The sequence below is a fragment of the Anabaena sphaerica FACHB-251 genome (assembly GCF_014696825.1).
Lineage (GTDB): Bacteria > Cyanobacteriota > Cyanobacteriia > Cyanobacteriales > Nostocaceae > RDYJ01.
In genome coordinates this window covers 1-57,671 of record NZ_JACJQU010000013.1, presented here as the reverse complement: position 1 = coordinate 57,671, position 57,671 = coordinate 1, and the positions used below count along the sequence as shown (strand labels likewise).

39 protein-coding genes and 1 rRNA gene (1 of these 40 running past the window's edge) are annotated in these 57,671 nt (G+C 39.4%); 21 read left to right on the top strand and 19 right to left on the bottom strand.

Annotation, left to right across the window (positions count from 1 at the left end; all coding sequences use genetic code 11):
- Positions 1-1,441: the 3' portion of a S8 family peptidase gene (locus H6G06_RS19070; protein WP_190562952.1), read on the top strand. It extends 407 nt beyond the left edge of the window; only the last 1,441 of its 1,848 coding nucleotides appear in the window; the start codon falls outside the window, past its left edge; it ends in the stop codon at positions 1,439-1,441.
- Positions 1,442-1,609: 168 nt separating this feature from the next.
- Positions 1,610-1,843: a hypothetical protein gene (locus H6G06_RS19065; protein WP_190562951.1), complete on the top strand. Its 234-nt coding sequence runs from the start codon at positions 1,610-1,612 to the stop codon at positions 1,841-1,843.
- Here the strand turns inward: H6G06_RS19065 and H6G06_RS19060 are convergent.
- Positions 1,830-2,153: a thioredoxin domain-containing protein gene (locus tag H6G06_RS19060; RefSeq protein ID WP_190562949.1), complete on the bottom strand. Its 324-nt coding sequence runs from the start codon at positions 2,151-2,153 to the stop codon at positions 1,830-1,832. The genes H6G06_RS19065 and H6G06_RS19060 overlap by 14 nt on opposite strands.
- 1,449 nt (positions 2,154-3,602) lie before the next feature.
- On the opposite strand from H6G06_RS19060, the gene hetF reads away from it, so the two are divergent.
- The 4 genes from hetF to H6G06_RS19040 all read left to right on the top strand — a co-directional run bounded on the left by hetF (position 3,603) and on the right by H6G06_RS19040 (position 7,042).
- Positions 3,603-6,080, top strand: a complete 2,478-nt coding sequence (hetF, locus tag H6G06_RS19055) for a cell division protein HetF (protein WP_190562947.1) — start codon at positions 3,603-3,605, stop codon at positions 6,078-6,080.
- Positions 6,081-6,193: 113 nt separating this feature from the next.
- On the top strand, positions 6,194-6,532 hold the full coding sequence (locus H6G06_RS19050; RefSeq protein WP_190562945.1) for a P-II family nitrogen regulator: 339 nt from the start codon (positions 6,194-6,196) through the stop codon (positions 6,530-6,532).
- Positions 6,533-6,693: 161 nt separating this feature from the next.
- Entirely contained in the window at positions 6,694-6,873 is a 180-nt protein-coding gene (locus tag H6G06_RS19045; RefSeq protein WP_242039777.1) for a hypothetical protein, read from the top strand.
- Complete coding sequence (locus H6G06_RS19040) at positions 6,866-7,042, top strand: TIGR02391 family protein (protein WP_199306798.1); 177 nt, start codon at positions 6,866-6,868, stop codon at positions 7,040-7,042. Before H6G06_RS19045 ends, H6G06_RS19040 begins: the two co-directional genes overlap by 8 nt.
- Before the next feature lie 98 nt (positions 7,043-7,140).
- Here H6G06_RS19040 and rdgB read toward each other — a convergent pair whose 3' ends face one another.
- The 3 genes from rdgB to purN all read right to left on the bottom strand — a co-directional run bounded on the left by rdgB (position 7,141) and on the right by purN (position 10,056).
- Entirely contained in the window at positions 7,141-7,716 is a 576-nt protein-coding gene (gene rdgB, locus H6G06_RS19035) for an RdgB/HAM1 family non-canonical purine NTP pyrophosphatase (protein WP_190562943.1), read from the bottom strand.
- A gap of 132 nt (positions 7,717-7,848) precedes the next feature.
- Entirely contained in the window at positions 7,849-9,291 is a 1,443-nt protein-coding gene (locus H6G06_RS19030) for a phosphoglucomutase/phosphomannomutase family protein (RefSeq protein ID WP_190562941.1), read from the bottom strand.
- A gap of 87 nt (positions 9,292-9,378) precedes the next feature.
- Positions 9,379-10,056, bottom strand: a complete 678-nt coding sequence (gene purN, locus H6G06_RS19025; protein WP_190562940.1) for a phosphoribosylglycinamide formyltransferase — start codon at positions 10,054-10,056, stop codon at positions 9,379-9,381.
- A gap of 36 nt (positions 10,057-10,092) precedes the next feature.
- Here purN and H6G06_RS19020 point away from each other — a divergent pair, with 36 nt between their 5' ends.
- Complete coding sequence (locus H6G06_RS19020) at positions 10,093-10,980, top strand: carbohydrate ABC transporter permease (RefSeq protein ID WP_190563083.1); 888 nt, start codon at positions 10,093-10,095, stop codon at positions 10,978-10,980.
- Positions 10,981-11,068: 88 nt separating this feature from the next.
- Here H6G06_RS19020 and H6G06_RS19015 read toward each other — a convergent pair whose 3' ends face one another.
- From H6G06_RS19015 to fraC, 3 genes are read right to left on the bottom strand one after another with little or no spacing between them, the layout of a single operon-like run.
- Positions 11,069-11,848: an ABC transporter permease gene (locus tag H6G06_RS19015; protein ID WP_190562937.1), complete on the bottom strand. Its 780-nt coding sequence runs from the start codon at positions 11,846-11,848 to the stop codon at positions 11,069-11,071.
- Positions 11,849-11,887: 39 nt separating this feature from the next.
- A complete protein-coding gene (gene fraD / locus H6G06_RS19010; protein WP_190562935.1) occupies positions 11,888-12,898 on the bottom strand; it encodes a septal junction protein FraD in 1,011 nt (336 codons plus the stop codon).
- Positions 12,899-12,936: 38 nt separating this feature from the next.
- Positions 12,937-13,488, bottom strand: coding sequence for a filament integrity protein FraC (gene fraC / locus H6G06_RS19005; protein ID WP_190562933.1), 552 nt, complete (start codon positions 13,486-13,488; stop codon positions 12,937-12,939).
- Between the two features lie 299 nt (positions 13,489-13,787).
- On the opposite strand from fraC, the gene H6G06_RS19000 reads away from it, so the two are divergent.
- Positions 13,788-14,924, top strand: a complete 1,137-nt coding sequence (locus H6G06_RS19000) for a cob(I)yrinic acid a,c-diamide adenosyltransferase (protein ID WP_190562931.1) — start codon at positions 13,788-13,790, stop codon at positions 14,922-14,924.
- Between the two features lie 215 nt (positions 14,925-15,139).
- Here the strand turns inward: H6G06_RS19000 and H6G06_RS18995 are convergent, their stop codons facing one another.
- Together H6G06_RS18995 and H6G06_RS18990 are read right to left on the bottom strand one after the other, a co-directional pair.
- On the bottom strand, positions 15,140-15,976 hold the full coding sequence (locus tag H6G06_RS18995) for a DUF4351 domain-containing protein (protein WP_190562929.1): 837 nt from the start codon (positions 15,974-15,976) through the stop codon (positions 15,140-15,142).
- A gap of 275 nt (positions 15,977-16,251) precedes the next feature.
- Positions 16,252-17,316, bottom strand: coding sequence for an HNH endonuclease (locus H6G06_RS18990; RefSeq protein WP_190562926.1), 1,065 nt, complete (start codon positions 17,314-17,316; stop codon positions 16,252-16,254).
- A gap of 263 nt (positions 17,317-17,579) precedes the next feature.
- Between H6G06_RS18990 and H6G06_RS18985 the strand changes: the two genes are divergently transcribed.
- Entirely contained in the window at positions 17,580-18,155 is a 576-nt protein-coding gene (locus tag H6G06_RS18985; RefSeq protein ID WP_190562924.1) for a Uma2 family endonuclease, read from the top strand.
- A 79-nt stretch (positions 18,156-18,234) separates the two neighbouring features.
- Here H6G06_RS18985 and H6G06_RS18980 read toward each other — a convergent pair whose 3' ends face one another.
- Entirely contained in the window at positions 18,235-18,957 is a 723-nt protein-coding gene (locus tag H6G06_RS18980) for a Uma2 family endonuclease (RefSeq protein WP_190562922.1), read from the bottom strand.
- Between the two features lie 237 nt (positions 18,958-19,194).
- Here H6G06_RS18980 and H6G06_RS18975 point away from each other — a divergent pair, with 237 nt between their 5' ends.
- Together H6G06_RS18975 and H6G06_RS18970 are read left to right on the top strand one after the other, a co-directional pair.
- Complete coding sequence (locus H6G06_RS18975) at positions 19,195-20,784, top strand: NCS2 family permease (protein ID WP_190562920.1); 1,590 nt, start codon at positions 19,195-19,197, stop codon at positions 20,782-20,784.
- A gap of 253 nt (positions 20,785-21,037) precedes the next feature.
- Positions 21,038-22,513, top strand: a complete 1,476-nt coding sequence (locus tag H6G06_RS18970) for an alpha-amylase (RefSeq protein WP_190562919.1) — start codon at positions 21,038-21,040, stop codon at positions 22,511-22,513.
- A 586-nt stretch (positions 22,514-23,099) separates the two neighbouring features.
- On the opposite strand, the gene dapF is transcribed toward H6G06_RS18970, so the two are convergent.
- On the bottom strand, positions 23,100-23,939 hold the full coding sequence (gene dapF, locus H6G06_RS18965; RefSeq protein WP_190562917.1) for a diaminopimelate epimerase: 840 nt from the start codon (positions 23,937-23,939) through the stop codon (positions 23,100-23,102).
- Between the two features lie 181 nt (positions 23,940-24,120).
- On the opposite strand from dapF, the gene H6G06_RS18960 reads away from it, so the two are divergent.
- Positions 24,121-24,405 carry an Hfq-related RNA-binding protein gene (locus tag H6G06_RS18960; protein WP_190562915.1) on the top strand — a complete coding sequence of 95 codons (285 nt, stop codon included), beginning with the start codon at positions 24,121-24,123 and terminating at the stop codon, positions 24,403-24,405.
- 173 nt (positions 24,406-24,578) lie between these two features.
- Here the strand turns inward: H6G06_RS18960 and H6G06_RS18955 are convergent, their stop codons facing one another.
- Positions 24,579-26,915, bottom strand: coding sequence for a cation:proton antiporter domain-containing protein (locus H6G06_RS18955; protein ID WP_190562913.1), 2,337 nt, complete (start codon positions 26,913-26,915; stop codon positions 24,579-24,581).
- 416 nt (positions 26,916-27,331) lie between these two features.
- Between H6G06_RS18955 and H6G06_RS18950 the strand changes: the two genes are divergently transcribed.
- The 4 genes from H6G06_RS18950 (at position 27,332) to H6G06_RS18935 (ending at position 33,058) form a co-directional block, all read left to right on the top strand.
- Positions 27,332-28,543 (top strand): sigma-70 family RNA polymerase sigma factor, encoded by a 1,212-nt coding sequence (locus tag H6G06_RS18950; protein ID WP_190562911.1) that lies wholly within the window; start codon positions 27,332-27,334, stop codon positions 28,541-28,543.
- Between the two features lie 2 nt (positions 28,544-28,545).
- Positions 28,546-29,691, top strand: a complete 1,146-nt coding sequence (locus H6G06_RS18945) for a DUF1822 family protein (RefSeq protein ID WP_190562909.1) — start codon at positions 28,546-28,548, stop codon at positions 29,689-29,691.
- Between the two features lie 104 nt (positions 29,692-29,795).
- On the top strand, positions 29,796-32,138 hold the full coding sequence (locus H6G06_RS18940) for a CHASE2 domain-containing protein (RefSeq protein WP_190562907.1): 2,343 nt from the start codon (positions 29,796-29,798) through the stop codon (positions 32,136-32,138).
- A gap of 176 nt (positions 32,139-32,314) precedes the next feature.
- Positions 32,315-33,058: a DUF928 domain-containing protein gene (locus H6G06_RS18935; RefSeq protein WP_242039774.1), complete on the top strand. Its 744-nt coding sequence runs from the start codon at positions 32,315-32,317 to the stop codon at positions 33,056-33,058.
- 131 nt (positions 33,059-33,189) lie between these two features.
- Here the strand turns inward: H6G06_RS18935 and H6G06_RS18930 are convergent, their stop codons facing one another.
- The 5 genes from H6G06_RS18930 to H6G06_RS18890 form a co-directional block, all read right to left on the bottom strand.
- Positions 33,190-35,316 carry a calcium-binding protein gene (locus tag H6G06_RS18930; RefSeq protein WP_190562903.1) on the bottom strand — a complete coding sequence of 709 codons (2,127 nt, stop codon included), beginning with the start codon at positions 35,314-35,316 and terminating at the stop codon, positions 33,190-33,192.
- Between the two features lie 184 nt (positions 35,317-35,500).
- Entirely contained in the window at positions 35,501-38,185 is a 2,685-nt protein-coding gene (locus H6G06_RS27540; protein WP_277875210.1) for a calcium-binding protein, read from the bottom strand.
- 173 nt (positions 38,186-38,358) lie between these two features.
- Positions 38,359-40,998, bottom strand: a complete 2,640-nt coding sequence (locus H6G06_RS18900; RefSeq protein ID WP_242039773.1) for a CHAT domain-containing protein — start codon at positions 40,996-40,998, stop codon at positions 38,359-38,361.
- Entirely contained in the window at positions 40,998-44,753 is a 3,756-nt protein-coding gene (locus tag H6G06_RS18895; RefSeq protein WP_190562901.1) for a two-partner secretion domain-containing protein, read from the bottom strand. Before H6G06_RS18895 ends, H6G06_RS18900 begins: the two co-directional genes overlap by 1 nt.
- A 319-nt stretch (positions 44,754-45,072) precedes the next feature.
- Positions 45,073-45,615 carry a cupin domain-containing protein gene (locus H6G06_RS18890; protein WP_190562899.1) on the bottom strand — a complete coding sequence of 181 codons (543 nt, stop codon included), beginning with the start codon at positions 45,613-45,615 and terminating at the stop codon, positions 45,073-45,075.
- A 182-nt stretch (positions 45,616-45,797) separates the two neighbouring features.
- Between H6G06_RS18890 and H6G06_RS18885 the strand changes: the two genes are divergently transcribed.
- Together H6G06_RS18885 and H6G06_RS18880 are read left to right on the top strand one after the other, a co-directional pair.
- Complete coding sequence (locus H6G06_RS18885; protein WP_190562897.1) at positions 45,798-47,243, top strand: FAD-binding domain-containing protein; 1,446 nt, start codon at positions 45,798-45,800, stop codon at positions 47,241-47,243.
- A gap of 189 nt (positions 47,244-47,432) precedes the next feature.
- A complete protein-coding gene (locus H6G06_RS18880) occupies positions 47,433-51,275 on the top strand; it encodes a DUF2157 domain-containing protein (protein ID WP_190562895.1) in 3,843 nt (1,280 codons plus the stop codon).
- A gap of 194 nt (positions 51,276-51,469) precedes the next feature.
- Here the strand turns inward: H6G06_RS18880 and H6G06_RS18875 are convergent, their stop codons facing one another.
- Positions 51,470-52,420 (bottom strand): NAD-dependent epimerase/dehydratase family protein, encoded by a 951-nt coding sequence (locus H6G06_RS18875; RefSeq protein ID WP_190562893.1) that lies wholly within the window; start codon positions 52,418-52,420, stop codon positions 51,470-51,472.
- A gap of 859 nt (positions 52,421-53,279) precedes the next feature.
- On the opposite strand from H6G06_RS18875, the gene purD reads away from it, so the two are divergent.
- Positions 53,280-54,566, top strand: coding sequence for a phosphoribosylamine--glycine ligase (purD, locus tag H6G06_RS18870; protein WP_190562891.1), 1,287 nt, complete (start codon positions 53,280-53,282; stop codon positions 54,564-54,566).
- Between the two features lie 153 nt (positions 54,567-54,719).
- A complete protein-coding gene (nblS, locus tag H6G06_RS18865) occupies positions 54,720-56,720 on the top strand; it encodes a two-component system sensor histidine kinase NblS (RefSeq protein WP_190562889.1) in 2,001 nt (666 codons plus the stop codon).
- Between the two features lie 80 nt (positions 56,721-56,800).
- On the opposite strand, the gene H6G06_RS18860 is transcribed toward nblS, so the two are convergent.
- Complete coding sequence (locus tag H6G06_RS18860; protein ID WP_190562887.1) at positions 56,801-57,172, bottom strand: zinc ribbon domain-containing protein; 372 nt, start codon at positions 57,170-57,172, stop codon at positions 56,801-56,803.
- A 422-nt stretch (positions 57,173-57,594) separates the two neighbouring features.
- Here H6G06_RS18860 and H6G06_RS18855 point away from each other — a divergent pair.
- A 16S ribosomal RNA gene (locus H6G06_RS18855) occupies positions 57,595-57,671 on the top strand; the annotation flags it as partial.

Here is a 57,671-nt window from a genome sequence, read left to right as displayed (position 1 = left end):
GCCAAACGACCAATATTACAGCAAACAGTGGAACCTGCACAAAATTGGCGTAGAAGGCGCATGGACTCGCACCAAAGGTAGCGGCGTTACAGTTGCAGTCATTGACACCGGTATCACCAAAGTCCGAGACTTGTATGAGACAAAATTCGTCAAAGGCTACGACTTTGTAAACGACACAGAAACAGCCAAAGACGACAACGGACATGGAACCCATGTAGCCGGTACAGTAGCCCAAGCCACCAATAATAAATATGGTGTAGCGGGAGTTGCTTACGAAGCCAGCCTCATGCCCTTAAAAGTATTGGGTGCTGAAGGTGGTGGCACAGTAGCCGATATTGCCGAAGCCATCAAATTTGCCGCCAACAACGGCGCAGACGTAATTAACATGAGCTTAGGTGGTGGTGGTGAAAGCCAGTTAATGAAAGAAGCGATCGAATACGCCTACAAAAAAGGTGTAGTCATCGTCGCCGCCGCAGGTAACGAAAGTACCGATGGTTCTAGTTATCCCGCCCGTTATCCTCATGTTATCGGTGTTTCCGCATTTGGACCCGATGGCGAAAAAGCATCTTATTCCAACTTTGGCGCAGGTGTAGATATTTCCGCCCCTGGTGGTACTGACGCAGGTGCAATTCTCCAAGAAACCATCAACGAAAACGGCGAAGGCGTATTTTTGGGACTCCAAGGTACAAGTATGGCCTCTCCCCACGTTGCTGGTGTTGCAGCATTAGTCAAAGCAGCTGGTGTCACAGATCCAGAGGAAATTTTAAAAGTCCTCAAACAGTCAGCTAGAGTCATTCAAGATGATGGTTTGAACTATTATGGCGCTGGACAAATTAACGCCGAAGCAGCCGTTAAACTTGCCAGTGAAGGACAAATTAGTTTTCCCGACTTTTTCCGGTGGTTGCGGGATAATGGTTATATCAACCCTGGTTTTTGGATTGATGGCGGTGTTGTCGCCTTAGTACCTAAAATATTAATGGTAGTCGGTTCCTATCTCCTCGCTTGGTTTTTACGGGTTTACTTCCCCTTCGCTTGGAGTTGGTCTTTATCCAGTGGCTTAATATTTGGCAGTTCTGGTTTATTCTTCCTCAAAGGAATTTACATCTTTGACCTTCCCCAGTGGCCATTCCGGGTTTTGGGCAGTTCCATACCCGAACTAGGCAACAGTATACAGGGAACAGGTGCTTTAAATCCCCTCTTTGCCAGTGTGTTAATTCCCATTATTTTAATAGCATTGCTGTTAGGACATTCCAGTTGGAAATGGTTTGCCATTGGTTCTACTTTAGGTATGACCGCTTTTTTAACAGTCAGTGCTATTTACGATCCCAACCTTTGGGGCTTGGGAGATGGTAACTTAGCCCGGATCTTCCTCATCATCAATGCCCTACTGTGTTATGGACTAGCACGTTTAGCATTGAAAAACGACGAACAACCAGCTTAGGAATAGGTGACAGGTGACAGGTGAGGCAGTCCCGTCTTGGGGGTTTCCCCCAGGAGGAACTGCCGAACCCCGAAGGAGTGACAGGTGACAGTGAAAAATTAACCCACTTTTGCCTTTTGCCTTTTGCCTCCTATTCCCTATTCCCTATTCCCTATTCCCTATTCCCTTATGAGCATTACAGTTACAGGCAAAATAGAACGCCGAAATATTGGACTTGGCGCTTGGGCTTTCGTCACAGACGATGGAGTTACCTACGAAATTCCTAAAAGTGCTGACAAAAACTTGCTTCAATCAGGACAAACAGCTAAAGTTACAGGAAAGGTACGCGATGACATAATGACAACCGCAATGATTGGTCCTGTTTTAGAAGTAAAATCCTTTGAAGTGATTAGTTCTGACTAGCAACTGAATCTAGAACCTCTTGGATACGAGTTCTAAATTCTCCTTTGGGATGTCCACCTTTGACCTCACCGACAATCTTAAATTCTCCTTCGGGAGAATCGCATATAATATAGGTAGGCCATCCCATTTGGGATTTATCAGGGTACTGATGGAGCAAAATCTGGCGATATTGACGATAAGTCGCCGTATCCTGCATTTTGACATCAATAAATTGCAAACCCAGTTCCTCAGCCACTTTTTTGTCATAAAAAGACATCTTGTGGCATATACCGCAATCTTCAGAAGAGAACTTAATCACTGCTAAACTCATCTGTTTCTAATAAATTCTCAATAATGTATAGAAAAATTTTCTCTTATATGTCATAAAATGTTAACAGAAAGACCAGACTCACACAGGCGTTAATTATAGAAAAATTATTAAGAGTCCTATTATATATCGCTGTAATCATTCTGAACTTGGGCTTTGGCTCAAAATAAAATCAAAGCAATTCCGAAATTAGGCTTGGCATTTGGCAGAAAACAGGAGTAAACTGGGAGCCAACACCTAGTGGCAACAAGAGGAGAACAGCACTGGCAGCAGACTTGCTCTTGTCTACAAAAAACCCCCAGCGGGTGTTAGCCAACTAGGGGAGATTAGTTATCAGGGTGCATCTACCAATTCAATGTTCTCAGGTGCGACACAATCCTCCGGATAAATCCCTTCCTGGAAGTTTGTTTTTATTTCTTAATAAAAAACCCCCAGTCAGTGTTAGCCAGCTAGGGGAGATTAGTTATCAGGGTGCATCTACCAATTCAATGTTCTCAGGTGCGACACAATCCTCCGGATAAATCCCTTCCTGGAAGTTTGTTTTTATTTCTTAATAAAAAACCCCCAGTCGGTGTTAGCCAGCTAGGGGAGATTAGTTATCAGGGTGCATCTACTAATTTGGATCTTCTTGGTTTTCATGCCATACTCCGGATAAATTAAGGTGGATCATTATTATTGTTGTTTGTAAGCCAAAAAAACCCCCAGTCGGTGTTAGCCAACCAGGGGAGATTAGTTATCAGGGTGCATCTACTAATTAAATGTTCATGAATTGAATGTTATTTCCGGAAAAATTGGGTTGTTTTTCCATGATTGATATTTGCCAACCCAATAAAAAACCCCCAGTCGGTGTTAGCCAACCAGGGGAGATTAGTTATCAGGGTGCATCTACTGATTAAATGTTCATGAATTGAATGTTATTTCCGGAAAAATTGGGTTGTTTTTCCATGATTGATATTTATCAACCCAATAAAAAACCCCAGTGGTGTTAGCCAACTAGGGGGAATTAATTATCAGGGTGCATCTACCATTTAAACGTTCCTAGTTAATGTACTATGCTCCGGATAAATTCAACTAAATGTAAGTCGCTGTCACTTACCGAAAAAATTCCTATGGATAGTAGCTGGTTAGGGGAGTTAGTTATCAGGTTTTAATTTTCTATCGGTTGAGCAGAAAATCTTGGGTCAAACATTGCTTTTTTTGCCAAAATTAAAAAGAAAACCCCCAGCAGGTGTTAACCTACCAGGGGAGTTGAAGATCAAGGTGCATCTACCAATAAAGTTTTCTAGTCGGAAGTAATCCAATCCGGATAAAGTTGTACCAGCACTAAAAGGCGAAACAACGCGAAATCAGAAACATTCCTCAGCAAGATGCTTCTAAAGTATCAGCTAGAGCAAAAAAAACTAGAAACTTTTACGGTGGAACCCGGATTTTAGGAGGCAAACAGGAGAAGTTGTGACCCAGGAATTTCATATTTCCGTAACCCCAGTAGGGCAGAATGACTACTTGGTGCGGACGGAACAAGTCGCACCTGGGGTGCCATTGGCAGAAGAACTGGTGAGTTGGCCTGTAGCTGAGTGGTTAGCAGCAGCAGGACATTTGATGAATGACCCTTTACAATTGGTGCTACAGGGGGATGCGATTGCCAGGAACTCTGTTAACTTAGTGGCACTGGGTCAACAATTATACAATGCACTGTTTCAAGGCACTCTCAGAGATAGTTGGATTACGGCCCAAGGTATTGCCCAGAATCAACAACAGGTACTGCGCTTGCGTTTGGGACTCAAAGATACTAGGTTAGCGCGGTTGCCTTGGGAAGTGATGCACGCAGGCGATCGCCCTCTGGCCACAGGTCCTTATATCGCTTTTTCCCGCTACCAAAGTGGAATTCCTTCCACATCAAGATTGCCAACACGCAACCTGCCCACACCACAGGAAGAAAGCGGGGTTAAAGTGTTAATGGTGATTTCTTCTCCCACAGATCAAGTCCGTCTGGATTTGCTCAAACAAGAAGCAATCAACCTACAAGCAGAACTGCATCGGCAGATCCCCCGATCTGGGGAAAATGGCAATTACCTCCCAGAAATTGAATTAACTGTCCTGGATCAACCAGGAAGAGAAGAGTTGACCCAAGCTTTAGAACAGGGACGATATCATGTTCTCCACTACTCCGGTCATAGTAATGTGGGAGCTAATGGAGGGGAAATTTATCTCGTTAGTAGAAGAACTGGGTTAACAGAAACCCTCAGCGGTGATGATTTAGCTGGGTTGCTAGTCAATAATAATATCCAAATGGCAGTGTTTAACTCCTGTTTGGGAGCATATAGAGCTAAGTCTGATGGCTCTGGGGATACAGGAGAAAGGAACCTAACGGAAAGTTTGGTGAAAAGGGGCATTAGCAGCGTTTTGGCGATGTCAGAACGAATTCCTGATGAAGTGGCGCTGACCCTGACACAATTGTTTTACCGCAACTTAAGCCAGGGCTATCCCCTAGATCTGTGTGTGAGTCGGGTGCGTCAGGGCTTAATTTCTGCCTATGGTTCTCACCAGATGTACTGGGCGTTACCGATGTTGTATCTGCATCGAGAATTTGAAGGTTTTCTCAGACCGCAACTGGGTTTATCTGCCAGTTCAGAGTTGCTCAACGAATATCAGTCACCTGTGGGAACATCTGCTAATGCGATGTATGCTGCTGCGACAGATGATTTGGAAATACCTTTAACTCTTGAAGAGATGATGCCCTCTGGGTTAGCAAGAGAGCATTCTGAGTTAGATTGGCTAGGAGATGATACTTGGGGGGATCTCTTGGATGAAATTGAGTATGATCACCCCGGTTATGATGAGGATTCGGCGATTGTGGCTGATTTATTTCGTCAGCTAGGTAATCCACAAGTCCCAACTGAAGAAACGCCCATGAAGGCGGAACTAGAGTCACCAATCACGGAAAATCATCTTCAGGAAAAGCAGCCTTCAGCAGTGGAAGAGGAATTTGATTTTTGGGGAGATAGACCAACTCCAACAACGCCCCATGAGCCAAATATTGAAGGTAATCGGGTAATTTCCCAACAGCTACCATTACCACCACTTAACCAATCACGTCACCGTCGTCGGTTATGGCCAATGTTAGGCATTTTGGGTGCAAGTGCGTTAGCTGCCATAATTGGTTTAACTTGGTGGTCGAATCATCGCAAGTCTGTAGTTTCGGAAATCCCCACCATTCCTACGCATACTGTTACTAACAGCAAACAAGCTCCTATTGACTTAAAAACATCATCAACAGGTATTGTCACTGCTACAGCTATAGAGAAATTGAGTCAAGGAAATTTACAGGCTGGGCTAGAGACAGTGGAAGAATTACTCAATCGTGGCGCTTTACAATCGGTAGAAACGGCTTTAGCTCTTGTTCCTGCCAAGCAAAGCGAAGATCCATCTGTCAATTTTTTGCGAGGACGATTGGCTTGGCAATTTGCCCAAACAAGAGATAAAAAATACAGTATGGATGATGCCCGTCGTTACTGGGAAATTGCGGTGCGGGATCAGCCGAATTCTATCTTGTATAACAATGCTTTGGGATTTGCCTACTATGCAGAAGGAAATCTGAATCGGGCTAATGATTCGTGGTTTAAGGCTGTGAATTTATCTCTGAAACAACAGAATACAACCTCTACAGCCGTGGAATATGCCAATAATATCATGCCATCAGAGGCTTTAACTGCTTATGCGGGATTAGCCTTGGGTTTATATAAATCTGCAAATAATCAACCTACTGATAAACAGGGACAATATATTAAAGAAGCAATTAAACTGCGTCAAATGGTGATTCAGAATGAACCTGTGAAGTTTACGGTAGATAAATTAGCTCAAAATTGGCTGTGGACAGATCAGGCGATCGCAGATTGGCGATCGCTCCTTCAGGAGCAAGAACAGAGGTGACGTGAAATACATACTAATACTCAAATTAAATATGTAAAGCTATATTTACAGCTTTAGACAACGAATCTGGTTAGATATATAAACGACGCTCTTAGAAGTCAGGAATCAAAAAAATGAGAAAAGTAGAAGCTATTATCCGCCCATTTAAGCTGGATGAGGTAAAAATTGCCTTGGTTAATGCGGGAATTGTGGGCATGACAATTTCTGAAGTCCGGGGTTTTGGACGGCAAAAAGGTCAAACTGAACGCTATCGGGGTTCGGAATATACGGTTGAGTTCCTGCAAAAACTGAAGCTGGAAATCGTGGTTGAAGATTCCCAGGTGGATATGGTGGTTGATAAAATTATCTCAGCTGCCCGTACTGGTGAAATCGGTGATGGTAAGATTTTTATCTCTCCTGTTGAGCAAGTCATACGGATTCGGACTGGAGAAAAGAATACCGAAGCTGTGTAAGTATTGAAGATTTAGAAATGGGGCGTTGTTGAGTGAGAAGATGAAGTATTTTCAAGATTTTACTTTGTCTTTGAAATCAGCAACGCCTTCTATTGTTTGATTGTGCTAAACTAAAAAAGTTATAAGTTACGTAACACATTACATCTACCATTGTTTAAGATATGTCTCCGTCAGAAAATTATCCAAAATATCGAGATAAAAGGACGGAACAATTTGCTTTAGGTGAGAGAGTAAAAGAGTTTCAAGCTTTTGCTAGACAAATATACAAAAGGCTTGAGATATTAGAAGCAGCTACTAGCAAAAAGGATCTAATGTTACTACTAAGTAATCACTTTGCTTAACGAACAGGTTAGTTTTATGATGATGCTACAGGGATTTGTAAGAGGAGTGCGTAACGTACTTGCACATACTCATGGAAAACAAAAAGAAGCAAGAAAGGCTTATGAATATTTATTTATGGCATCTCTTTTTTGCCGACGTATTGATGAGACTACCAAAACAAAACCATAAAATAGCAAACCTCTCCTTCTCTTCCTTCGCTTCCTTCGTGTCTTCGTGGTTTGTTCAAATCATTCTCTCAAAAAAAAACGAATAACCCCAAAAAATCCTTACCCTACCATTTCCACCAACTGCGGAACTAACTTTTTCAAAGCATTACCCCGATGACTAATTGACTTTTTCAACTCCGGTGACATTTCGGCAAAAGTCAACTGCTTTTCTGGGACATAAAAAATCGGATCATAACCAAAACCACCATCACCACGGGTTTCATAGAGAATTTCACCCTTACAAATACCCTCAGATTGCAAAACTATTTCCCCCGCAGGATTTGCAACTGCTACCGCACAAACAAACTGTGCTTGGCGGTTTTTTGTAGTTCCTAATTCCCGTAATAACCGAGAAATCCGGTCTGCATCAGTGTTGCCATAACGGGCAGAATATACACCAGGCGCAGCATTTAGCGCATCTACAGCTAAACCAGAATCATCTGCGATCGCCCAATTTCCTGTAGCTTTGGCAACTTCAGAAGCTTTTAAACAAGCATTGGCTTCAAAAGTTTCTCCAGTTTCATCAACATCTAAATCTGCGGGTTTAAGGGTTAATTCCCAACCAGAATTAGTTAAATAAGCTTGCATTTCCCGCAATTTACCGGGATTTCCTGTAGCTACTACGAGTAATTTCATTAAAATTAGGTGACAGGTGACAGGTGACAGGTGACAGGGAACAGGGAACAGGGAACAGGGAACAGGGAACAGGGAACAGGGAAGATGAATAACCCAATTACCAATTACCCATTACCAATTACCCATTACCTATTAATTAGACTCAGCCCAATTTTTTGCCCAAGCTAGGGTTTGATGAACCTGTTCTATTGTGGGTGCTTCACAATAAAGGCGTAAAACTGGTTCAGTACCACTAAAACGAATCATTAACCAACTTTGATCAGCCAGACGGAATTTATAACCATCAATTGTATTGCAATCAATTACTTTTTTACCAGCAATTTCTGTTAAAGGTTGGGTTTGTAATTGTTGTAATAACTTGCCTCTGACTTCCATACTCGCTAAAGGTAAATCTATGCGATCATAGGCTGAGGTAAAATTAGTTTGTTGTTGTAATTGGCGATAATACTCACCTAAATCCAACCCTGATTCTACAACTGCTTCTAATACATACAATGCTGATAGTAGGGCATCTCGTTCGGGAATGTGGCTACCATAACCAATACCACCAGATTCTTCACCACCTAGTAATACTTCTGCGGCTAACATTCTATCTGCAATGTATTTATAACCAACTGCGGTTTCAAATACAGACAAGTTGAGTAATTTAGCGACCAGGGGAATTATATCAGAACCGCTAACTGTTTTGACAATTTCCCCTGTAAAGTTGCGTCTGCGGGTGAGGTGGTCAATTAAGATGGGGATTAATATTTGGGAACTGAGGAAATTAGCGTCTTTGTCTACTGCGGCAATGCGATCGCAATCTCCATCAAATACTAAACCTACCGTTAAACCTGAGTTATTACTTTCCCCATGAGTTTTGATTTCTGCAAATAGCCGGGAGAGGTATTTTGGTAACGGTTCTGGCGCACCACCTTCAAATAAAGGATCACGGTTGCTGTTGATTTCTTTGACTTTTTCGCCTAATAGTCTACCCAAACCACTAGCCGCTGCACCGTGCATAACATCTGCAAATAATGTTAATTTGCTTGATGATATTGCTTGCCGAATTTTGCCAATATCAACTTTCTTTTCTAAAGCTTGACAATAACTAGGCCAAGGATCAAATGTTTCTTCTTTTCCTGGAGTAGCTGCGGTTGGTACTTTCTCTGTTAATAGTGCTTCTATTTCTTGGGTAACTTCTGGTGGTACAGAACCGCCAAAAGCACTCTTGACTTTTAAGCCTAAATATGATCCTGGATTATGACTGGCAGTGATGACTAACGCACCTAAAGCGTTGAGGTCTTTTGCAGCCCAGCTAAAAGCCGGGGTTGGGGCATAAGTTTCGCTAAACAGCACATCGAAACCAACAGCGGTGACAGCATCAGCGACGACACGGGCAAATTCCTCCGCCATAAATCGGCGATCATAACCGACAATAATGGTACGGCTACCCACTGTAGAATAGTAAGTATCATATAATACTTGGGCTGCCACTGGGGCTACTATGGCTAGGCGTTCAAAGGTAAATTCCTCGCCAATTACCCCCCGCCAGCCATCTGTACCAAATTTGATTGGGCTAGTTAAAATTGGCATTGATATATCCTAAATTTCTAACTGAGGATTGTAGCATTTATACAGGTGACTAGGGACTGGGAACTGGGGACTGGGGACTGGGAAAAATCAATCAGCTATGCCTTCGGCGAGTGAAGCGTTGCCTTCGGCCAGCGCAGCTATCGCTAATGGTAAAATACGATGTTCCTGAATTTGAATTCTAGCGTGTAGTGTTTCCGCTGTATCATCTGGTAATACTGGTACTGCGGCTTGCATTAAAATCGGTCCACTGTCCATTTCTAAACAGAGGAGATGTACAGTACAACCAGTTATTTTTACTCCTGCTTCTAAAGCTTGTTCAACAGCCCGCACACCTTTAAAACTAGGCAATAAGCTGGGATGGATATTAATAATTTTATTAGGAAAAGCATCAATTAATTCTTGTGTTACTAGACGCATCCAGCCTGCCATAATCACAAATTCTACATCATATTGCCGCAAAGTTTTGACAATTTCTCTGTCCAAATCTTCGCGTTTTTTGTAGTCACGGTGATTTAAAAACACAGCGTCTACACCTCGATTTGTTGCCCTAACGGCTGCCTTTGCTGAGGGGTTATTGTAAATTAAAACTTGAATTTGGGCGTTGAGTTTCCCTTCTTGAATAGCTTGGGCAACTACCTCAAAATTGCTGCCATTACCAGAAGCCATCACTCCCAGTTTCAAAGGCTTGATTGGTTGTAAGTTATGACTAGTAATGTCGGGAGAAATTAGACTAGATTCTGCATCAATCGAGTAATATTGACTCATAAAATTATGAATATCCTATAAATGACTAAGATTATCATGAAACCATCCCGCTTTCCTCTCATGCAACTACTAGATAATGATACAGTAGCTGCCTGGGTGTTTCTCACACCAGCACTCATTTTGTTAGGCTTATTTATAATTTGGCCAATTGTCTATTTGTTTTATCTTAGTTTCACGGCTGGTAGTTTTACTTCAACGGGGACTTATTTGGTAGGCTTTAAAAACTACTGGCGTTTGTTACTAAACTCGGATTTTTGGCAAGTGATTTTTAACACAGCTTATTTTACCCTTGGTAGTCTTGTTCCCAGTTTGGTGGTGCCGTTGGGATTAGCAGTGTTGTTAGACCGTTCCCTAGCTTTGCGGGGTCTTTTGCGAAGTGCCTACTTTCTCCCTTCCATTATCTCTCTTGTGGCTGCTGGTTTAGGATTTCGCTGGTTGTTTCAAAATACTGGTCCTGTCAATGGACTGTTGGATTTTTTTGGTGTTGCGCCAATATCTTGGTTAGGAGATACTTTTTGGGCAATGCCAGTAATAATTTTATTTAGTATTTGGAAACAACTCGGTTTCAATATGGTGGTGTTTTTGGCTGGGTTGCAAACCATTCCTCCCAGTCGCTATGAAGCAGCAGAACTGGATGGGGCAAATGGTTGGCAACAATTTTGGCATATTACCTTACCTGGACTGCGGCCAACTTTAATCTTTGCTACTGTCACCACGGCAATTTTTACATTACGGAGTTTTGAACCTGTTTATGTGATTACAGGTGGCGGTCCGTTGAATTCTACTAATTTGCTGGTTTATTACACTTATCAAGAAGCTTTTGCTCAATTTGATTTTGGTTACGCTGCCGCAGTAGCTACGGTTTTGTTAGCGGTGACTTTGCTATTAGTTTATTTGCAGTTAAGAACTTGGGGAGAAGAGTAATTGGGAGATGGTGAGGTATCAGGTCAAAAGTCAAAAGTCAAAAGTCAAATTAAATAAACTTCTGACTCCTGACTACTGACTCCTGATGTTAAAACTCTTTTTTTAAGAAGATGAAAATAGCTATTGCTAACAGCATAAAACTGTAAAGTAAGCCATAACCTGCATGACCTATCAGGGTCATGGTGTCTGGTATTGCTTGCAGTCCATAAACGGCATCATTTTTTAAATCTAGCCGAGATAAATCTGGGAGTATGAGATATAAACCTTGTGTCATGCGTTCTACACCAGGGTTTTGACTGAGGCGGCCTAATGCCACTAAATCTTTTGTAATATTCCCCATTAAATAGACGGCAAATGTTAAAGCTGTGGCTATGAGGGAACTGGTAAAAACTCCTAATGTAACAGCTACAGCAGTAATTAAGGTCAATTGCAAAAATAAGAAGAATACAGCAATGAGAATACTGGATATTGGATAGGAAATTTTACCAAGTTGCAAAAATACCAGATAAATGGCTGTCATGGCCGCTATGATTACAGCCAGCACACTGGATAATCCTAAGTATTTACTGGTAATAAATTCACTACGACTTATAGGTTTAGCAATTAACATGAGAATGGTGCGCTTTTCGATTTCTTTGTTAACTAGTCCTGTACCTATAAAAATAGCAACTATTAAACCGATAACATTCATTACTGCCAAACCAAAGTCTAAAAAGATTTTATCTTGAGTCGTAGCTGCAAATTCAAAAATTGCGCGGTTAGCAACGGCGAGGATAATTGCATAAAACCCGATGATGTACAGGATGCGATCGCGTATCACTTCCTGAAATACGTTTTTTGCCATTACAAAAGTTCTGACTGCATTCATATTGTTTGGTAATGGGTAATGGATAAATGTTAACTGAATCTACTGTTGTGGTGGCGGTGAACCAAGAAAAAATTTGCTGTTGCGATCGCATTGAATTTCTGCAACTGCGTTTTTATTTTCTGGATTTTTAACTGCTGCAACTGGTTGAATAAGACAAGATTTTTGCAGATAAAATCCACGGGGATTTGTGCTTGGTCCTTGCCAAATACTCAGGATATCTAATCTATAACCCGATTTGATATTGACTACACGCGGTTCAATTCTCCATAGTCCCTTTTCTTCATATTTACTCAGGTTTTTATTAATCATACTTTTACCTAAATTTCCAACTTGCTGGTTAGCTTCTAGCAACCATCGTTCTACTTCTGACCAAGCTCGGTTAGCTATTTGTTCTTCTATTAGTGGTTCGATTTTATTTAAAATAATATTACCGTTTTCTGGTCTTTTAGCTTTTGGTTCTAACCTAATTACAAAAGTGCTGCGCTGAAAATTATCTGCGGACAGACTGGGATATTCTTTTAACCATTTATCTATGACAAAGTAAAACTGAATCCAGCAACTTATCAACATAGACCAAGCCAGCAAAATAATGATTTTTTGGCGTGCTTCTAACTTGGGAATGGTAGCTTTTGTTGATGTACCTGTGCCTGCGAAAAATTCCGGTATTGCTGTAATGATTGCCGCAATTGTCGGCCAGAGAACTATAGTTCTAGGTGTGACTACATTCTCCTGATGTCCAAAAGCAAATACACTGACTAAAAACCCAGTTAATAAAGCACCTACTGGCATAAAGGTTCCAGGAACTCTTAAAGGATCATCGGTGGTATACCAAGCAGTACCCGCAATTAAAAATCCCCAACCTGTTAAGGCGATTATATCTTTGATGGGTCCTGTGGCAAAATATGAACATACCAAAGAAAAAATACTTAAATAGATAAACGTCTGCCAAGAATAAGCCTTGGGAGGCATGATGAATTTCTGGACTCCCAAAAATAACTCTTGAACAAATTTAAATAGCAGAATTACTTCTTTAAACAATGATGAATTCATTTTCTACCTAGCTAATTAAGTGAATGTGCTTGATATAATTACTTAATTTGTATAGCGAAATTGCGAATTACTAAAATTAAAGTTATTACGGTATAGCTCAGGGAGTTTGCTATTAAAGTAGTAGTAACTAAGCTGGAATTTTGTAACTTCATCTTTTGATTTGTGAGGATTTTCTCATGCTGAGAGATGTCGGTTGTTTCTTGCTTTTTAACACCTTCAGATGCGGTGATAATTAATAGTTTTAAAAATAGAAATTTTACTAAAAAAGTAGCAAAGAAGATCATAAAGCCAATGAGAATTATAGAATTCTGGATTCGAGGGTTTCTAAAGGTATTAAGAAATACATACCCAATTAATTCGGATTTGAATGATACAGATAATATTGGCTCGATCAGAAAAAATATATTCCAGCCAATGACGCTGGAAAAAACGTTCATAGAAATGGCATAAAAAATGCTGGTTTTTTTATCAAATTTTAGCGATCTATTGAGAATATAGCCTTCTAGGGGAATGGCAATCAGTAAAAATAAAGTTTCAAACAAAATTGCACCAATGGGCAAAATTCTCGGTAGTGATAATTCTTCAGGCATAAAGCAGCAATAAATTTTGGATTTGAGATTTTTGAACTCAGCCCTGTCAGGATGGGACTTGAGGATTTTAGATATTGAACGACTAAACTGTAGAAAGTATAACTGAGATCATACGGATAATAGTGGAAATTATCTCATTCTTCTTACCATCTTTGCTCCTAGTGCGCCAGTATATTTTGATTAATATTATTAATACATCGATTTAGCTCTCATACGGAAGTGTTAGGCAAAATTATCCTGCCTGATTAGCCAAGTGGTTCGGTAAGATAAGAAACAGCCACGTTACAGCTTTTCCAAAGATGACAAGAAATGGCATCGGTATTCGCACAGCGCAAGTACGTTCTGAACGGCTCACGGGTCAAATTCACGTCTATGATGGTGTGGGTAAAGGTAAGTCCCAAGCTGCTTTAGGGGTGGTTTTGCGCTCGATTGGGTTGGGAATAAATGCACCGAGCAATTCTAATCGTGTCTTACTGTTGCGGTTTTTGAAAGGTCCAGAACGTGATTATGATGAGGATGGAGCGATCGCAGCTTTGCAGCGTGGTTTTCCGCATCTGATAGATCAGGTTCGCACAGGTAGAGCCGAGTTTTTTGGACATGATGAGATTACCTCGTTTGACAGCACAGAAGCTGCACGGGGTTGGGATGTAGCCAAGGGTGCGATCGCATCAGGGTTATACTCAGTTGTGGTTTTAGATGAAATTAACCCGGTTTTAGATTTGGGTTTGCTATCGGTGGATGAGATGGTAAACACTTTAAAATCTAAACCCCAAGAATTGGAAATCATCGCTACCGGACGCGCTGCACCACAACAGTTACTAGATATTGCGGATTTGCATTCGGAAATGAAACCTCACCACCACCCGACAGCCGCAGAACTGTTAATTGAAGGAATTGAAATTTATACTGGTGCAGGTAAAGGTAAATCTACCAGTGCTTTGGGTAAGGCTTTACAAGCTATTGGTAGGGGGATTAATCATCCTGGTTCTACCCGTGTATTGATTATGCAGTGGTTAAAAGGTGGTAGTGGGTATACTGAAGATGCAGCGATCGCCGCTTTGCAGCAGTCTTATCCAGAAGTGGTGGATCATTTACGCTGTGGAAGGGATGCGATTGTGTGGCGTAATTCTCGGCAAGAATTAGACTATGTGGAAGCGGAGAGAGGTTGGGAAATTGCCAAAACAGCGATCGCATCTGGTATCTATAAAACCATCATTCTCGATGAACTCAACCCCACTGTTGATTTAGAATTACTTCCTGTTGATCCGATTGTTCAAGCTTTATTGCGTAAACCAAGAGACACGGAGGTTATTATTACTGGTCGTTGTCAAAATCAACCTGCATATTTTGATTTAGCTAGTATTCACTCGGAGGTTTATTGTCATAAACATTACGCTAATCAAGGTGTGGAATTGAAGAGAGGGGTTGACTTTTAAAACGATCAGATCCCCGACTTCTGAGATCAATTGATAATTTATTGACAGAATAAATAAAGAAGTCGGGGATCTGGATAAATAGTTAATAGTCAGTAGTCACTTAACGGGACTTATAACTGACTATGCAAAATATTAATAATAAAAAGTTAAAGGAAACGCAGCTTAACGCATAATAGTTTGATTTAGGTTGATAAAACCCAACCCAAAAATCACTATTACTGATGTTTTTCTTGGTTTAACCAATCTACTAAATCCGCAACTTCAGAGATATTAAACAACGCTGCACCTAAATTTTCTAACTGTTCCACAGGTAGGATTTTAACTCTTTCCACTATTTCGGAATCAAGTTTTCCAAACCTTTGATTAAGTAACCGTAGACAAAATTTAACTGCCTCTTTTTGTTCTCCTTTTCCTTCTCCCTTCTGCAAAATATCCTGATAAATTACTGATTCTTGCATAATATCCTCACTCAATAACTGACGAATAAAATCTTTTTCAAACCGCAAACCTGCTAAAATCTCTGTGTAAGCTGCAATATCCTGCTTAGTCTCCCTATCTGCAATTTTAGCAACATTATTGGCAATTTGGGATAATAAACCTTGGGGTGAATTTGTCCGGGTTAATGGTGCTAATGGTAATAATGCCAGATTATGCAAAAATAACTCTGGCTCTTCTTCCCACATTCTGATTACACGGTAACGGTGTCGTGTTGTTTCGTTAACATATTCTTCAGTAAAAACAATTGGATCATCTGTTTCTTGTAAGAAAATCACGACTTGAGTAACAGGAACTTGATATGTACGGATTAATCGCACTGAATAGTCTAACTCTCTAAAAGGAATGGGAGGTTTAGATTGTGGTTTGGTTTGAAATTCAATATGTAAAATCCGATTTTCTGTTTGTAAAAAGGTGACAAAATCAGCGCGAATTGGTTCTATACTCAATTCGGTTTTTAAGACTTTAATTGTTTTTGGTTCTTGGGGAAGTAACCATTTAGCAAAATCAAAGGGATATTTTTCTGCAAGTAGTTTACAAACGTTGTCATAGCTCATAGGGTTGTTAATATTGATCTGAAAATGAGGATGATAAATTAATGTGTTATAATATGTTATCACTAATTAAATACATCAAGAGAGAATGCGTTTAAAAGTAAAGGAGATAATTAACTATGCTAAAAACTGTTAAGTGAATCTACCGCAATGGAAAAGTTGAGTTAGCTGAAATTCCTGAAAATATTTTGAAAAGCCAAGTTTTAATCACTTTTATAGAAACTAAAACACCAGAAAATATTAGTATAAAAAGTTCAGCAGAAGAATTATTTAATCCCCTACGTGGTAAAGTCCTCTCTAACCCTATCTTGACTAGGAATTGCACTTTCTTGAATGTCTGTAAATAAATCATCAATACTTTCTTGAACTATATCACTGATATGCTGTTCACTTTGCTTTTGATATATGAAAAATTTAAATTCATTCAATGCTTCTTGGAATTTATTAATATTTTCTTGCTGAGATTCTTTAATTTCTAGAATACTATCTTTGCATAGATTAAGATTTATATCTGGTTCTATTTGAACTCGATTGATAACATCAAAAGAATACGCTTTATAAAAATCATTACCGTTATAATCATCGGATATTATAACTAAAAACTTAAAGGTACTAAATAACTCAACGTATCCATAAATTATTTTTTCTGTGGAATTTCCTTGGATAAAGAGTTGATGTAATATTTGAAAACTATCATTGGTACTTGTAAGTGTTCTATCAGGATAATAGTGAAAAACGGAATTTACTTGACTCTCACCTAAGATATAAGGTAGAAGATGTAAGATATTTTGCCTATTACCACCATTCTGCATATAGAAACTTGTTATCATTTTACATATAGCTCGGAAAGTTGTATTATCTAGTTGTATATTGATGGTAAATGGCTGATCTAAATATTCTTGACCTCTATTAGCTTTATTGATAATCCCTTCTATATCTATGTCTTGAATCCAGGGATTTTTTCTCTTCAGACCGTTAAGAACTGTTCGCATTTCATTTTCATCTTTAGCTTTAATAAAAATACGCCCATCTTGTTGATTATCTATAATTGGCCGGACTGTGAAAGGTTTACCTCCTGCTTTCAACAAAAACTCTTTCCCTGTTATATCCTGTTTTACTTTTATATTTGGGTTTTTCCCTCTATCCCTTTTTATATCAAGAAATAATCCAGCAAAATTTAATTGATTTGATAATGAGGTGTCTATGGAATCAAAATTTTTAGCGCAAGTTGCACAAATAATCGAAGGAGAAACGAGCTTACCACCCAGTGCATTAAGAATTATGTGTTCTTCGTAAGTGTTGTTTTCTGTAATTTCACAATCACACACATAGCAAGTAGGCATATAGAAAAATTTCCATGAGTAAGGTATCAATATTTGCATTATACAAAATTTTACCGAAGATGGTTACAAATTCCGATACTGCTTTAAGTTTTTATTCGGTTATATGCCTAATTCCCAAGTGAAGAGTTAATGACATATTCTAAATCATAAAATCATTGAGATGATAACTTTATTAAATCCTGAAAATCCTGAAATCTTGGACATCCTGATTCAGACAAATAAAATATCATATAATAGAGGATAAATATTTACCTCAATTAACTATGCAAACCACAGAATCACCCTTACAATTGCGGCTGTGGACTGTTGATGAATACCACAGAATGGCTGAAGCAGGAATATTTGATCCAGGTGAACGAGTAGAATTATTAGAAGGGAAAATAATTTGCATAGTTGCTAAAGGAATTTCTCACCGTTCAGCAATGGGAAGAACAAATAAATTATTACAAAATCGTTTAGAAAATCAAGCTTGGATAGCTATTCAAGACCCTGTAAAATTAAATGAAAGGTCTGAACCAGAACCAGATATTGCTGTGGTGAAAATAGATCCGCTAGACTATGCAGATCATCATCCTACCCCAGCAGAAATTTATTTAATTATCGAAGTTGCAGATAGTAGTTTAAAACTAGATACAGAAATCAAAGCTAAAGCTTATTCTCAAGCAGGAATTAAAGATTATTGGGTGTTAGATGTAGTCAAACGTGAATTAATTGTATTTAGAAATCCCACAACAGAAGGTTATCAAAATCAAGAAATTATCACAGAACATCAAAAAATATCTCCTTTACATTTTCCTGATTTAGAAATTGTAATTACCCAGATGCTACCACTTGTCTGATAGATAATAGGATAATTGAGATGATGACTTTATTGAATCCTGAAAAGCCTTAAATCCTGGACATCCTGATTCAGACAAATTAAATATCAGGCTCAACACCCAGCTTTCTTAACTGTTCTATCAACCTTTCCTTCTGTCTTTTTTCCTGTTCCGTCGGAGTCAAAACCCAATTACCAGAAACATCATACCACCTTAACCAAGGCTGCTGAATATTATGATAATTTCCCTCCCAAACACCCAAACCTAATTCTATTTCTGGTATCCAAAAACGAGAATCTGATAAATTGATTTCGGCATAACGTCCACCATCTAATTTAAACATTCTAAATTCATATTTATAACGGTCAAAAATAGCATAATAGGGAATCCTTAAAATCTGTTCATAAACTTCCCACTTTGTTGGTGGTTTTTCTGCATCTGGTAAAGTCTGTCCTAAATCTTCCTTTTCTGTTCCTGGTGATAGCAACTCAACTATCACAAAAGGAGTAATTCCTTCTTGCCAAATTACATAACTTAAACGTAAATCACCATTTTTATATAGAGGAGAAACTCCCACAGATACAAACCAGTCTGGTCTTTTATACCATGTTGGATGATTGGGGTCATAATATAAACTCATATCACTAGCAGTAAAGATTTTGTTGCTAGGGTAGGTGGGAGAATTAAAAGTTTCGTCTAATAAACGTGGTTGCAATAAATGAAATTGATCAGGCAAACCTTTTTCCTCTGGATCTTCACTTTTGAGATCATACATCGTTGGTAACACTTCTTGGGGAGAACGAGGCGGATCAGTTTGATACATATTACTATTCCTAGAAAATTTAATTTATTGTGTGTTCACACTTTCTTTATTTCTATTTTACCAGCATTAATAGAGTATTAACTCAAGTTACGAGTTATCTCGTTACGCCTGGTAATGGGTAATTGACGATAAAATCCCTGTTTTCATCCTGTTCATCCTTTAATCCTGGATATCCTGATTCAGACAACATCCATTTCCTGGTATTCTGAAACCCAGAAACAGCAATATTCACAAAACATGGAAACTCCAACACCAAAAACCCCAAGTTGGTTTGTTCGCAGAGATATAGATGGTTTATTTGGACTCGTACTTGATAACTTTATTCAAATATTATTAATTGTCAGTTTGTGCCAAGGTGTATTAGGTTTCCCACCTTCCCTCGTCTATGGACGCATTTTTCCCGGTGTCGCTTTTAGTTTAATTATCGGTAACTTTTATTATGCTTGGTTAGCAAAAGAACAAGGCACAAAAGAACAACGTGATGATATTACTGCCCTTCCCTATGGTATCAACACCATTAGTCTGTTTGCCTATATTTTCTTAGTCATGTTACCTGTGAGGTTAGCAGCACTAGCCAAAGGTGTATCTCCTGAACAAGCATCGGAACTAGCTTGGCAAGCAGGGATAGTAGCTTGTTTAGGCTCAGGTTTAATTGAACTTTTAGGCGCTTTTATCGTTAACCCATTACGTCGCATTGCTCCCCGTGCAGCTATGCTTTCAACCCTCAGTGGTATCGCTATCACCTTTATTGCTATTGGCTTTTTATTTCGCACCTTTGCTAACCCTGTCGTCGGTTTAGTTCCCCTTGGTGTCATCCTCGTTACCTATTTTGGTAAAGTGCGTTTTCCCATACCAGGAGGTTTATTAGCTGTATTGTTAGGAATTACCCTAGCTTGGGGAACAGGTTTAGTGGGTTGGGATAATGCTAAATTTACTGTGGCTGTTGCACCCATTGGTTTTTATTTCCCCAGTTTATATTTAGGACAACTTTGGGAAAGTCGCACCGTTTTAGTAGAATACCTGAGCATCATCTTACCAATGGGATTATTTAACCTTGTTGGTAGTATTCAAAATTTAGAAAGTGCGGAAGCTGCGGGAGATTTTTTTCCTGCTGTACCATCTTTAGCTGCTAACGGTATTGGTACTATTGTGGCTGCGGTTTTTGGTTCTTGTTTCCCCACAACTATATATATCGGTCATCCTGGATGGAAGGCTTTAGGCGCAAGGGTGGGTTATTCTATCGCCAACGGTGTCATTATGGGCATCCTGTGTTTAAGTGGCACTGTCGCCATGTTTGCCTATTTTGTCCCCATTGAAGCAGGTATGGCAATTGTCCTCTGGATTGGGATTGTGATTGTCGCTCAAAGCTTCACAGCTACACCTTCTCACCACGCGCCAGCGGTGGTTGTGGGCTTGTTACCTGGGATTGCGGGGTGGGGGGCGTTAATAGCTAAAAATGCCTTGCGGGCGGCGGGTTTAGGTACTCCAGATCAGCCATTTACACCAGCTTTAATTGAGCAATTTAAATTAAGTGACACCTTTATTGATGGCGCTTTTGCTTTAGAACAGGGGTTTATTTTTTCGGCGATGATTTTAGCGGCTATCACTGTTTTTATTATTGAACGAGATTTTCGCCAAGCTGCCTATTGGTCTTTGGGAGGGGCTGCATTATCTTGGGTAGGTTTAATGCACAGTTATCAATGGACGATCGCAGATACGGTTGTTAATCTGGGTTGGGGAACAGGTAGTAGTTGGGCTGTGGGTTATATTTTGCTGGCTATTTTGTTTTTCTATGTCTCTTGGCAAACAAGACAAAAACACGAATAATTTTAATTATCCTAAAATTTTCCTAAAAAACACAGTGATTTCCCGTAAAACAGCAAGTAACTATTGGAGGAATCAAAAAGCTCAGGCTATCTAAAACACTTAATAGACCTCTCCGGAAATATGGTAGAGACGTTCCGCCGGAACGTCTCTACAAGGGTTTCAAACCACGCACATTTAATTACCGGAGATGTCTAATGGATGAGCTTTTCATATTTCGCCATTATTTTGTGAACAATTTGAGGAAATCAGCTAAATGTCCCAAATCAACGGCACAATGATGCAATATTTCCACTGGTATATCGACCCCGATTTAATCCTGTGGAATGATCTAAAAAACAAAGCTCAAGAATTAGCTCATGCAGGTTTTACGGCTTTGTGGCTACCACCAGCTTATAAAGGAATGGCAGGTGGTTATGATGTGGGATATGGCGTATATGATATGTACGACTTGGGGGAATTTGAGCAAAAAGGTACAATTCGCACCAAATATGGCGATCGCCAACAATACCTAGATGCTATTCAAGCAGTTCAAAGATATGGTTTGCAAGTCTATGCGGATGCTGTCCTCAACCACAGAATGGGAGGGGATGTTAAAGAAGTAGCTAAGGCTACACCATTCTCCCAAGATGATCGGCTTAATCCCAAAGGTTGGCAACGAGATATCAATGCTTATACCCATTTTAACTTTTCCGGTCGTCAAGGTAAACATTCTGAGTTTCAGTGGCATTGGTGGCATTTTGATGGCGTTGATTACGATGATTATTCTAAAGAGCAAAATACTATCTATTTACTAGATGGTAAAAGATTTGATGATTATGTCGCTTTAGAAAAAGGTAACTTTGCTTACCTGATGGGATGTGATTTGGACTTTCAACACCAGGAAGTCAGAGACGAAGTAACTCGTTGGGGTGAATGGTATCTTGATACTACGCAAGTAAATGGTTTCCGTATTGATGCCGTAAAACATATTTCTGCTTGGTTCTTTCCCCAATGGTTGGATCACCTCAAGCGATATGCTGGCAAAGATTTATTTATGGTGGGTGAATATTGGTTCAACGATATTGGCACACTACATTGGTATCTTGATGCTGTGGGTGGCAAAATGTCTTTATTTGATGTACCCCTACACTACAATTTCCACTATGCCAGCAAATCAGGTGGTAACTATGATATGCGGCGTATTCTTGATGGTACATTAATGCAGCAACGACCTACTCATGCTGTTACTTTTGTCGAAAACCACGATTCTCAACCGTTGCAAGCTTTAGAAGCACCTGTAGAACCTTGGTTTAAACCTTTGGCTTATGCCCTAATTCTCCTCCGTGCAGAAGGTTATCCTTGCGTATTCTATGGCGACTACTATGGTGCAGAATATGAAGATTGGGGAAAAGATGGCAACCGTCACAAGATTTTCTTACCTTCTCATCGTTGGTTAATTGACAAATTCCTCCATGCCCGTCAAAATTTTGCCTATGGTCCACAGTATGACTATTTTGATCATTGGAATGTGATCGGCTGGACAAGATTAGGAGATGCAGAACATCCCAAAGCAATGGCTGTACTAATGAGTGATGGATCTGGTGGTAGTAAATGGATGGAAGTTGGTAAACCTAACGCCAAATTTTATGATTTGACAGAACATATTAAAGAACCAGTTTACAGTAATGAATGGGGCTGGGCTGAGTTCCATTGTCCTGGTGGGTCGCTTTCTGTCTGGATTCAAGAGTGATAGAATTTACAGCAGCGACCAATAAATAGGATCAGGGACAGGGGAAGGGGACAACACAAAAAATAACCAATACTGTTCGGTGAAAAATTTTGGTAGGTTGGGTTAAGCGACAGCGCAACCCAACAAAAATTGTCAGGTTTTAGCAGTGCTAAAACCCTGCTCATTTGGCAGAATTAAGACCAATAATTGCATTTGTAAAAAGAGTGATTTACTCTGAAATTACCAGTAAATTTTGGAGTCATTAAAGAATGGACATTGATAGTAATACTTTGGATTTAATCACAGGAGGATTAGGGATCGCTATTCTTTTAGGTGGAATGGTAATGATGTTTACCACTATATTCACCACCAAAAGATAAACGACTTCACCCGGTTTTTCTGGGTGATAAATCCTGGCAAAAATTACAAGATATCAAACTTACTCAATTATCAATCAATCCCCAAGAACCCTACCCCGATGAAAGGTGACGCAAAACCCCCCCTCCCTTCTTGAGATGAGAAGACACAGGGGTGGGGTAAAACGGCTGTGGGACAACGACTTGAGCTTAATTTGACACCAATAGCAGGATGGCCACCCTACAATATTTTATAATTTACCTGTAAAAACCCGTTCTGCTGGGCCTGTCATATAAATTCGTTGGTCAATTTCTGACCATTCAATTTCTAAACATCCTCCAGGTAATTCTATTGTGGCTGTGCGATCGCATTTATCATTCAATACCCCAGCTACCAAAACAGCACAAGCACCTGTACCACAGGCTAAGGTAATACCTGCACCCCTTTCCCATACCCGCATTTTTAAATAATTACGGTTGACAATTTCAATAAATTCTGTATTGATTCTTTGGGGGAAAACGGGATGATGTTCAAATTTTGGACCGATGCTTTCTAGGGGAATAGCTGCCACATTTTCCACAAAGGTGATACAGTGAGGATTGCCCATACTGACACAGGTAACATCCCAAGTTGTTCCTGCGACTTCTAAAGGCAGATTAATTACTTTGTTGTCAGCAGGTGCAAGGGTTGTAGGAATTTCTTGTGCTAGTAACCGAGGTAAACCCATATCGACCTTAACTTGACCATCATCTGTAAGTTGAGGTGTAATCACACCAGCTAAAGTATGAATACGATAATAATCTTTAGTGCGGGATATTCCTTCTAACTCAGTTAAAAATGCAGCTAAACAGCGAATACCGTTACCACACATTTCTGGTTCAGAACCGTCGGAATTAAAAATCCGCATGGTGTAGTCAGTATCGTTTTGTCCTGGAAGTGCGAAAATTACACCATCAGCACCAATGCCAAAATGGCGATCGCACCATTTCACAGCTTGTTCTGGTGTGATAACTGGTGTTAATGAAGACCGATTATCAATGAGAATGAAATCATTACCCAAACCGTGATACTTAGTAAATTCTATTGCCATTTTCCCCTAGATGAATTATCAAAGATAAGTTACTACTAATTTAAACATTGTCCCAGATGATTGGGGAAGAGAAGCCAAAAGGCAAAAGGCAAGAGGCAAAATTTGATTAATTTTCCCCTGCTTCTGTTGCCTCCCCATCTCCCCATCTCCTCATCTACCTTTACATACATCATTACCAAAAATGGCAGCAACTGAATTTGATACGACCCTACCTAGCATTCGACTAGTGCAGAATTGGATTAAACAAAAAGCTACAGTCGAATTCAAGCTGGTGACTGGTGATTTAATCACAGGTAGGGTTTTTTGGCAAGATATCAATTGTGTATGTATTTTAGACGGCAACAACGAGCAAATTACCGTTTGCAGACAGGCGATCGCTTATATGAAACTTCGCAGTGACTCGGTTGTAGAAAGAGGCTTAGTCCCACGAGATGCTAGAGTCGAAGTTGCCAATATCGATTCTTGATCCAAATTAAGGCTGAGGAGGTAGAGAAGAAATGTCTGGCTTTTTGGTTATTAAAAAAGCGTATCTAGGTAATGCTGCAAGATTCACTTTGATTGCATTGCTTTAAATCACTCAATAATCCATGCCATGAAAAAATCCTTGTCTTTCTCCACACCCCACACCCTACTTTTTGACTACTCTGGCAAATGATCAGCAGGTAGAAACTTATTGACGGTTTCTGCCTCTTCATCTCTGATGATGGGAATAGCTAGGGGTAGTCCGCAGGAAGCAGTAAACAACTGTTGAAGTTCATTCAGGCTGGAAAAGCTACCGCACAGCAGCACTTGATCACCTGTTTTTAACTCCATGTTGCCATGAGGAAGGCGGATAAACTTGCCATCTCGCCGAATAGCCTGCACTTTTACCCCATACTGTTCATCAGTAGTTAAATGTGCCAGATTTTTACCCAAAATAGGACAGTGAGATTGAACACTCACCCACTGACAAGCATTACTTTCTCCCGGAACAGCTGCATTTCCTTGAGCAAACTCCGCTAACGCTGCTAATTCCTCATTGGCACCCACGACTAACAAGCGATCGCCAGTTTCTAGTTTAATCTGACTATGGGGATAATCAATCTCTTCCCCATCAGTGCGACGAATAGCCATCAAACTCACCCCAATTAGATAGCGCATATCCGCTTCTTCCAAAGTCATGCCAATCAATGGGGAATCAGAGGGTAAGTCATACCAACGACGATTCAAATCGCGGGTTACTTGCTGTAAATGCTGGGAAACCTCCAAAGCAGAACGTTCAGGACGCAAATCTAAATAATGGTCTTTGCGAATTTCCTGCATTTTCTGTTGTACAACCTCTGGGGATAATCCCACATCGGTGAGTAAATAGGTAGCCATTTCTAAACTAGCTTCAAACTCTGGTTGTACCACTTCCCTTGCACCCAGTTGGTAAAGCACCTCAATGTTTTTATCCTGGGTAGCGCGGACCACTAAATCTAATTCTGGGGATAATTCCAAAGCGCGTTTGAGACATAGACGAATACTAGCAGGATCAGGAAGTGCGATCGCCATTCCCTTAGCATGATTCACCCCAGCAGTTTCTAACACATGAAAACTTACTCCATTACCATAAACATAAGGTATTCCCGCATCCCGTAACTGCTGAATCCTGCTTTCGGATTGGTCTATCACTACCACAGGTAACTCGTATTGCTGCAACAACCGCACCAAATTTTTACCAATACGACCATAACCACAAACCACAATATGGTCTTTGAGAGGTAAATCTTCTGCAAAATCACGCGCTTGTTCTTCCACCAAATAAGGTTTTAACCAAGGCATGGACTCCGCAAAATCAAATAAAAATGGTACTAACCGCAACACAAAGGGAGTCAACATCAAAGTTACAGCGGTAGTTCCCAAAATTAATAAATATATCCTTCGGGAAACCAACCCCAAAGCCTGACCTTCACTAGCCAGCACAAAGGAAAATTCCCCAATTTGCGCTAATCCTAACCCAGCAATTAAAGCTGTTTTCAACGGATAGCGGAATAACTTGACCAGCGGAGTGATGATTAAAAACTTACCGACGAAAACCAAAGCTACCAAACCGAGAATCAATTCTAGGTTGTGCCACAAAAACACCGGGTCAATTAACATCCCAATGGCAGCGAAAAACAAACTAGCAAAGATATCCCGCAAAGGTTCAACAATAGTCAGGGTTTCGTCAGCATACTCCACCTCGGAAATCATCAACCCCGCTACAAACGCCCCCATTTCGATAGAAAGACCTAAATATTCAGTTAGCAGGGCAATACACAAACATAAAGTCACCACCCCCAACAAAAATAACTCCCGGCTTTCAGTTCGTGCCAGCAGTCGCAACAAAGGCGGAATTAACCAAATACCCGCCACCACAGCACCCGCAGCAAATAAACCAATGCGTACCAAAGCCGTCAGCACTGCCATCCCAATGACTTCACCTGGTTCATGCAAAGCGGGTAATACAGCCAGCATCAATCCCAGTGCTAAGTCCTGAACTACCAAAATACCCAACATCACTTGGCCATGAGGCGTTTCTGTCTCATTGCGTTCCATCAAACATTTGAGAACAACCGCTGTGGAAGACAAAGACAGAATACAACCCAAAAATACACCCTTAGCCGGTAAAGCGCCCCACGCACCTGTAACGCCACACACCAAAACGGTGATGAGAATAGTGAGAAGAATTTGTAGTCCTCCACCCCCCAAAGCTATAGCCTTTACCTTTTTCAGTTCAGCCAAGGAAAATTCTACACCCAAAGCGAACAGCAAAAAGGCTACCCCGAACTGTGCCAAGGTTTCTACCTGGACAACTTCTTTAATTAATCCCAGTCCCGCAGGACCAACAATCATCCCCCCAATCAGATATCCCAGCAGCACAGGTTGTTTTAACAGAGCGGCCAGCAGTCCACCACAGGCAGCGACAGCAAAAACCGAAACCAAATCGACAATTAACCGAAAATCCTCTTGCACCAGTTTTAATAAGAAATATAAAGACCTTGTTAACTCAGCATACAAAGTTTTCTCTCTTTCAGGGGAGGGTACAGCAGGAAGAAAATTTTGGTTTTCAGCTTTGTTTAATCCTCACCCAAAAGCACAAATAGGTTTATGAGCAAATACTTGTGCTTATGAGATATTGCAAAAAAGACGTTTTTCTTACTTATTGATAATGGAGAGGGTCTATTCTCAATAATGTTGAGAATATTAGCAATAAGGCAACGATTTTACAAGGTTCTTGACCTCTTGACTTTTGATGGTATTATGGGGGTGTATAATCTTTAGGAATTTTATATTTAAATCTGCACTATCCTTCTATTAGACATCTCAGAAAAAGAATTAAATTATACTTGATATCAACATATAAACCGTACTTGGCAACCTATTAATTCATGCGCTCTCGGCAAAGTATCCTGGAAATGTTTGCGACCTTCCTACAATTTGAGTCCGAACGCTTAAATGGTTGGGTATATGATGCCAAACTGCATCGCAGCATCCAGTATCTCTTGTTACAGATACCACAAACGCAAAACTCAGAAAATTTTTGGGCAATTTACTGGCACAAAGCTTGGCAAACTCAGTCAAACTCCTTAGCACTTGGTCATCTGTCTGCTTATTTGCAAGAGACTTGTTATTGGGCTGTAAAAAGAACCATTCCCCAATTTGCCAGTGTGCAGAGTAGTTTAGCTGATTGTTTTCAGATAGCGATCGCTCAAGTCCCAAAAATCCTCAAAGGTTGTGACCCCAACCAAAAAGCTAGTCTAAAAAGTTACAGTAATGTGGCTTTTGGTAATATTATCCGTGATGCTTTGCGTCAGCAACAAGAAATAGATTATGCCAATGATTGGGCATTGCTGCTGAAGTTAAGCCGCAAGCGACTACAGGAAGCATTACAAAATGCTGGAGTAACAGATGAAATAATTGCTCGTTACCTGTTGGCTTGGAAATGTTTTACAGATGGTTATATTCTCAGTAAATCACCAGGTGTCCGCAAATTACAAAAACCTGACCAGGATACTTGGGACATCATCACGCAAATTTATAACCGTGAACGTCTAACCCTGAAAAACCCTGGAACAGAATGCACTCCAGAAACTTTAGAAAAATGGTTGCTTTTTTCTGCCAAACACGCACGTGCTTATCTTTATCCAGTGGTTTCTTCCCTTAACTTACCCAAGTTAGGACAAACAGAAGGTGAGTTGCAAGATGACTTACCAGATAATACTCATGAATCTTTACTAGCTAGTATAATTGCTGAAGAAGAAGCCGAAACACAAAAAAATCAACAAATAGAAATTCATAACTTGTTAGTTGCTACCCTAGCAAAACTAACACCCCAAGCACAACAATTATTACAACTATACTATCAACAAGCACTCACCCAGCAACAAATTGCCCAACAGCTGCAAATCCAACAATATCAAGTTTCACGCCAATTATCCAAAGCCAGAGAATCCTTACTGCTGGCCATTACCAAATGGAGTCAGGAGACAGCGCATATTTCTCCAACTTCCAACGTGGTGAAATATATTAGTATCGTGTTGGAGGAGTGGTTACAGAATTATTTCCGTAATCTGGAATCTCACTCCTCAGAGGAGAAATAGTTATGTCTGTGTTCTGTGTCCCCCCTACCCAACTGTTTTTAGAAACTTCCTCAGAGGTACAAAATCAATCTTGGCAACAAAGCCAGTCTTTTGTGAGTCCTCGTGGACGTTGGAATGCTTTTCTAAATCAAGTATGTCTTAGTACCTTTCTGCCCTGGTTACAAACAGAATATGCACCAGAAGCTACTGTGGAAACCCTGTCTCAGCTTTGGGAAGTAGTAAATGGGTTTGCCATAAATGTAGATACAAAACGTTTGGTTTTAATTCCCGATAAAAATTTAGAAACTGGGGAATTTTTTGTCCCACAAGAATGGATAGATATTCCTAAGTTAGCCGGAGATTACTACTTAGCAGTACAAGTTAGTCCTGATGGTGCGTGGATGCAAATTTGGAGTTATACCACCCATGAACAATTAAAAAACCAAGGTAGTTATGATCCTCAAGAAAGGACTTACTCTCTGGAAGCTAATCAGATGATTGAGGATTTGAATGTGCTGTGGGTTGTGCGTCAATTGTATCCTGAAGAACAAACACAAGCAGATATTTTCCCACTGCCGATTTTATCAACTACCCAAGCAGAAAATCTCAAACAGAGATTAGCAAGTTCAATAATTACTAATCCTCGCTTAGAATTACCCTTTGAAATTTGGGGGTCATTATTAGAAAGGGAAGACTTTTTACAAGCAACACAGAATTCAAATATTGTTAATTTGCGGCAATGGTTTGAGAATATTTTTGCAGATAGCTGGCAAACAATAGAAAATTTATTTGGTGCAGAATCAAATTTAGCCTTCAGTTTTCGCCAAGATAATGATGTTACTGAAGAATCAATTCGACGGATAAAAGTGATTGATTTGCCTAATCAAAATAGGAATCAAACATTGGTTTTGATGTTGAAATTGACAGCAGAAACAGATGGGAGAGTAGGAATTCGCGCTCAATTATATCCCCATGAACGTAATTCTTATTTACAAAATAATATTAGATTAGAGTTGATTTCTGCATCAGGTGATGTTGTGCAATCAGTCGCAGCACGAGAGGCGGATAATTCCATTCAATTAAAACGGTTTCGCTGTCCAGTGAATACAAGGTTTAGTATTCAAGTTGCTTTAGATGATTTCAGTTTTGTGGAAGAGTTTGAATGTTAATTGTCTGATAGCGTAGCGTGGCGCAATCCATATCAGTATTTCCAGTATTTGAGGATGAATAGAATTATAATGATGATTTAATTACAAATTACCAATTACCAGCCATGAGTAAATTGATCGTCCTAAATCTAGGAAAAGGAAACCTACAACAAGGGTTTCCCACGGTTATTGCTCAACTTTGGCAAACGGATACTCCTACTCCTATGCAGTTTACAGGAGGACTACCTGCTGCACCACAATTAGACAATCTTTATCGACGTTGGCAACAATTGTATACAGCGTTATATGCCAGTTTAGAATGGCGTAGTCGCAATATTTCTGAATTTGAAATTGAAGAAGAAGACGTTACCCATATTTCTCAAGCTGAGTTTGAAAATATTTGCCAAGAATTACAGAAATGTCTAAATACATGGCTGAATAGTTTATTGTTTCTCAATATTGACCGCAAACTACGTACTCAACTTTTACCTACAGATGAAATTCGCTTTATTATTACTGCTGAATGTCATCAGGTTTTAAAGTTGCCTTGGTGTTTGTGGCATTTTTTTAATGATTACCCATTGGCAGAAATCGCTCTTAGTCCTCCTGAATATGGTCGTGCAATTAAAACTAATTCTCAAAAAAGTAATGGTAAAGTCAGAATTTTAGCTATTTTAGGAGATAGTCAGCACATTGATCTTGAAAAAGACCAAAGTTTGCTGAAACAATTACCTCACGCAGAAATCAAGTTTTTAGTCGAACCCAACCGTTCCCAATTGACAGAACAATTATGGGAATCTGGTTGGGATATTCTCTTTTTTGCTGGGCATAGTTCCAGTCAAGGTAAAGGGAAAATGGTACTAAATTCTGGCGAAACTTTGACAATTGATCAATTAAAGTATGGTTTACAAAAAGCAATTGCCCAAGGTTTGCATTTAGCAATTTTTAACTCTTGTGATGGTTTGGGTATCGCCGTAGATTTAGCTGATTTGCATTTACCGCAAGTAATTGTGATGCGAGAACCTGTTCCAGACCGAGTAGCACAGGAATTTTTAAAGCACTTCCTCGCAGCTTTTTCACAAGGACAAACATTATATACAGCAGTTAGAGAAGCTAGGGAAAGATTACAGTCTTTAGAAAATGATTTTCCCTGTGCTACTTGGTTGCCTGTTATTTGCCAAAATCCCGCCGAAATCTCCCCAACTTGGCAGGATTTGTGTGATCAAAAATTGAGTTTAAAGTTTTCACTTCCTAATTTAAAACACTTATCAAGTGTTTTTTTGAGTAGTTCAATTGTTACTTTATTAATAGTTTTAATCCGACTATTAGGGGGAATGCAATCGTTAGAATTGGCAGCTTTTGATCAATTAATGAGACTGCGACCTAAAGAACAACCAGACTCCCGGTTGTTGGTTGTCACTATCACTGATCAAGATATTCAAGCACAGGGAAAAGAACCCAGACAAGGTTCTCTTTCTGATAAATATCTCAACTTATTACTCACAAAACTAGAACAATATCAACCAGCGGCCATTGGTTTGGATATATACCGAGATTTTTCTGTCAGTTCCAACCAACCAGAACTAGCCAAACGGATGCAAAAAAGCGATCGCCTCATTGCTATTTGTAAACGTGCTGATCCAGAATATGATCCCACCGGGGTTTCACCTCCACCGGAAATACCAGAAGCACGGTTAGGTTTTAGCGACTTTATCGAAGACGATGATAGCGTCCTGCGTCGTCATTTATTAGCAATGACTCCCAACCCCATCTCCTCAACTTGTACACCAGCTTATGCATTCAGCACTCAGTTAGCGTTCTTGTATCTGCAATCACGAGGAATTACAGCCAAATTTACCCCAGATTGGGATTTACAACTAGGGAATAAAATCTTCCAGAGGTTAAAAAATAGAAGTAACGGATATCATGCCATAGATGCCCAAGGTAGCCAGATTTTACTTAATTATCGGTTTTCGCCTTCCGTGCAAGCAATTGCACCACAAGTTACCATGAGTCAAGTATTAAACGGGCAAATTAACTCCAATGCCATCAAAAATCGAATTATTCTTATCGGTGTCACCAGTAATAGCAGCAGTGATTATTGGTCAACACCATACAGTAAAAAACCTTCACAAGTCCTACCAGGTATACTTATTCAAGCACAGATGATCAGCCAGATGATCAGTGCCGCTTTAGACAACCGACCTATATTATGGGTTTGGACACAATGGGGTGAAATTTGCTGGATTTGGTATTGGTCTTTGACAGGAGGGTTACTAGCTTGGTATGTTAGAAAAATTACTTACTTAAGCATGATTTTAGCGATCGCAATAGTCACACTGTTTGGACTCTGCTTAATTATACTAATTCAAGGAGGTTGGATACCCTTAGTACCACCTATCATTTCTTTGCTAGTTTCCAGCATTCAAATTACCTGTATCAAAACAAAAATAGCAGGTGACAGGTAATAGGCAACCGAAATTAGGCGTTTTTGAATTTTGAATTGACCTATTCCCTATTAAAAATCACGAATTATGAATTAGGAATTTGTATAACAATTTATCTACATTATTTTGTGATTAAAAAATTAATTGTTGCAATGAAGAAGATACTTTGTTTTCATTCTATCACCCTCATTTATGCAATGACACTGAGCATTGTTAACTTACCAGGAAATTGGCAAAGGTTACAGGCTCAAACTTTAATATCAACTACCAAAATCAAGTACACTGCACCAGCAGTACAAGAACAGCCAGGAGAACCAAAAGGAAGACGTAAAGGTGGGGGAAGTCGTGGACCATGTAAGCAATATGAAACCCTGACAGCATTAGTACCCATAACTAAAACAGAAAATAAAGATTTAGTTTGGGGAAATTCAGCATCTCAAACGCCAACGTTTTGGTTTTCTGTGCCAGATAAATTAACTCCCAACCTGCCTGTAGAGTTTGTCATTCAGGATGAAGCAGATAATTATGTCTATCAAACAAAATTTAATCCTCCTGAAACACCGGCTGGCATAGTTAGCCTACCAGTAAAACCTACATTACCATTAAAAACAGGTAAATCTTATCGTTGGACTTTTTCCATTTATTGCGATCCAGATAAGCCTTCTGCCTCTGTTTATGTTCGAGGTTCAATGACACAAATAGCCCTTAATTCAAAACTGCAAAAACAACTGGAAGCAGCTAAAACACCTTTAGGAAAAGCCGTTATTTTTGCTGAAAATGGTATTTGGCATGATGCCTTAACGATTTTAGGTGAACAAATTCAAAACAGCAAAAATCAAAATACAGAAATTACATTAGCTTGGGCTGAGTTGCTTAAACAAGTTAATTTAGATAATTCTGCTTCTGCCTCCATTATCCAATGTTGCACACCCAAACAATAGAAATACTGCCATAGTTAAACCCACATTCCGTAATGTGGGATAAAAAAACACACCCAGGAATTAAAAATAATTTCTGAGTGTATTGATTAGGTTTCCGATTATGAATTTGGTAAACCCATTTATACAAAATATTAAACAAGCTGAACATCTAAATTAACCGCGAAACCAGCAGGTATATTCTCAAGAGTAGCGAATTGATTTCCTTGGAAGAACAAGCCACCAGTAGCGTTATTGTAACTGAAACTATTGAGATCAGTAATACCAAACCCAACTTTAGAAATCTGAATCTTGTCACCTTCTCCCCAACTGAAATCTTTGATAATGTCTAAGCCTTCTAAAATCGAGTTGACGACAAATTTATCAGCCCCAGCCCCACCTGTAAGGATATCATTACCAAACCCACCCACTAAAGTATCATCGCCAGTGCTACCCCGCAGTTTATCGGCATATTGTGTACCAGTAATCTCAAACTTCTCAATATTGCTATATCTAAGAAAGTATAATTCATCGTTACCACTGTTAGAAGAGCCAGAGTATAAGGGATTGAGACTACTAGAACTACCACTACTAGAAATGCTGTTGTAATTGATATAGATAGCATTTTGTCCGTTGTATCCCACTTCAATTCCAGCACCATTATTAAACTGGCTGTAGTCTGCCCTGAGAGTGTCAATACCAGCACCACCATCGACAGTTCCATCTATGTCAACTAAAGTGTCATTGCCCTCACCACCGTTGAGCGTATCATTGCCAACTATACCTCCGAGTAAATCATCTCCACCACCACCATTGAGGATATCATTGCGATCGCTACCGACAAGAATATCTGTATACTGTGTACCAGTGACTTCAAATTGCTCAATATTAGTGTAATCAAGTATAATTTGACCCTCTGATAAACTGCGAATTCCTTCTCTGCCAAAGATTCCAAAATAAATACCAGCACCATTGTTCAACTGGCTATAGTCTGCTCTGAGAGTATCAATTCCTGCATCACCGTCTACAGTTCCATCTATGTCAATTAAAACATCATTCCCATCACCACCATTTAAAATATCAAAACCAGCCCCACCACTAATTTCATCATTACCACCACCACCACTGAGAATGTCATTGTTTGTACCACCCCGCAGTTTATCTGCATATTGTGTACCAGTGATTTCAAACTTCTCAACATTGCTATATGTAAGTAAAACAGAAGCGTTATAAGCAAAGGGACTACCAAGAGGGATGCTGTTGTCATTGCTATAGATGGCATTTTGTCCGTAATACTGCATCTCAATACCAACACCATTATTAAATAGGCTATAGTCAGCTTTTAGAGTATCAGTACCAGCACCACCATCGACAGTTCCTTGAATATTAATCAAAATATCATTGCCAGCCCCACCAAATAGGTAGTTATCACCACCACCACCATTAAGGATGTCATTACTAGCGCCACCCCGCAGTTTATCGGCATATTGTGTACCAGTAATCTCAAACTTCTCAACATTGCTATATCTAAGCAAGACAGAAGCAGGGATAGAAGAATTTAGACCATTGGGATTGATATTGTAATTGCTATAAATAGCATTTTCTCCGTTGTATCCCACTTCAATGCCCGCACCATTATTAAACTGGCTATAGTCGGCTTTTAAAGTGTCAGAACCAGCACCACCATCGACATTACCATCTATGTCAATCAAAATATCATTACCATCCCCACCAAAGAGATAGTCAAAACCAGCACCACCATTTAGGTTATCATTACCAGCACCACCGCTGATTTGATCATCACCATCACCACCATTGAGGTTGTCATTATAAGCGTAACCTTGCAAAACATCAGTATATTTTGTGCCTGTGATTTCAAACCTCTCAATATTGCTGTAAGTCAGTAAACCACTACCATCAACCCGACTAAAGATGATGTTGTATCCCAACCATCCCACATGAATACCAGCACCGTTGTCGAACTGGCTATAGTCTGCCTTTAGAAAATCAATATCAGCACCACCATCAACATTACCTTGGGTATCAACTAAGATATCATCCCCATCTCCACCAAAGATATAATCGTAACCTTCCCCACCATTGATATTATCGTTGCCACCACCACTGTAGATGGTATCATTTCCTTCATCGCCATTTATGATGTCGTCATTATTTCCACCAGTTAAGATATCATCGCCCCCTTTTCCAGAAATTACCCAAGCTAAACCATCATTAGGTGCAGTAAAGATATTATTGTTATTGTCACCTGTATATCTAGGCATTTTAGTTTGTCCTTTATATTTGCTAAGTTTGAACTCCTTGCTGAATTACACGGTTCACTTTTGAGATTTATGCAGCTACTAGAAAAATAAAAAATAAAAAATCTGTTACAAATCTCCTTATTCATAAAAAAACCCAGTGCTGGACTGGGTAAAATTGGTAATTAACATTGAGGTGTTGGAGTTTCTAGACAATCACAATGTCATAAGAAGGGATAAAATCATAAGCATTTGAAATGTTTTCTAGAGTCGCAAACTGCTGTCCGTTAAAGGATAAAGCACCTGTACTGGTGTTGAAGTTGAACTGGTTGGTCGAACTTGCACCAAAACTAGAGCCAAGAATTTGAATCTTATCTCCTTGTTGCCAGCTAAAGTCTTTGATGACATCAATTCCTTCTGAAACCGAGTTGAAGACAAATTGATCAGCCCCAATTCCACCTGTAAGGGTATCGTTACCTACACCTCCATATAAATAATCATCACCCGCACCACCATTGAAGATGTCATTACCTGAACGTCCCTGGAACGCATCACTATATTGGGTGCCGGTAATATTGAAGTTTTCTACATTAGAGACATTAACCAAAAGCTGACCATTAAGACGATTAAAAACATTATTTGTATTCGACCATCCCAAATGAATACCAGCACCATCTGCTTTGGCAGAATAATCTACTACAAGTGTGTCATTACCCGTACCACCATCAACTATATCAGTGGAATTGAGGCTATAACCTGGGTTGAGAATATCATCACCCGCAGCACCATATAGTTCATCATTACCAGCACCACCATTGAAGATGTCATTACCTGAACGCCCTTCAAATGCGTCACTATACTGAGTGCCAGTAATATTGAAGTTTTCTACATTAGAGAAATTAACTAAACTTTGACCATTAACACGATTATAAATATGATTGGTACTTGCCCATCCTAAATGAACACCATTGCCATCTGCTTTGCCAGTGTAATCAGCTATTAAAGTATCAGTACCAGTACCACCATCAACCGTACCATTCGTATTAACTAAAATATCGTCGCCTGCACCGCCAACCAGAGTATTGTTCCCCACTCCACCATATAGCAAGTCATTTCCTTCGTCACCATTGAGAAAATCATTGCCCGATTCACCATAGAGAACATCATTCCCCGCACCGCCACTGATGATGTCATTTCCATCATTTCCATATTCTGACTCATATCTGGCGTAAGATGGGTTGCGGTTGGAACCGCCATATATGGTGTCATTTCCATCCCCACCTTGAATAACATCATCGCCATAGTAGCCAAAAACTTCGTCGTTACCTCCGTTAGCCTGAATATTATCGTTAGCAAACGTTGCTGTTATAATCTCTGTCGCAGAGACATTGTTTTGTCCGATGAATGCAGTCTTCGTAAACGTACCGATTGTTGAACCTTGAATCAAGTCTGTTATTATCTCTTGAAATTTTTGATCGGTAATACCAACATCGGTATAGTTATTGGCAATAAAGGCAACATTTTTGAATTGTTCGATTACCCCCGAATTGCGAACAGATACAAATACTCCACCTTGGCCTCCATTAACTAGATCGACCTGATAAAAATGCGTTGCATCGGGTAATCTTGGCAACAGGATGTTATCAAGACCAATTTGAAAATCGTTAATGTAGATAACATCTCTCGTTCCTTGCTGAAAAACTTTGCCCCAATCTTGAGTACCATATTGTTTAACGGCTTGGTTTGCTTTTTCTAGCTGCTCGTTGATCTGAGCTTCCAACTCCTCCTGGTCTAAATAAGCATCGACACCCGTTTGAGCTAATGAAGTCCAAAAGCTTGCTAGAGATCCCACTACAGGAATTGCACCTAAACCCGCACCTAACGCACTAAAGGCCACGTCTATGCCTAATCGTTGCCAATCTAGTCCGTTATTTTCAGGCAATGTAATCGCATTGACAAAATTACCTAATTTGGCAACATCAAAATCAAAACCAAGATTAATATCGCCTTTGATATCTACAACAAATGTATCTGCACCCTGACCTCCATAAAGTTGCTTGATTGCACCTTGAGTATCAGCGACTGTATACAGATAATCATCTCCTGCTCCCCCTTTCAAGGTATCAGAACCACTGACATCAAATAATTGATCTTTGCCATTACCACCATCAAGGATGTCATTGCCTCTACCACCATCAAGGATGTCATTGCCATTACCACCTTCAAGGATGTCATTACTACCAAGACCATAGAAGATGTCGTCGCCATTTTGACCACTCAGGTAATCTAGGAAATCAGTTCCTGTGAAATTGAACGCTTCGATTCCATCGTGAGTGAGGATAATGCTGCCATTATCGCGCCGTCTGACGGTATTTTCTCCGTTCCATCCTAAATGAACCCCGTATGGGACATTCATTGTGTAGTAGTTTGCTGTTAATGTATCAGTGCCGGAACCACCTGAGAAAACACCTTTTTGTCCCAATAGAGCATCATTTCCTGCTCCGCCATTCAGGGTGGCATTGAGCATACCCCCATCAAGAATGTCATTGTATTGAGTTCCGGTGACATTTAACGCATCAATCCCACCGAATCTAAGAAAGTTGCGACCACCGCCAAGCTGATCGATGTGCATGAAAAGTCCGCGAGGATTTGCATCTAAGTGAATTCCAACACCATCATTCGATTGGCTGTAGTTGGATATTAAGGTATTAATACCCGAACCTCCGATAATTGTCGCTGCCTCTGTAGCGATAAAAGTATCGTTACCATCTGCACCATCGAGATCATCCCCTACTCCACCATAAAGGGTATCATCTCCTCCGTATCCATATATGGAATCTGCTCCTTGTCCGCCCATAAGGGTATCGTTATTGTTTGTTCCAAAAACGTTCATGTTAGTTTTTCCTTCGTGAATCAACGATTTCAGGGAGGTAATAAACCTCGCTGTCAGTGTGTAATGGAGTTTGGCATTAGCTTTTTAACTCCTTGCTGAGTTACACGGTTCACTTTTGGGTTTTATGCAAAGTTAAAGGAACAAATCTAAAAAATTTTTTTTAGGGCAACCTACTACAGCCAATTTCCCAATAATACATAAGATGCCCAATGCACAGGATGCCGATAATCTGGGTCTTTTAATAGTGAAAGTTGAGCTAGTCGCAGTGCTTCCGCCTTTGTCACCTGCTTAGTTACTAACTCTTTATAAAATTGACCAATGAGACGAGCGCCAGATTCATCATCTAGACTCCAAAGAGAAGCCAAGGTACTGCGTGCGCCGGCTTGAATTGCTACCCCAGCCAATCCTAAAGCCGCTCGTTTATCTCCCTCAGCAGTTTCGCAAGCACTTAAAACCAGTAATTCAATAGGTTCAGGTCTAGTTTGTTCTCGACTACGCAGCAAATCTTTTAATTCATTCACCTTCATGGGTTTATCCCAAGCCAACACAAAGGTTTCATCAGCGTTAGAACTAAATTGACCGTGAGTTGCCAAATGCACGACAGAAAAAGGTAGAGAGTCAATTTGTTGACGTAATGCTGTACTAGTAAATGTCTTATTCAAGAGAACTTCGCTAGGTACTTCTGACTCAACTGCTTTTAATTCTTCATTGACATTAGGTAAAGAACTAAATCCATGTCTGGCCTCTGTCAGTCCTGCTACTAAAGTTTTTAACCTACTTTGCTGTAAAGGACGAGGACCTAATAACTCTAAACCTGGCGTAAGTGCCACACTGTATTTTTCTAATAAATATTGTTGCCCATCATATAAAGCAGCCATTGGAATATTTCGCAAAGCACCATCCAAAATAAAAACTAATGTTTTTACCTGACTTTGAGCAAGTTCTGTTTGTACAGGGCGAATTAACCAATCATAAACTTTGGCAGATAATAATTTTCCTTCTGGAGTTGTATAAGGCTTTTCTAAATTAAATCTGAGTTTTTCGGTAACTTCTTCTACTTCATTTTGAGAAACTTTAGCAGCGTAGTGGTGTAAGGCTTGCTGGGGTAAACTCAGAATTACTTCTAATCTGTCTTTTAGAATAATCGGATAAATTACTGCTGCTTGTGATTGTTGAATTTGCTCAATTGGTACTATTTGTCCTTCTAGACAAGCAGAACGAAAAAAGTTATCAAGTTCTGCTAATTGCAATGATTCAATTACTTGACGGGCTTGTTTTAGCTGCTCTTGACTAGGTTCTGTATTTGTGCCTGGATTTAAAAGTAGTTCCACATATTCACGATATACAGGTTCTACAGTTTCCCCAAAAGAGAATTGAATATCTGTGTTGACTGCAACTAAATCACTCCGCAAAGATTTTAATGTTGTGAAGGCGACTTGATAAGCATCTGTTGCTGGTTTGATTGACCCTTGAGCTTTTAAAATTCTTCCTAATTGCCACTGCCATTGATAGGCAACATCTGGAGCGTTAATAGATTGGGCTATTTGTAAAGCTTGTTCAGTTAATTTCTGAGCATTTGATAATTGTTGAGTTTGTTCATATAATCTACCTAAATAACCTAAAGCATAAGATTGGGCTTTTTGGTCATTAATACTTTTAGCCTGTTGAATTGCAGTAGCTAAGAATTTGGCAGATTCATTTTTTTGATTTCCCAATTTTACCAAACTTTTTGCTAGATTAATATAAGCATAAATTGTGGAACGACTAGGGAATAAATTAGCTAATTTTGGCTGTAATTGAATCCAGATATTTTTGGCATCTACTAATTTTCCATTATTTATTAATATATATAGTTGATTAATTTGTGCTTGAATTTCTGTGATATTTTTAGGCTCGGTTGTGGCAGCTTGTTCATAGTATTTTAATGCAGATTCTTTATCTCCTTGGGCATAAGCTGTATTACCCAAACTGAGTAAAGTGGCGCTTATTTCTGGTGTAGTTAAATTACCTGAATTCTGCAATATTTGTAAACTTTGTTGTAAAATTTTCTGAGAGTCATCAAAAGCGCCTACTAATCTGAGAACATTACCCAAACTACGCAAACCTTTACTTTTTAATTGTGTATCTGTTTGATTTTTCAGTGCTTTTTCAACATCTGTTAGAGTTTTACGTGCTTGGAGATACAGCCCTAAAGCTTGTTGAGCTTGTGCCTGATTTATTAAACTACCAATTCTGCCCTGTATATAGCTAGTTTCAGTGTAAATTTTAGTTGCTTGCTGCCAGGAATTTAATGCTTTTTCAGCCTGACCTTGAGCTAATTCTAAACTTCCTTGATTGTTGAGAGTTTGAGCTAGAATTAGTTTTGTTTGTGGCGTTGTTTGTTTGACATTTTCTAGTAGCTGAAGACTGGAAGTAATTGCTTGTTTTGCTTGCTGCCACTGTCCCAATTGTTGATAACCTAAAGCAAGATAATTTAAAACCATTGCTTGAGAAGATAAATTATTTTGGTTCTGTTCTGCTTTAAGTGCCTGTTGCCAAATATTTACAGCTTCAGCATATCTTTCTGTTTTGTACAGTTCTCTACCTTGTTGAATTAAATTTGAGTTAGATAAGTATTGTGTAGAATTCTCTGTGATTTTCTCTGCTTGCAGAAGTGGTAAGCTAGAAGGGAAGGGTGGAACAGAAGAGGCTGTAACTGGTCTAAATTCGAGCATCAGTGTTAGACTCATCCCTGTTAGCACACAAAGCAGAAAAGCTAGAACTTTACGCCATAATTTCGGTATTTTTTTTGCCATCTGAAGATTGTCAAGCATCAGTTTTTCACAACTGGGCAATGAACAGGTGTAACAAAGGATTTTTGAGGGGTAGTAGTGGGTGCTTGCGCTACCAGGGTGACACTACCATCAGCACCAATTACCCAACCTTGAGCCTCGACAATTGCAGCAGGTGATTGAGAAAGCATTTTCTCCTCTTTTTGAAAGCTATTCAATTTTTCATTCAGCAAAGCATAGGGTTGTAAGTCGTACCAGACCGCATCACTACTTAACAGTTCACTGGGGTTAGCTGGTAAACCACCCCGTCCAGTGACTATAAATTCACTGTCTTGACTTGCTGTTGTTCCTCCAGCACTTCTACAGGTTTGGGCAATTAATTTGGCAGCATCTACTACATTTGTAGGTAAAGCTACTAATCCATTATTGGGGTCGGTATCAAGTATGTTGAGATTCACTTGACCATTTAATGAAGGATTGGCTTGGGAAATAGCTGTGATGTCGCTCGTGGGTAGTGATACAGAATTTAATTGGGCAGGGTCGTTTGTTCCTAATAACCTCTCCAGGTCAGCGCGAGAGCGGGGTGTTAGCCCAAACATACTTTGAGCAGTAATATTTATGCTCCCACCATTACCAGTAAAAGCGTTGGCGGTAATATCGTTATTTTCTGGAGGAAAAGCAACGATAAATGCGGTATTAATAGTAATGTTACCTCCATCACCTCCTGCCTGAGCAGTGCCGGCAGTGGTGGAAATTAGACTATTACGCCTTAATAACAACAGGTCTTGTAGTTGGAGTTGAATATTACCGCCAGTATTACTCGCTGTTTCCGCAGAAATCACAGCACGGTTATCAAGGGTTAATGTCCCAGCTTGGATATCAATATTACCACCTGTTCCACTACCTTGGTTATCGACAGCAATTTTGGCACCATCTCGAAGGATTATGATTTTGGGGTCGATGAAGATATTACCGCTGTTGCCCGTAGCATCAAGGGTTGTATTAGCAAATAAACCAGTACCGTCCCCTGCTAAAGTTATGCGTTCTGATATCTTCAAGCTGATGTCTCCACCATCTTCACTGCTTGTTGTTGTCGTGCGTAGCTTTCCACTATTGGCAAGTTGTAGGGTATTTGCTGTAACTTGAATATTACCTGCTTTTCCCTGTCCAAGAGTTGCCGCATTTAATTGCGCGTTATTGTTAGTAACAACCAAATTTCCTGTAGCGATAGTAATATCGCCGCCAGTACCAAACCCGCCATTTCCCACAGAGGTAAATATACCTGTGAGGTTTGTTGTACGATTACCACCATCTACTACTACTGAATCAATAGTATTAATTGTGATATCACCTGCATTTCCCTGCCCAAATGTGTCGGCGGCAATTTGAGAGCCATTAATGAGAAGGAGTGTTTTGGCAAGGATGTCAATCTCACCACCATTGCCTTTTGCTCCTGATAAAACTCTGCTGGATATATCACTGACTAAATTACTGTTGTTTCCTGAGTTCAATATCACTGCATCATTAGCTGTAATTTCTATATCACCTGCGTTTCCTTGCCCAAAAGTACTGGCATCCAAAAAACCACCGTTGGTCAATGAAAGCTTATCTGTGCTGATCTGAATGTTACCACCCTTACCTTCACCGTTAGATCTGACTAGACTGGCAATACCACTAGGAAAGGTTTGTACAAATGGGTTAGTTCCATCAATCAAAACGGAATCTTTAGTAGTAATTGTTATATTACCAGCTTTACCTTTGGCATTAGTACTAGTATTTATTTGCGCGCTATTAGTTAAAACGAGGCTATTACTAATAATGTTAATGTTGCCAGCATTACCTTGAGCGTTGTTATCAGTTACAGCACTAATTTCACTGCCAAAGCCAATAGGGCTAGATCCATCTAGAGTAATAGTATCGGCGTTGATTTGGATATTACCTGCATTGCCTATACCTATGGTGGCGCTATTGATGAAAGCACCATTTAGAATCGCCAATTTCCCGGTAATTAGATTGATATTTCCACCTGCTGCCGTGGCATTAGAGAATACTACACTAACAACTCCACTTTGATCACCATCGATAAAAATGTCATCAGCAGCATTAATAGTTACATTACCGCTATCTCCTTGGGCAAAAGCGCCTGTTCTGACTTGGGCTGTATTCATAATCGAGAGCGATCGCGTGGAGATATTGACATCACCACCAGCACCTGTAGCTTGAGAGAAGCTGCCTGTGCCGCTAGGGGCATTATTGCTACTAAAGCCACTAAAGGAAATGTCATCTCTAGCTTGGATTGTGATATTTCCAGCTTTCCCTGCATCGGCAGTAACAGCAAGTACCTGGGAGCCATTTTCAGCCACAAGTGTACCTGTCGTAATTTGGATATTACCTCCATTACCGATCGCTCCAGGCTCAACCTGACTACTAATATTGCTAGATCCGCCACTACTATTTTCGCCATCTAAGGAGATAGTATCGTGTGCAGTAATCATGATATTACCTGTATTCCCTTCTCCAGCTACTAGACTGGTTATACTAGCACCGTTGGTCAATGTCAAAGCTTTGGTTGTGATGCTGATGTTGCCAGTGTTGCCTTTTGCTCCTTGGGTAATAGAAGTACTTACTGCTGTGGGAAAGCCATCTCTATCCTCGCCATCTAAGAAGATATAATCATGGGCAGTAATCCTTATATTTCCAGCATCACCTTTACCCTGGGTAACATTATTGATTGCTCCCCCATTAGTTGCAATTAAGGTTTTAGCTGTAATCTCTATATCTCCTCCTGTACCTACGGCTTCTGGAAAGAGGTATTGCAAAATGCCGCTAATGCCATCTATTTTGATTTCTTCAGCTGCATTTAGAATGATATCCCCTGCTTTACTGGTAGCTGATCCTAAACCAGCACCGATACCAGCAAAAATAAAACTATTAATTGCTGCTATATTACGAGCATTGAGCGCCACACTGCCGTCATTATCAGCAATCACGTTAATTCTTGTACCATTTAAAAAAATATCTGCTTTGGTTAAACTCTCAGGAAAATTCAGCCTCAAATTATCACTATCACGGCTAAATTCTACAATTCCTTCTCCGCTTATTCCTCCTAGCTCTACTCTGCCTGCGGGAACACTCAAAATTGCGTCATCTAAGCTAACATTGCCACCTACAAGAGCTATCGTTTTACCATTCGGTTTTAAGATACTAGTACCTTGTACTTGAATACTTCTTGAATTGCTCTGATATTGTAATCCCAAGGGGACGTTAATTGTTAATAGTGGTACTGGTTGGGGATTTTTGGCATTGAATAAAAAGCCATGATCAAATACAAAACTATCCGCTGTACTGGCTAGAAATGAACCTGCAATATCTAACTGTGCATTTTGCCCAAACACGATGCCATTGGGATTAATTAAAAATAAGTTGGCATTTCCTAAAACTCCTAGCGTCCCCAAAATATCAGAACGGTTTTTCCCTGTGACTCGTGTGAGGATATTTTCTATGCCGCTGGGGTTGGAGAAGTAGACTCTTTGCCCCTCTGTAATGTTAAATTCTGAGAAACTGTGAAAGAGGTTTGTACCTCTCACTGCACCACCATCAATTAGATCGCCTATTGCTCCTTGAATATCAACCTTCTGTTTTACAAGAGATGCTTCATTGCCCAATTTAGTATCAGGTTTAATTTCAGCAAGGACAACAGTTTGTCCCACAATAATGCGACTAACTGCCAAGAGTGCTATGCCAAAAAATGCAAACTCGTTTGACCACGTAAACAAGATTTTGATTAAAAAAGACATTACTGATTATTCTTATCGTTACTTGTACCACCCATGAACCTATTCTACTAATGTAAAAATGTAGTAATTTAAGACTTACGCATTGACAGAAAACGCCCAATATACATGGTAGTAAAAACCACATTTTTCGTAGGGGTTTAGCACTGCTCTGTAGCGTTGCGCGATCAATTCATCTACTTACTAGACAATATTTTCTAATATTGCGTAATATTTTTAACTATCATGTATCTAGCTATATCAAAATCTTAAACAATCAAAGCGAATCTGTTTACCCAGACTCGCCGAAAGTAGATTATTGGTAGATGCACTGTGCTAAAAGCTAAATTTTAAACTGCTGATGAGTATCCGTATAATTTGGCATCCAACCCTCCACAGTCGTGAAATAGCGAATCACCTTAAAATGCAAACAAGCTGAGAAACTACACCAATGTTCTACTCCGGCAGGAATGTGCAGATAGTCTTGTGATTGAACTAATAGTTGTATTTGACTACCATCAGGTTTGACAAAACCATAAATCATCTCTCCAGCTAACAGATAAATAGCTTCAGATGCATTATGAGTATGATAACGTCCATAGGTTGCCATCCAAGTATCTAAATTTGGTGAACCAGGATGTATATTGAGTAAATCACTCCACAAATAACCATTTTCTTGCTGAAGGAACTCAAATACGCTGTTATGAACTACCACAATGTGACGTTTCTGTGAATCCGTAATTGTTTCTTGTTCTATCAGTTCTGGGAAAAGTAGCGATGTTCCTGGGTCATAATGTCTCAGCTTAATGCCTAGAACTTCCAACTCACGAACTATCTCACTTAAATCATTCTCGGTTGTGCCGTCATCCAGTAATAAAATCGCCATGACAAAATACTAAATTCTCTGTTAAGAAGAGTATACTTAAATTTGTCTCAAAAAGCCACTATTGCCGACCGATAAATGTGTGTTTTTAAAAATACTAAGTTCCTCTAAAAATTAATCATGGGAGCAATGCTTAATGATACCATTAGCGTTACCATAGTACAAATAAACTATTTTGTATCCAAATGTCTGACTTAATTTTGTTTTGGCATCGTCGAGATTTACGTATTTCTGATAATACAGGACTTGCTGCGGCAAGAAAACAAACTGCAAAGGTTGTAGGTGTATTTTGTTTAGATCCCGGTATTTTAGAAAGAGATGATATTGCACCAGCCAGAATAAGTTACATGATAAGCTGTTTACAATCTTTACAACAGCGATATATTCAAGCTGGTAGCCAGTTATTAATATTACATGATAAACCAGTTACAGCCATTCCTGCTTTAGCTGAAGCCTTGAATGCTAAAGCAGTATTTTGGAATTGGGATGTAGAACCTTACGCACAAATACGGGATAATGATGTAATTTCTGTTCTTCAAGAAAATGGTATTCAAACTCTTAATCAAAATTGGGATCAATTACTGCACACACCTGATGAAATTTTTAGTGGTTCTAAAGCTCCCTACACTGTTTATACTCCCTTCTGGAAAAATTGGATCAGTAAACCAAAACTTAATCCAGTTGCAACTTTAGAAAATTGCGAAAATTTGACAAATGAAGAACAGGAAATAGCAAAAAAAATAGGTACTATTAAATTACCATCTGCAAAAGATTTAGGTTTTATTTGGGATGGAGAATTAATTATTGAACCAGGGGAAGCAGCAGCACAAGCGAGGTTAGAAACTTTTATCAATTCTGCCATTAATGAATATCAAGAACAGCGTAATTTTCCTGCTGTTGATGGCACCTCCCAATTAAGTGCAGCTTTGAAATTTGGTGTAATTGGGGTTAGAAAAATTTGGAAAGCCACAACTGAATTATTAGCCAATAGTAACTGTGAAGAAGTCACGAGTAGTATCACAACCTGGCAACAAGAATTAGCTTGGCGGGAATTTTATCAACACGCTATATATCATTTTCCCGAATTAACTAAAGGTGCATATCGAGATAGTTTTAAAAGTTTCCCTTGGCGAAATAATGAAGCACATTTTCAAGCTTGGTGTGAGGGAAAAACAGGTTATCCCATAGTTGATGCAGCTATGCGTCAATTAAATGAGATAGGCTGGATGCACAATAGATGTAGAATGATTGTTGCCAGCTTTTTAACCAAAGATTTAATCATAAATCCCCAATGGGGAGAAAAATATTTTATGCAGAAACTCATTGACGGTGATTTATCTGCTAATAATGGAGGTTGGCAATGGAGTGCTTCTAGTGGCATGGACCCGAAACCATTAAGGATTTTTAACCCAGCCAGTCAAGCGCAGAAATTTGATGCTGATGCGGAATATATTCGGCAATGGGTTCCAGAATTAAAATCTGTTGATACAGAATATTTAATTAGTGGCAATATTACACCTTTAGAACGTCGGGCTGTTGGTTATCCTGCACCAATTGTAGATCATAAAAAACAGCAAGCTTTGTTTAAACAAATGTATCAACAACAAAAGGCTTTGACTCCTGACCCTTGAATTCTGCTGTAGGTAAAGTGACAGTTTCCGTAAATGCCTACAATATACCTTGTAGGTTTAAGTAAAACTCCTCTTTTTTTGCGTCTAGTGCGTCTCTGCGTAAAATATTCTTACAACTGGCACAATAAACACCAAAATATTGTAACATCGCTATCAAAATAGAAGTATCTACTAATACGCTTCAAACTTATGTCACCACCTCTTGACCATCAACTGAAAATTGAACTGAAGCTATCTTCTTCACATCCTCAGTTATTGGAAGGACTAGATATTTGGCTGCGCTTAGGTTTAATATCTGATGCTGAAGTTAAAAAGTTATGTAGAGATTATTTGACTTGTGCTGCCATATTACAACCCCATTTGGAAAACCAGCCACAAGAGATATTGACAAGTAATATAAAATCAAGGTCATTAATTGCTGCTTTACCTCTAGAACCAAAAATACCCAATAAACCCAATTTTATCAGTTCAATGTTTCAATCATTGGGTGAAGAATTAAGTGTGAGATGGTTGTTATTTTTAGGAGTATTTTTAGTAGTTTTATCATCTGGTGTATTAGCAGCAAGTCAGTGGGAAAGGTTTCCCGCTATTGGACAATATGGGGTTTTGTTAGCTTATACTTTGAGCTTTGGCGGATTCACTTTTTGGACAGGTAAGCAAAATAATTTAACATTAACAGCACAGACTTTATTAATTGTGACTTTGTTGTTAGTGCCTGTCAATTTTTGGGCAATGGATAGCTTCAGTTTATGGAATAGTCCTATTAATTGGGTAGTATTAGCCGTCGCTTCTCTTTTATTATCAACAATTACAGTTTTACTTGCTCAAAATCGCACAATTATTAGTAATTTTCCCAATGGTAAATTACCTTTAATTAATATTCTATGTTTGAGTTATCTGCATTGGGGATGGAAGTTATCGAGTTTTCCTTTAGTTGCTGTTTATGTAGCAATGGTAGGTACAACTTTAATTACAGTTTATCGAAAACTCCGCCTCCATAGAGAGAATGTAAATGAACAGAATGATAGTTGGGGAATTGGTATATATTTTGCAGTCATTATTTATGGTTTATTAGGATTATTATCCAGAGCTATTTTTGTCGCTGGTGTCAATGTCACTCAGTTGGGTTTAGCTATTGGTATTTGTGGTTGGTTAGCAGTTTGGTTATCAGAAAAAAACCTCAGTTCTACCCCTTCTCTTGCTTCTCTATGGGAAAATGTAGGCGGGATTTTGTTATTTTTAGGTTGGTTAGTTTCAGTGTTCACCCAACCAGAACAAGCTATAGCTGTGAGTGGTTTAAGTTTGTGGGTTTTTAGCCGTCGTTTACAAAGACATAATTCAAAACTTGATTTAACAGCTATTTTTTTTATTGGGTTACAAACGATTTGGTTAGCTTGGCGGTTAATACCTGAGCAATTGCAGAAATTAATTATTAATACAGCAACTTATCTTACTAATTCTCAAAATCAACCTTTAGTATTATTGAGTATTGCTTTATTTCCTTACATCATTGTGATGTTAATTTTAACAGAAAGCTTACATGATAATGAAAAAGAAGAATTAGCTATTTTTGGCAATCAGCTAACCCTATTATTGGGGGTTTGCTTAACAATGTTTGCATTAATCAATCCCACTTTATTAACACTCAATCTTCTATTTTCTAGCATCACTTTAGCTATCGTTACTAAACGGCATTCTTCTCTTCCTCATTTGGTTTATTTAACTCATATTACAGGATTGTTGACAGTTTTTTCTACTATCAATTGGCTGTCGCCAAATTTGGGTAAAGAAATTTGGGCAACAATTTTGTTAACTGTGATGGTTGCAGAATGGGTATTTAGTCTGGGTGCAGGAATTTGGAAACGCAGTGCTTGGTATATTGGTTTAGCATTTGCTACCTTGAGTTTTTCCTTGTTATTTCTAAATCTACAATCCTCTGCTTATAATGTGATTTACACATACAACCGTTGGGGAATTATTTGGTTAATTACACCTTTAGCACTAACAGGTCTAGCTATTCGCACTATTGAACAACGTCGCATTCTGAATACTTTTTTGAGTGTTTTAGCTGTCATAGCTGCCCAATTTTTAACTTTACCCCTCCCAGAAACTAGATTAATTGGTTTGGGTGTGGGTGCAGGTGTGATGTTTGTCAATACCCGCTATTTAAGAAAACAGGAAACTGCCGTTTTAAGCATTGGTTTTGGACTAAGTTTTATTGCAGCATTATTGTGGGGTTTACCAAGTTTGGCTGTATCCGCTTGGTTTATGGTAGGTGGATTTGCTATCCTGAGTCTATGGTTAGTCCGTACCATACTTTTACGAAAAGGTACAGAACTAACTGTTATTTACGCAGCAGCGAGTGATAAATGGGCGATCGCACTCTGTACGCTAGAATTATTAGGCATCACACTACATTCGTTCCTCATTTATACAGGAAATTTCAACGCCGAAATTTTCTATTTTCTTGCCACATCTACAACTTTAGCTGCCATTATTTATCGCAGTTGGCTACAACCGACAAACTGGGCATTTTATACCATTGGTTGGTGTTTAGAATTGTTAGTTGCTGAAGTTTTAGGATTTGGTGAACACTCAGTTATTAGAATAGGAATTGCTAATATTGTCCTTGGTTTAACAACTCAATTATTCGGTGAATGGTGGCGCAGAAAATATCAGACTATACCTCAAAGTTTCCACATTTTACCCCTTATCTATGGTGCATTTAGTGTTTTGTTACGCTTAAGTACCTTTACCGACTGGACAGGTTTATATACTTTAGGAATAGCCTTAATTTTCATTGGTGTAGGGCGCAGAAGAGAAGAATTTAAACCATTACTTTATTTTGGCATCATTGGAATATCAATTTCTGCATATGAACTGCTATTTTATCAAATGTCTCAAGCCACAGGAGGCGCATTAGGAGATGCTTTAATAGCCATGTCAGCTTTAGGTACTAGCATCATGTACGCTTACCGTATACTTTCCCCTTGGTTAATAAATTATTTTCGCCTCACACCAGGAGAACTAAAAAATATTGCCCATTTACATTGGTTTTGGAGTAGCAGCTTATTTTTAGCTGCTGTCACAGTTCCCATTCAAATTAACCTTTATGCAGGTATAGGCACAGGACTATTTTTAACACGCTATGGAATATGGCAAGGGAGAAGAAATAATCTCAATACTCCTGTACAAACTGTTGGCAATATAGGTAGAGACGAAATTTGGGTTTACCTGGGTTTATTAACAGCCGGTATCACAGGTATTTATTTGCAATATTTACCAATAGGCAGCTTTTTTACTCAACAGTTAATGCCTTGGAATGGTTCTTTAGCTTGCCTATTTGCCTACTTCCTCTACATCATACCTTGGGAAAATTTAGGTTGGTCTAAAACACCTTGGCAAAGAACGGCATACATCCTACCATTAATAATAATAGGAATTACCCAAGAGCAAATTTACCCCATCACCTTAATTATTGCAGCCGGATACTATATATTCCTGTCCACAACAGCTAGACAAATTCGTTTTACCTACATTAGTGCAGTTTTAATCAATTGGGCTTTATTTAACTGGTTTCATCAATTAAACCTCAAAGATAGCTTATATTACATCACACCCCTCGGCTTATCAATATTATATATCGCCCAAATAGACACACAATTGAAACTACAAGAATTTAAAGAAATTCGTCACTTTGTCCGCATAATTGGCAGTAGTTTAATTTGTGGTTGGACAATATTATTTTATCAAAATTTACCTTACATACCCGGTATTTTTAGCCTCATTGTTATTTTTGCAGGACTAGCTTTAAAAATACGTGCGTTTTTGTATATTGGTACAGCCACTTTCTTCATCACCAGCATTTATCAGCTAGTAATCTTCAGCCTCAGTTACTCCTTTTTAAAATGGATCATCGGCTTATTAGTAGGCATCCTCTTAATTTATATAGCAGCCAACTTTGAAACCAGACGCACTCAAATTAATTCCTTACTTCACAGTATCAGCGACCAATTTCAACAATGGGAATAATAAAAAGTTCAAAATATCCCCAACCTCTCACAGAAGATAGAGATATAGTAGGAGTCAGGAGTCAGGATTAAAACCCTCTTGTAGAGGGAGTTTCATTATGAATTGATGTCCTAATCACCCTGTCCACGGCTATATATCTTAACCTGGCTTTCTCTCTTTGCGTCTTTGCGCGAGAAAAATTTATATTTTTCGCCTTACAAATACAAAGACTTAACCCACTCCCATTCCTGCTGCAAACCCTCCCTGAGAGAAACCTGTGGCCGATAACCGAGAATTTTCTGCGCCTTAGACACATCAGCAGCAGTGTGACGCGCATCTCCCATAGCCTTGTCAATATGGTTACGTTTGATAGGCTTACCAACAATTTCTGCCATCGTATCCAACACTTCGGCTAAAACCACCCTACTACCACCACCAACATTGAAAATTTCCCCCACAGCTTCTGGTAAACTACCAGCCGCTAAATTAGCAGCAACAATATCACTGATAAATGTAAAATCTCGTGTTTGCTGTCCATCACCATACACAGGAATAGCCTCATCCTGTAAAACCGCTTTAAAGAACTTATGAAATGCCATATCTGGACGTTGTCTAGGTCCATAAACAGTGAAGTACCGCAATGAAACAAAAGGTACACCGAAGTTTTTATGATATAGTCCACACAATCTTTCAGCAGCTAACTTAGTAATGCCATAGGGTGAAACAGGTTTAGGACTTATTTCCTCATCGGTTGGCAAAGTTTCCGCATCACCATATACACTAGAGCTAGAAGCAAATACTAACCTTCTCAAGTTAGGAGCATCTTTAGCAGATTCTAACAAAACCTGTGTAGTGTTAATATTTCGTTCCGTGTAAGCCCGAAAACCCTGACCCCAGGAATTCCTTACCCCAGCTTGTGCAGCTTGATGATAAACTATCTCCACATCTTGAAAAAGTTTTGACAAATCTAAAAATTGAATATCCCCTTCAACTAAAGTAAAATTCGGTGAATTTTCAAAGGTAGCAAGATTTTTTCGCTTTAACAGCGGATCATAGTAATCATTAAATTCATCAATACCAATTACTTCTTCTCCCTGTTGTAATAATATATTGACTAGGTGAGAACCTATAAACCCAGCGGCTCCAGTAACGATAATTTTAGTCATTTTCCTTATTTTTGATACAGCAGCGGTCATCAGTCAGTGGTCAGTGGTCAGCGGTCAGCAGTAAAACTATCTTTGTGCATAGCAAAAATAACTCTTTTACTTCCTTCAACCTGCCATACACTGTATATTTATGAATTTCTCTAAGCACCGTAATTCTAACTGTTAATAACTTTAACTAAGTGTTTATAGAATTTTAAGTAACTATTTTTAATTTAATAAGAATTACAAAAATTTATAAAGTGCTTGCAATTATCTCAGACAAATTATAAACTAGTAAATATTCTTTTATATAAACCTAGCAAATTAACTTTTTGATATAAAGTAAGCGAACTATATCGAAAAATATCCCGCTCAGTTTCTGGAAAATACAAACTCACAACCGCATAATTTTAATTTATTTAACTTGGAATTACGGAAAAAATTGCGAGGAAATGTGTTAAAGTATGGTTTTTCATTCTGTTTTATAATTAGCGATAACCTAAGATATAATAACACCAGTACAATTAGTACCTATAATTCCACCACAGCAAACTAAACAAACCATAACATAACGACAAAAACTTCTTCTTTTCATACTCAAGCGCACTGGCAAATAAATAATTTACGTCCCTTATGTTTAGCACATTACATTTTTGCGCTGATTTATTAGCAATTAAGAATTTACACCTATTTTTTCATTTTTTGCAGCTTTTTTGAGCAACTATAAGTTATTCTTATCTTAAAAATTGGTTGAATGTCAGTAAATGACTATTCCCCCTTCCACGTTAAGACTCTTGATTATTAGGATAATTAGTGAAAAAATTGAACTGTGAGTAGCTTTCAGGTATTCGCATTTTGCAAGGAACGCACGAGGAAATAAGTGAAGGTTTTAGTTGTCGGTAATGGGGGACGTGAACACGCTCTAGCGTGGAAACTGCTACAATCAGAGAAAATAGAGCAAGTTGTCTGTGTACCCGGAAATGGCGGTACAGCAACTATGGAACGTTGCCAAAACTTGCCCATAACCGTAGATGACTTTGAAGGCATCAGCAGGTTTGCTTTAGAAAATGGCATTTCTTTAGTAGTAGTCGGACCAGAAGTGCCTTTAGCAAATGGAATTACAGACTATCTGCAAAGTAAAGGACTAATGGTATTTGGTCCAGTCAAAGCAGGAGCGCAGATTGAAGCCAGCAAGGCTTGGGCTAAAGCTTTAATGGAAGAAGCTGGTGTTCCCACAGCTAAAGCCGCAGTATTTACAGAAGCAGTAGCAGCTAAATCATATCTCCAATTACAGGGAGCGCCAATTGTTATTAAAGCTGACGGCTTGGCCGCTGGTAAAGGTGTTACAGTAGCTGAAACTATTGAACAAGCAGAAACCGCCATTGATGCCATTTTTCAGGGACAGTTTGGCAGTGCAGGTAATTTTGTCGTCATTGAAGAATGCTTGTTAGGTCAAGAAGTATCTGTATTAGCATTAACAGATGGATTAACGATTCGCCCCTTGTCACCTGCTCAAGATCATAAGCGTATTGGCGAAGGCGATACAGGAGAAAATACCGGAGGCATGGGAGCATACACCCCAACACCCATAGCTACAGCGGAGTTGATGGCGCGTGTGCAAATAGAAGTTTTAGAAAGAACTATTACAGCTTTAAGAAATAGGGGCATTGACTACCGGGGAGTGCTGTACGCTGGTTTAATGGTTGCACCTGATGGCGACTTTAAAGTTTTAGAATTTAACTGTCGCTTTGGTGATCCAGAGACACAGGTAATTTTACCATTGTTAGAAACACCCCTAGAAGATTTAATCTTGGCTTGCATTCAGCAGCGTTTAGGAGAAATGCCTCCTCTTGCTTGGAAACAAGGTTCATCCGCTACGGTAGTTGCTGCTTCAGGGGGTTATCCTGGAGAGTATGAGAAAGGCAAAGTCATCACTGGTATAGAGGAAGCACAAGCAGCCGGGGCAATTGTATTTCATGCTGGCACGAAATTAAACACAACCGAGCAAATCGTCACAGACGGTGGTAGAGTTTTAAATGTAACCGGACTGGGTGAAAATTTTCAGCAAGCGATCGCTCAAGCTTATACTGGTATCAAACAAATTCAATTTTCAGGGATGTATTACCGGAGAGATATCGGTCATAGAGTGCTGAAAACAGACTTATAAGTTAGCAGGTTAGTAGTTTTTCTATCTCCCCACCATCCCCTATTCCCATCTTCCCAATTTCTCCCTAACACCTTTGTTGAATTAACTGTTAATTTTTAAGTGGTTGGGGCAGAAAAAAACAACTACTAACATCTATATATAAATATATTTAAGATGCTGGCTTTTTTAACAACAATCCGAGATGCAATTAATCATTGGTGGTATGAGTTCACCCTCCAGACCAAACTCTTAGCTGTTGCTACCTTAGTCGTTTCCTTGGTCATGAGTGGTCTAACTTTTTGGGCAGTAAATACAATTCAGCAAGATGCACGTCTGAATGACACCCGCTTCGGTCGTGACCTGGGACTACTACTAGCTTCTAATGTTGCCCCACTTATTGCAGAACACAATCTCACAGAGGTTGCCCAATTTTCCCAACGTTTCTACAGCAGCACATCTAGCGTGCGTTATATGCTTTACGCTGATGAAACCGGGAAAATCTTTTTTGGCATTCCTTTTTGGGAACCAGAAGTAGAAAACTCCCTCACCATCAAGCGGAAAATACAACTGCCAGAAGATTATCCTGGTGATGATGACCAGCCAATGGTACGCCAGCATAACACCCCATCTGGGGTAGTCACAGATGTATTTATTCCTCTGATAGCGGATAAAAAATACTTAGGTGTGTTAGCCATTGGCATCAACCCCAACCAAACAGCAGTCATTTCCACTAACTTCACCCGTGATGTTACTATTGCCGTCTTTATCACAATTTGGGTAATGGTGATTTTAGCAGGGGTAATTAACGCTTTAACCATTACTAAACCAATTAAAGAACTACTAGTAGGGGTCAAACAAATTGCGGCCGGGAATTTTAAACAGCGAATTGACTTACCACTAGGAGGGGAACTAGGAGAGCTTATTTTTAGTTTTAATGAAATGGCAGAACGCCTAGAACGCTACGAAGAACAAAATATTGAAGAACTAACAGCCGAAAAAGCTAAGTTAGAAACCTTGGTTTCCACCATTGCCGATGGTGCAGTATTAATTGATAACAATATGCAAGTCATTTTAGTCAACCCCACAGCACGGCGAATTTTTGCTTGGGAAGGAGTTGATGTCGTGGGTAAGAATGTACTGCATAACTTGCCTCAAAGCGTACAAATGGAAGTTACTCGCACCTTATATGAAATGGCCGCAGGTGAATGTGAAAGTGCTGAGTTCCGTATTCCCCTCAACCAACCCACTAAACGCACCATTCGTATTCTCTTAACTACTGTTCTAAATTTACAACGGGAAAGTATTAAGGGCATTGCCATTACAGTGCAAGATATCACCCGTGAGGTAGAACTGAATGAAGCAAAAAGTCAATTTATCAGTAATATTTCCCACGAACTACGCACGCCCCTCTTTAACATCAAAACCTATATTGAAACTCTGCACGACTACGGTGAGGATTTAGGTGTAGATCAACGCCGAGAATTTCTCGAAACTGTCAATCATGAAACCGACAGACTTACCCGCCTAGTTAATGATGTTTTGGATTTGTCAAAACTTGAATCCGGTCGTACTTACAATTTTGATGGTGTTGATTTGGCACAAGCATTAGAGCAGACATTACGTACTTACCAACTGAACGCCAAAGATAAAGGAATTGAACTAGTTCAGGAAGTTACCCCTAATTTACCCCTAGTTATGGGTAATTACGATTTATTACTGCAAGTTTTTGGTAATTTAATCGGGAACGCGCTAAAATTCACCTCAGCAGGAGGTAAAGTGGCAATTCGAGCCTATGAGCTACATCCTCAACCCGACTCTTCTTTTGCTTGTCTTGACGGAAACCCCTCATCAACAGAACATTACACCAACGCAACACAGCACGAACAAAATCACCGTTCCCAAGTACGAATTGAAATCAGTGATACAGGTATTGGTATTGCCCCAGAAGACCAACAAGCAATATTTGACCGCTTTTTCAGGGTGGAAAATCGAGTTCACACCCTAGAAGGTACAGGCTTGGGTCTATCAATTGTCAGAAATATTATGGAAAGGCATCACAGTCAGGTTCATTTAGTCAGTGAAGTTGGTGTCGGTACTACTTTTTGGTTCGACCTAGCCGTATTTTATGAAAAAGTATCACCACCACTACTGGAAACAACTGCTGAAATATCTTAACTCCTAAGAAACACATTCCGTAGCATGGGAAATAGGGGTGAGTTCTAAACCAAAAGCTTGAGGCTTAACGATCATCTTACTTAGGATGTGAACAGAGCAATTAACAAACAGACAAATAACAAACCTAGTACCAGCACTAGACCCTGATGACGTTTGACCCAGTTTTTAATATTGCCGCTCAAACCAATATTATTAGTGTAGTATTCCAGTTTTACCTTACTCTCTTCCAAATTCTGGTAAAGAGTACAATCTTGAGCATGGGGGTGTTGGGGAAAGTTACAGCTATTATCTTGATGATAAACACAGGTTTCGCACAGATAGTCATTCCCAGCAGATCGATGCAAAGGAATCCCTGGATGCCCGTAGGCTTTCAGCGTTATCCGGCAATAGGGACAAGTGATAGCTTGACTATCAATAAGTGTGTGGCAACGAGGACAGGATAAAGTAGCCAAAGCCTTACAGCAAATAGGTTAAACATTTTGATTCTAACCACCCAGATCTGAAAAAGAGACCCAAACAGCAAATATCGCTTGGTTGAGTCTTCAGATGTGCTTCTGATCAAATACCCTCTGTTTCCAGAATCCATAAATTAACCGCCTTGTGAGCAGGTAATCAACTTGAGTTCCAAATCCCCTCTCACTAAGGGATTCAGGCAATTAAAAAAAAATATCAAAAAAATATCGACAAACCCCTTGACAAAAAAAAGAAGAAGTTGCTATATTAAACGAGGTGAGGCAAGCGCCCACCACTGAACCGAGAAAAGATAATACTTTGAAAGAATAAAGACGACCATTCCTCGTCAAAGAAATTTAAGCTAAGGAATCCTGGAAAGAGGGATTCTGAGGTTGAGAAAGAATAGAGCTACAAACGAACCAAAACGGAGAGTTTGATCCTGGCTCAGGATGAACGCTGGCGGTATGCTTAACACATGCAAGTCGAACGGAATGCTTA

What these genes read in the sequence shown, in the direction of transcription:
- H6G06_RS19065 (WP_190562951.1), top strand. Translation starts at nt 1,610, where the DNA reads ATGAGCATTACAGTTACAGGCAAAATAGAACGCCGAAATATTGGACTT.
- H6G06_RS19060 (WP_190562949.1), bottom strand. Translation starts at nt 2,153, where the DNA reads ATGAGTTTAGCAGTGATTAAGTTCTCTTCTGAAGATTGCGGTATATGC.
- H6G06_RS19050 (WP_190562945.1), top strand. Translation starts at nt 6,194, where the DNA reads ATGAGAAAAGTAGAAGCTATTATCCGCCCATTTAAGCTGGATGAGGTA.
- H6G06_RS19045 (WP_242039777.1), top strand. Translation starts at nt 6,694, where the DNA reads ATGTCTCCGTCAGAAAATTATCCAAAATATCGAGATAAAAGGACGGAA.
- rdgB (WP_190562943.1), bottom strand. Translation starts at nt 7,716, where the DNA reads ATGAAATTACTCGTAGTAGCTACAGGAAATCCCGGTAAATTGCGGGAA.
- H6G06_RS19030 (WP_190562941.1), bottom strand. Translation starts at nt 9,291, where the DNA reads ATGCCAATTTTAACTAGCCCAATCAAATTTGGTACAGATGGCTGGCGG.
- purN (WP_190562940.1), bottom strand. Translation starts at nt 10,056, where the DNA reads ATGAGTCAATATTACTCGATTGATGCAGAATCTAGTCTAATTTCTCCC.
- H6G06_RS19020 (WP_190563083.1), top strand. Translation starts at nt 10,093, where the DNA reads ATGAAACCATCCCGCTTTCCTCTCATGCAACTACTAGATAATGATACA.
- H6G06_RS19015 (WP_190562937.1), bottom strand. Translation starts at nt 11,848, where the DNA reads ATGAATGCAGTCAGAACTTTTGTAATGGCAAAAAACGTATTTCAGGAA.
- fraD (WP_190562935.1), bottom strand. Translation starts at nt 12,898, where the DNA reads ATGAATTCATCATTGTTTAAAGAAGTAATTCTGCTATTTAAATTTGTT.
- fraC (WP_190562933.1), bottom strand. Translation starts at nt 13,488, where the DNA reads ATGCCTGAAGAATTATCACTACCGAGAATTTTGCCCATTGGTGCAATT.
- H6G06_RS19000 (WP_190562931.1), top strand. Translation starts at nt 13,788, where the DNA reads ATGACAAGAAATGGCATCGGTATTCGCACAGCGCAAGTACGTTCTGAA.
- H6G06_RS18995 (WP_190562929.1), bottom strand. Translation starts at nt 15,976, where the DNA reads ATGAGCTATGACAACGTTTGTAAACTACTTGCAGAAAAATATCCCTTT.
- H6G06_RS18990 (WP_190562926.1), bottom strand. Translation starts at nt 17,316, where the DNA reads ATGCCTACTTGCTATGTGTGTGATTGTGAAATTACAGAAAACAACACT.
- H6G06_RS18985 (WP_190562924.1), top strand. Translation starts at nt 17,580, where the DNA reads ATGCAAACCACAGAATCACCCTTACAATTGCGGCTGTGGACTGTTGAT.
- H6G06_RS18980 (WP_190562922.1), bottom strand. Translation starts at nt 18,957, where the DNA reads ATGTATCAAACTGATCCGCCTCGTTCTCCCCAAGAAGTGTTACCAACG.
- H6G06_RS18975 (WP_190562920.1), top strand. Translation starts at nt 19,195, where the DNA reads ATGGAAACTCCAACACCAAAAACCCCAAGTTGGTTTGTTCGCAGAGAT.
- H6G06_RS18970 (WP_190562919.1), top strand. Translation starts at nt 21,038, where the DNA reads ATGTCCCAAATCAACGGCACAATGATGCAATATTTCCACTGGTATATC.
- dapF (WP_190562917.1), bottom strand. Translation starts at nt 23,939, where the DNA reads ATGGCAATAGAATTTACTAAGTATCACGGTTTGGGTAATGATTTCATT.
- H6G06_RS18960 (WP_190562915.1), top strand. Translation starts at nt 24,121, where the DNA reads ATGGCAGCAACTGAATTTGATACGACCCTACCTAGCATTCGACTAGTG.
- H6G06_RS18950 (WP_190562911.1), top strand. Translation starts at nt 27,332, where the DNA reads ATGCGCTCTCGGCAAAGTATCCTGGAAATGTTTGCGACCTTCCTACAA.
- H6G06_RS18945 (WP_190562909.1), top strand. Translation starts at nt 28,546, where the DNA reads ATGTCTGTGTTCTGTGTCCCCCCTACCCAACTGTTTTTAGAAACTTCC.
- H6G06_RS18940 (WP_190562907.1), top strand. Translation starts at nt 29,796, where the DNA reads ATGAGTAAATTGATCGTCCTAAATCTAGGAAAAGGAAACCTACAACAA.
- H6G06_RS18935 (WP_242039774.1), top strand. Translation starts at nt 32,315, where the DNA reads ATGACACTGAGCATTGTTAACTTACCAGGAAATTGGCAAAGGTTACAG.
- H6G06_RS18930 (WP_190562903.1), bottom strand. Translation starts at nt 35,316, where the DNA reads ATGCCTAGATATACAGGTGACAATAACAATAATATCTTTACTGCACCT.
- H6G06_RS27540 (WP_277875210.1), bottom strand. Translation starts at nt 38,185, where the DNA reads ATGAACGTTTTTGGAACAAACAATAACGATACCCTTATGGGCGGACAA.
- H6G06_RS18900 (WP_242039773.1), bottom strand. Translation starts at nt 40,998, where the DNA reads ATGCTTGACAATCTTCAGATGGCAAAAAAAATACCGAAATTATGGCGT.
- H6G06_RS18895 (WP_190562901.1), bottom strand. Translation starts at nt 44,753, where the DNA reads ATGTCTTTTTTAATCAAAATCTTGTTTACGTGGTCAAACGAGTTTGCA.
- H6G06_RS18890 (WP_190562899.1), bottom strand. Translation starts at nt 45,615, where the DNA reads ATGGCGATTTTATTACTGGATGACGGCACAACCGAGAATGATTTAAGT.
- H6G06_RS18885 (WP_190562897.1), top strand. Translation starts at nt 45,798, where the DNA reads ATGTCTGACTTAATTTTGTTTTGGCATCGTCGAGATTTACGTATTTCT.
- H6G06_RS18880 (WP_190562895.1), top strand. Translation starts at nt 47,433, where the DNA reads ATGTCACCACCTCTTGACCATCAACTGAAAATTGAACTGAAGCTATCT.
- H6G06_RS18875 (WP_190562893.1), bottom strand. Translation starts at nt 52,420, where the DNA reads ATGACTAAAATTATCGTTACTGGAGCCGCTGGGTTTATAGGTTCTCAC.
- nblS (WP_190562889.1), top strand. Translation starts at nt 54,720, where the DNA reads ATGCTGGCTTTTTTAACAACAATCCGAGATGCAATTAATCATTGGTGG.